The 57671-nt window shown below is 41.4% G+C and carries 45 protein-coding genes, 2 tRNA genes and 1 rRNA gene (1 of these 48 running past the window's edge); 19 read left to right on the top strand and 29 right to left on the bottom strand.

Annotated elements, in window-relative coordinates; genetic code table 11:
- The 6 genes from EJN84_RS09930 to lpxD form a co-directional block, all read right to left on the bottom strand.
- Nucleotides 1-209: the start of a DAK2 domain-containing protein gene (locus EJN84_RS09930; RefSeq protein ID WP_129595278.1), read on the bottom strand. 1639 nt of this gene lie to the left of the window's left edge; only the first 209 of its 1848 coding nucleotides appear in the window; the start codon lies at nucleotides 207-209; its stop codon lies off the left edge, out of view.
- A gap of 273 nt (nucleotides 210-482) precedes the next feature.
- Entirely contained in the window at nucleotides 483-1358 is an 876-nt protein-coding gene (locus EJN84_RS09925; RefSeq protein WP_129595277.1) for a carbon-nitrogen hydrolase, read from the bottom strand.
- A gap of 44 nt (nucleotides 1359-1402) precedes the next feature.
- Nucleotides 1403-2425, bottom strand: coding sequence for an agmatine deiminase family protein (locus tag EJN84_RS09920; RefSeq protein ID WP_129595276.1), 1023 nt, complete (start codon nucleotides 2423-2425; stop codon nucleotides 1403-1405).
- A 10-nt stretch (nucleotides 2426-2435) separates the two neighbouring features.
- Nucleotides 2436-3221, bottom strand: a complete 786-nt coding sequence (gene lpxA, locus EJN84_RS09915) for an acyl-ACP--UDP-N-acetylglucosamine O-acyltransferase (protein WP_129595275.1) — start codon at nucleotides 3219-3221, stop codon at nucleotides 2436-2438.
- Nucleotides 3222-3241: 20 nt separating this feature from the next.
- A complete protein-coding gene (locus EJN84_RS09910; protein ID WP_129595274.1) occupies nucleotides 3242-4627 on the bottom strand; it encodes a bifunctional UDP-3-O-[3-hydroxymyristoyl] N-acetylglucosamine deacetylase/3-hydroxyacyl-ACP dehydratase in 1386 nt (461 codons plus the stop codon).
- A gap of 108 nt (nucleotides 4628-4735) precedes the next feature.
- Complete coding sequence (lpxD, locus tag EJN84_RS09905) at nucleotides 4736-5782, bottom strand: UDP-3-O-(3-hydroxymyristoyl)glucosamine N-acyltransferase (RefSeq protein ID WP_129595273.1); 1047 nt, start codon at nucleotides 5780-5782, stop codon at nucleotides 4736-4738.
- Between the two features lie 163 nt (nucleotides 5783-5945).
- Here lpxD and EJN84_RS09900 point away from each other — a divergent pair.
- From EJN84_RS09900 to EJN84_RS09895, 3 genes are all read left to right on the top strand, one after another.
- Nucleotides 5946-6021 (top strand) — tRNA-Pro (locus EJN84_RS09900).
- 141 nt (nucleotides 6022-6162) lie between these two features.
- Nucleotides 6163-6369: a hypothetical protein gene (locus tag EJN84_RS12560; protein ID WP_165004248.1), complete on the top strand. Its 207-nt coding sequence runs from the start codon at nucleotides 6163-6165 to the stop codon at nucleotides 6367-6369.
- The gene (locus tag EJN84_RS09895) at nucleotides 6360-7283 is read left to right on the top strand and encodes a tyrosine-type recombinase/integrase (RefSeq protein WP_129595272.1); all 924 of its coding nucleotides are present in this window, start codon (nucleotides 6360-6362) and stop codon (nucleotides 7281-7283) included. The genes EJN84_RS12560 and EJN84_RS09895 overlap by 10 nt, the downstream gene beginning before the upstream one ends.
- Here the strand turns inward: EJN84_RS09895 and EJN84_RS09890 are convergent.
- From EJN84_RS09890 to EJN84_RS09870, 5 genes are all read right to left on the bottom strand, one after another.
- A complete protein-coding gene (locus EJN84_RS09890) occupies nucleotides 7271-7483 on the bottom strand; it encodes a hypothetical protein (protein WP_129595271.1) in 213 nt (70 codons plus the stop codon). The two genes, EJN84_RS09895 and EJN84_RS09890, sit on opposite strands and share 13 nt — an antisense overlap.
- A 5-nt stretch (nucleotides 7484-7488) precedes the next feature.
- The gene (locus tag EJN84_RS09885) at nucleotides 7489-7932 is read right to left on the bottom strand and encodes a hypothetical protein (RefSeq protein ID WP_129595270.1); all 444 of its coding nucleotides are present in this window, start codon (nucleotides 7930-7932) and stop codon (nucleotides 7489-7491) included.
- A gap of 41 nt (nucleotides 7933-7973) precedes the next feature.
- Nucleotides 7974-8381, bottom strand: a complete 408-nt coding sequence (locus EJN84_RS09880; protein ID WP_129595269.1) for a hypothetical protein — start codon at nucleotides 8379-8381, stop codon at nucleotides 7974-7976.
- Nucleotides 8382-8435: 54 nt separating this feature from the next.
- Nucleotides 8436-9137 carry an XRE family transcriptional regulator gene (locus EJN84_RS09875; protein ID WP_129595268.1) on the bottom strand — a complete coding sequence of 234 codons (702 nt, stop codon included), beginning with the start codon at nucleotides 9135-9137 and terminating at the stop codon, nucleotides 8436-8438.
- Nucleotides 9138-9469: 332 nt separating this feature from the next.
- Complete coding sequence (locus tag EJN84_RS09870; protein ID WP_101488065.1) at nucleotides 9470-10666, bottom strand: proline dehydrogenase family protein; 1197 nt, start codon at nucleotides 10664-10666, stop codon at nucleotides 9470-9472.
- 257 nt (nucleotides 10667-10923) lie between these two features.
- Here EJN84_RS09870 and mobA point away from each other — a divergent pair, with 257 nt between their 5' ends.
- Both mobA and EJN84_RS09860 read left to right on the top strand, forming a co-directional pair.
- Nucleotides 10924-11526, top strand: coding sequence for a molybdenum cofactor guanylyltransferase (gene mobA / locus EJN84_RS09865; RefSeq protein ID WP_129595267.1), 603 nt, complete (start codon nucleotides 10924-10926; stop codon nucleotides 11524-11526).
- Nucleotides 11527-11541: 15 nt separating this feature from the next.
- The gene (locus tag EJN84_RS09860) at nucleotides 11542-12105 is read left to right on the top strand and encodes a hypothetical protein (protein ID WP_129595266.1); all 564 of its coding nucleotides are present in this window, start codon (nucleotides 11542-11544) and stop codon (nucleotides 12103-12105) included.
- On the opposite strand, the gene EJN84_RS09855 is transcribed toward EJN84_RS09860, so the two are convergent.
- From EJN84_RS09855 to EJN84_RS09825, 7 genes are all read right to left on the bottom strand, one after another.
- Nucleotides 12084-13799, bottom strand: coding sequence for a nucleoside-triphosphatase (locus tag EJN84_RS09855; RefSeq protein ID WP_129595265.1), 1716 nt, complete (start codon nucleotides 13797-13799; stop codon nucleotides 12084-12086). The two genes, EJN84_RS09860 and EJN84_RS09855, sit on opposite strands and share 22 nt — an antisense overlap.
- Before the next feature lie 24 nt (nucleotides 13800-13823).
- Nucleotides 13824-15788: a TonB-dependent receptor plug domain-containing protein gene (locus tag EJN84_RS09850; protein WP_129595264.1), complete on the bottom strand. Its 1965-nt coding sequence runs from the start codon at nucleotides 15786-15788 to the stop codon at nucleotides 13824-13826.
- A 56-nt stretch (nucleotides 15789-15844) separates the two neighbouring features.
- On the bottom strand, nucleotides 15845-16258 hold the full coding sequence (locus tag EJN84_RS09845) for a winged helix-turn-helix domain-containing protein (protein ID WP_129595263.1): 414 nt from the start codon (nucleotides 16256-16258) through the stop codon (nucleotides 15845-15847).
- A gap of 72 nt (nucleotides 16259-16330) precedes the next feature.
- A complete protein-coding gene (locus tag EJN84_RS09840) occupies nucleotides 16331-17017 on the bottom strand; it encodes a 4Fe-4S dicluster domain-containing protein (protein WP_129595262.1) in 687 nt (228 codons plus the stop codon).
- 3 nt (nucleotides 17018-17020) lie between these two features.
- The gene (locus EJN84_RS09835) at nucleotides 17021-19438 is read right to left on the bottom strand and encodes a molybdopterin-containing oxidoreductase family protein (RefSeq protein WP_129595261.1); all 2418 of its coding nucleotides are present in this window, start codon (nucleotides 19436-19438) and stop codon (nucleotides 17021-17023) included.
- Between the two features lie 21 nt (nucleotides 19439-19459).
- A complete protein-coding gene (locus EJN84_RS09830; protein WP_129595260.1) occupies nucleotides 19460-20392 on the bottom strand; it encodes a DmsC/YnfH family molybdoenzyme membrane anchor subunit in 933 nt (310 codons plus the stop codon).
- A gap of 1951 nt (nucleotides 20393-22343) precedes the next feature.
- Nucleotides 22344-23255, bottom strand: coding sequence for a TIGR01777 family oxidoreductase (locus EJN84_RS09825; protein ID WP_129595259.1), 912 nt, complete (start codon nucleotides 23253-23255; stop codon nucleotides 22344-22346).
- A 350-nt stretch (nucleotides 23256-23605) separates the two neighbouring features.
- Between EJN84_RS09825 and EJN84_RS09820 the strand changes: the two genes are divergently transcribed.
- On the top strand, nucleotides 23606-23845 hold the full coding sequence (locus EJN84_RS09820) for a hypothetical protein (protein ID WP_129595258.1): 240 nt from the start codon (nucleotides 23606-23608) through the stop codon (nucleotides 23843-23845).
- A 72-nt stretch (nucleotides 23846-23917) separates the two neighbouring features.
- On the opposite strand, the gene EJN84_RS09815 is transcribed toward EJN84_RS09820, so the two are convergent.
- The gene (locus tag EJN84_RS09815) at nucleotides 23918-24523 is read right to left on the bottom strand and encodes a lysine exporter LysO family protein (protein ID WP_129595257.1); all 606 of its coding nucleotides are present in this window, start codon (nucleotides 24521-24523) and stop codon (nucleotides 23918-23920) included.
- Nucleotides 24520-24801 (bottom strand): LysO family transporter, encoded by a 282-nt coding sequence (locus EJN84_RS09810; RefSeq protein ID WP_129595256.1) that lies wholly within the window; start codon nucleotides 24799-24801, stop codon nucleotides 24520-24522. The genes EJN84_RS09815 and EJN84_RS09810 overlap by 4 nt, the downstream gene beginning before the upstream one ends.
- Nucleotides 24802-25193: 392 nt before the next feature.
- On the opposite strand from EJN84_RS09810, the gene EJN84_RS09805 reads away from it, so the two are divergent.
- From EJN84_RS09805 to EJN84_RS09790, 4 genes are all read left to right on the top strand, one after another.
- A complete protein-coding gene (locus EJN84_RS09805; protein WP_129595255.1) occupies nucleotides 25194-27662 on the top strand; it encodes an outer membrane beta-barrel family protein in 2469 nt (822 codons plus the stop codon).
- 65 nt (nucleotides 27663-27727) lie between these two features.
- Nucleotides 27728-28405 (top strand): tRNA (guanosine(37)-N1)-methyltransferase TrmD, encoded by a 678-nt coding sequence (trmD, locus tag EJN84_RS09800; RefSeq protein ID WP_101487506.1) that lies wholly within the window; start codon nucleotides 27728-27730, stop codon nucleotides 28403-28405.
- Nucleotides 28406-28481: 76 nt separating this feature from the next.
- Nucleotides 28482-29135 carry a SusD/RagB family nutrient-binding outer membrane lipoprotein gene (locus EJN84_RS09795; RefSeq protein WP_238943996.1) on the top strand — a complete coding sequence of 218 codons (654 nt, stop codon included), beginning with the start codon at nucleotides 28482-28484 and terminating at the stop codon, nucleotides 29133-29135.
- Between the two features lie 94 nt (nucleotides 29136-29229).
- Nucleotides 29230-30378: an Sb-PDE family phosphodiesterase gene (locus tag EJN84_RS09790; protein WP_129595254.1), complete on the top strand. Its 1149-nt coding sequence runs from the start codon at nucleotides 29230-29232 to the stop codon at nucleotides 30376-30378.
- A gap of 303 nt (nucleotides 30379-30681) precedes the next feature.
- Here the strand turns inward: EJN84_RS09790 and EJN84_RS09785 are convergent, their stop codons facing one another.
- Nucleotides 30682-31323 carry a DUF4126 domain-containing protein gene (locus EJN84_RS09785; protein ID WP_129595253.1) on the bottom strand — a complete coding sequence of 214 codons (642 nt, stop codon included), beginning with the start codon at nucleotides 31321-31323 and terminating at the stop codon, nucleotides 30682-30684.
- 16 nt (nucleotides 31324-31339) lie between these two features.
- Nucleotides 31340-31672 carry a GNAT family N-acetyltransferase gene (locus EJN84_RS09780; protein WP_129595252.1) on the bottom strand — a complete coding sequence of 111 codons (333 nt, stop codon included), beginning with the start codon at nucleotides 31670-31672 and terminating at the stop codon, nucleotides 31340-31342.
- A 131-nt stretch (nucleotides 31673-31803) separates the two neighbouring features.
- Between EJN84_RS09780 and EJN84_RS09775 the strand changes: the two genes are divergently transcribed.
- From EJN84_RS09775 to EJN84_RS09750, 6 genes are all read left to right on the top strand, one after another.
- Entirely contained in the window at nucleotides 31804-32637 is an 834-nt protein-coding gene (locus EJN84_RS09775) for an alpha/beta hydrolase (RefSeq protein WP_129595251.1), read from the top strand.
- Entirely contained in the window at nucleotides 32634-34493 is a 1860-nt protein-coding gene (locus tag EJN84_RS09770) for an outer membrane protein assembly factor BamB family protein (RefSeq protein ID WP_129595250.1), read from the top strand. Before EJN84_RS09775 ends, EJN84_RS09770 begins: the two co-directional genes overlap by 4 nt.
- A 316-nt stretch (nucleotides 34494-34809) precedes the next feature.
- Nucleotides 34810-35082, top strand: coding sequence for a co-chaperone GroES (locus tag EJN84_RS09765; protein WP_101487513.1), 273 nt, complete (start codon nucleotides 34810-34812; stop codon nucleotides 35080-35082).
- 75 nt (nucleotides 35083-35157) lie between these two features.
- Nucleotides 35158-36792 (top strand): chaperonin GroEL, encoded by a 1635-nt coding sequence (groL, locus tag EJN84_RS09760; RefSeq protein WP_129595249.1) that lies wholly within the window; start codon nucleotides 35158-35160, stop codon nucleotides 36790-36792.
- Between the two features lie 276 nt (nucleotides 36793-37068).
- Nucleotides 37069-40368 carry a TonB-dependent receptor gene (locus tag EJN84_RS09755; protein ID WP_129595248.1) on the top strand — a complete coding sequence of 1100 codons (3300 nt, stop codon included), beginning with the start codon at nucleotides 37069-37071 and terminating at the stop codon, nucleotides 40366-40368.
- A 310-nt stretch (nucleotides 40369-40678) separates the two neighbouring features.
- Nucleotides 40679-42034: a GntP family permease gene (locus EJN84_RS09750; RefSeq protein WP_129595247.1), complete on the top strand. Its 1356-nt coding sequence runs from the start codon at nucleotides 40679-40681 to the stop codon at nucleotides 42032-42034.
- Between the two features lie 63 nt (nucleotides 42035-42097).
- Here EJN84_RS09750 and EJN84_RS09745 read toward each other — a convergent pair.
- The 5 genes from EJN84_RS09745 to EJN84_RS09725 form a co-directional block, all read right to left on the bottom strand.
- Nucleotides 42098-42168: transfer RNA gene (locus EJN84_RS09745), tRNA-Gln, on the bottom strand.
- 111 nt (nucleotides 42169-42279) lie between these two features.
- Nucleotides 42280-43572, bottom strand: coding sequence for a tyrosine--tRNA ligase (tyrS, locus tag EJN84_RS09740; protein ID WP_129595246.1), 1293 nt, complete (start codon nucleotides 43570-43572; stop codon nucleotides 42280-42282).
- A 127-nt stretch (nucleotides 43573-43699) separates the two neighbouring features.
- Nucleotides 43700-44659 (bottom strand): glycoside hydrolase family 43 protein, encoded by a 960-nt coding sequence (locus EJN84_RS09735; RefSeq protein WP_129595245.1) that lies wholly within the window; start codon nucleotides 44657-44659, stop codon nucleotides 43700-43702.
- A 5-nt stretch (nucleotides 44660-44664) separates the two neighbouring features.
- Nucleotides 44665-46650, bottom strand: a complete 1986-nt coding sequence (locus EJN84_RS09730) for an alpha-L-arabinofuranosidase C-terminal domain-containing protein (protein ID WP_129595244.1) — start codon at nucleotides 46648-46650, stop codon at nucleotides 44665-44667.
- A 20-nt stretch (nucleotides 46651-46670) separates the two neighbouring features.
- Nucleotides 46671-48176 (bottom strand): arabinan endo-1,5-alpha-L-arabinosidase, encoded by a 1506-nt coding sequence (locus tag EJN84_RS09725; RefSeq protein WP_129595243.1) that lies wholly within the window; start codon nucleotides 48174-48176, stop codon nucleotides 46671-46673.
- Nucleotides 48177-48337: 161 nt separating this feature from the next.
- Here EJN84_RS09725 and EJN84_RS09720 point away from each other — a divergent pair, with 161 nt between their 5' ends.
- Both EJN84_RS09720 and EJN84_RS09715 read left to right on the top strand, forming a co-directional pair.
- A complete protein-coding gene (locus tag EJN84_RS09720) occupies nucleotides 48338-52603 on the top strand; it encodes a hybrid sensor histidine kinase/response regulator transcription factor (RefSeq protein ID WP_238943994.1) in 4266 nt (1421 codons plus the stop codon).
- A 166-nt stretch (nucleotides 52604-52769) separates the two neighbouring features.
- Entirely contained in the window at nucleotides 52770-53249 is a 480-nt protein-coding gene (locus EJN84_RS09715) for a hypothetical protein (RefSeq protein WP_129595242.1), read from the top strand.
- Here EJN84_RS09715 and EJN84_RS09710 read toward each other — a convergent pair.
- Nucleotides 53238-54536, bottom strand: a complete 1299-nt coding sequence (locus tag EJN84_RS09710; protein WP_129595241.1) for a bifunctional folylpolyglutamate synthase/dihydrofolate synthase — start codon at nucleotides 54534-54536, stop codon at nucleotides 53238-53240. The two genes, EJN84_RS09715 and EJN84_RS09710, sit on opposite strands and share 12 nt — an antisense overlap.
- A 101-nt stretch (nucleotides 54537-54637) precedes the next feature.
- The gene (locus EJN84_RS09705; RefSeq protein ID WP_129595240.1) at nucleotides 54638-56704 is read right to left on the bottom strand and encodes a dipeptidyl-peptidase 3 family protein; all 2067 of its coding nucleotides are present in this window, start codon (nucleotides 56702-56704) and stop codon (nucleotides 54638-54640) included.
- Nucleotides 56705-57482: 778 nt separating this feature from the next.
- On the opposite strand from EJN84_RS09705, the gene EJN84_RS09700 reads away from it, so the two are divergent.
- Nucleotides 57483-57671, top strand: a 16S ribosomal RNA gene (locus EJN84_RS09700); the annotation flags it as partial.

The following is a 57671-nucleotide window of genomic DNA, read 5'->3' as shown; positions in this document are numbered from 1 at the left end:
CTTTTCTGTATATGAGCAATAGCTCCCTGCATTGTAAGCACCATGTTTAATCCCGTATCACCGTCGGGTACAGGAAAAACGTTCAGGCCATTCAGATATTCTTTATGTTTACTGAGATAATGATATATATTATCAATAATTTCGTTGATGGCTTCCACATCGAAAGCCACTTTGGTTTCTTCCACTAAATCTAAATTGGGAGCATTCATTTTCCAAAATTTTGTGAGACAAAAAACTCTGTTAGTTTCCGCATGTGAAATGACAGACTAACGTTTTTTACTCAATTCTTAATCTCTTAAATTGTAGAAATACAAATATTATGCTAAAATGATTGCAAGTTACTTTTTTTTTACAAAAAAAACGATGTAACGCAGATTTTTAACTTTTAGAAAAATGATATTGGAGGATTGCCAAGTGTAAGAAGTGCGGTATTAGGAATTTTACGGGACTATAAGCTTCTAATATATAGGTATTTGTTTATATTAGTCTCTGAAGCGTTTGGTAATTTCGTCGTAGGCATCGATACGTCGATCACGCATAAATGGCCACCAGCGGCGGACATTCTCGGTCCGCCGGATATCGATATCGATAATTTGAGTGATTTCCTGATCGAAAGGTGCCTGATAGAGTATTTCGCCTTGTGGTCCGCATGCAAAACTATTGCCCCAAAAGGTAATACCCTTCGTTTGTTTCGAAGGGTCAGCTTCAAATCCTGTTCTATTGACTGCTATCACAGGGATACCGTTTGCCACGGCATGACCTCGTTGTACGGTTATCCATGCATCCAGTTGGCGTTGTTTTTCGTCTTCTGTATCCATCGATTCCCACCCAATGGCAGTAGGATAAATAAGAACATCGGCACCGGCCAACGCCATCAGGCGAGCAGCTTCGGGATACCACTGATCCCAGCATACCAAAACGCCGAGTTTGCCGACTGAGGTTTGTATCGGATGGAATCCCAAATCCCCGGGTGTAAAATAGAATTTTTCGTAATACGCAGGATCATCGGGTATGTGCATTTTGCGATATATCCCTGCAATGCTGCCATCTTTTTCGATGACGACAGCTGTGTTGTGATATAATCCCGCAGCTCTTTTTTCGAAAAGCGAAAGTACAATCACCAATCCGGTTTCTCGGGCGAGCTTTCCGAAAATTCCGGATGACGGTCCGGGAATTGTTTCGGCTTGATCGAAAACAGCAACATCTTCTGTTTGACAGAAATACAATCCGTTGTGAAGTTCCTGCAATATCACAAGCTCGGCCCCTTCATCGGCTAATAAGCGGATTTTCGACTGCAAACGTGATATATTGTCTTCAATATTTGCTGTATTGGATTGTTGAATGATTCCCGTTTTCATATTGTTGGCATGAAAAGAAGTTAGGTGTACGTTTGTCGGATGTATTACAAAAATCCTTGAGGAAACTGCATGGTTACACAATGGAGTGAGCCATGTTGTTTGATTAGAACACGGCAGTCGATACCCACGATTTCACGATCAGGGAAAGCTTTTTGCAACTGCTTTTTGGCAATTTCGTCTTTGGGCGATTGATAACAGGGCATTAGTACGGCATCGTTGATGATCAAAAAATTAGCATAAGTTGCCGGTAATCTGAACCCGTCATCATACATGGCATCAGCCATTGGCAACGGAATCAAATGATAGGGCTTATTTTCGACTGTCGTGAAATTTTTAAGCTCTATCTCCATTGCTTTCAATTCATCATAATGTTCGTCGTTTTTGTCTTCGCATTTTACATACGCTATTGTCTGTTCGTTGCAGAATCGTGCGAGGGTGTCGATATGGTGATCGGTATCGTCGCCGGCCAGATATCCATGATCGAGAAACAGTACACGACGAGCTCCCAGCCATTTTGTCAGAGTCTGTTCCAAGTCGTCCAAACTCAAAGGTTGATTCCGATTGGGAGAAGTAAGGCACTCGGAAGTAGTAAGTATTGTCCCTTTTCCGTCCGACTCTATGGAGCCCCCTTCGAGGATAAAATTTAAATGACTTATATAGCCCACTTCAGGTCTGAAAACATCCAAATCGTATAATAGTCGCGTAATTTGATTATCGAGATCGGCCGGATATTTAAGACCCCACCCGTTGAACTTGAAGTCGAGTAAAGTAGGTTTGTTATCGATAAAAACTGAGATTGCGCCATGATCACGAGCCCAAGTATCATTGCTTTTGAGCTCCGCAACGATGATTCGTTTTTGCTCTTCTTTGGTAAAATATTTGATAACTTCGTCTTCTTCGGGACAAACGATTAGCAATTTTTCGTGCTTCAAGATTTCTTTTCCAATTGACACAAAGCATTGCGTAACTTCTTCAAGCATGTTGTACCAGTCGGTGTTTGCGTGCGGCCAGGTGAGCTGTATGCCACTTTGATGATGCCATTCGGCAGGAAAAACAATGTTGGCCATAAAATTTGGATTAGTCTAAATTACCACGAACAATCCCACGCGACGAGTTGCGCACGAAGTTGAGAATATGATCTCTTTCGTAGGAAACAGGCATTTCGCTTTCGATGCGATCCAATGCCTGCGAAACATTAAGGCCGGAGAGGTAAATGGTGCGATAGATTTCCTGTATGGCATTGATTTGATCGCTCGTGAATCCTCTTCGACGCAATCCAACGACGTTTAATCCGACATAAGTGATTGGTTCTCGTCCTACCATAATATAGGGGGGGATATCTTTGGGGATTTTCGATCCTCCTTGAATCATGACATGAGCACCAATTCTCGTAAATTGATGAATAAGTGCACCTCCACTGATAGTTGCATAATCGTCCACTTCTATTTCACCTGCAAGCTGTGTCGCGTTGCCAATAATTATATGATCCTTGAGAATGCAATCGTGTGCAACATGGCTGTAGGCCATGATCAAACAATCATCGCCTACTTTGGTAAAACCTTTCGAAGCGGTACCTCTGTTGACAGTTGCACATTCGCGTATAGTCGTATTGTTTCCGATAATGGCAACCGTTTCTTCGCCATGAAACTTTAGATCCTGAGGAATAGCAGCAATAGTTGCATGAGGGAAAATTTTGCAATTTTCGCCGATGCGTGCGCCATAAAGTATCGTCGAATGTGTCATAAGATGCGTGCCATCCCCGATTTCAACGTTTCGATCAACGTAAGCAAACGGATCGATTACAACTCGATCGCCGATTTTGGCTTCGGGATGTACATAGGCTAAGGGTGAAATGCTGTTCATAAGGGTAATAACAAATTCGGTTATTTGTTCTTAATTATTTGCGCAGTAAAATCGGCTTCAGAAACAACTTTGTCGCCAATGAAGACAATTCCTCGCATAGTTGCAATACCTCTTCGAAGTTCGCTTGTCAGCTCAACACGAATAATCAATGTGTCGCCGGGAACCACTTTGTGTCTGAATTTCACATTGTCTATTTTCAAAAAATAAGTCGAATAACGCTCGGCCTCCTCTAGGTCTGACAGGACGAATAACCCTCCCACCTGGGCCATAGCTTCTATCTGAAGAACACCCGGCATAACGGGTTCTTGAGGAAAATGGCCAACAAAGAATGGTTCATTTGTAGTCACATTTTTGATGCCGACAATGTAGCGATTTGTTTTTTCGACGATTTTATCAACCAACAAAAAGGGATATCGATGGGGCATGATTTCCCTGATCCGATTGATATCCAAAACAGGTTCGATGCAGGGATCGTATATAGGGGGCTGCACTTCGTTCAGACGAATATCCTTTCTAATTGCGCGTGCAGCTTTGTTGTTGATGCCGTGTCCCGGTTTGGTGGCAATGATTCTTCCTCGAAAGGGTTTCCCTATCAGGGACATATCGCCGATAATATCGAGAATTTTATGACGGGCAGGTTCATTGGGAAATAAAAGTGCCCGATGGTTGAGATAGCCCAATTCCTTGGCATTGTGCCGATCAACTTTGAGCAGATCAGCCAATTCATCGAGTTCGTGCTGTGGTAATTCACGTTCATAAATCACGATGGCATTATCCAGATTTCCACCCTTTATTAAACCTGCTTTGTGAAGTTGCTGGATTTCGCGCACGAACACGAATGTGCGGGCCGGTGCGATATCTTTTTCGTAGTCGGCCATGTTTTCGATAGATGCAGATTGGTTGGGAATATATTTCGATTCGAACTCAATAAACGAGTTGATGCAAAAACTATCGTCAGGCAAAAGAATAATTTTTGATCCGGTTTCCGGATCCGAGACTACCATTTTTTTGCGAACGATGTAAAAATCCTTATCTTTTTCTTGTTCAACGATACCGGCGTTTTTTATTGCAGTTACGTATTCGATAGAACTACCGTCTAATATCGGAAACTCCGAAGCATTTACTTCTATCAGGCAGTTGTCGATGCCGAGAGCATAAAGTGCCGAAAGGCCATGCTCAACCGTGCTGACGGTTGCGTTGCCACACCCGATAACGGTTCCTCGCTGCGTGCCTACTACATTATCGGCAAGCGCATTGATTAAAGGTTGATTTTCTAAATCGGTGCGGCGAATTTTATAACCATGATCGACGGGCGCCGGGTTGAAAGTAATTTTTATGTTTAATCCTGTGTGAAGTCCTTGCCCTTGCAAGCTGAAACTGTTTTTAAGCGTTCTCTGTTTCACTATCGTTCGTAATTTAATGAATGCGAATTAAATTTCGCGCAAAGATACAACAAAATTGGTTAATTTTGTTGAGATCCTTACTGATGATGGCAAATAAAAAGAAAATGAGAGTTATTCTTGATTTTTGAGTTGCTTTTTCAACGACTCAATTTCTTTTTCCAAAGCGTTTAATTGTCGATACATGTCGGGCAATTTGGGAATAATCAGACTCGATCGGAAAAAGCTCTTGACCGGCATCGCAGGAGAACCAATGATTTCGGAGCCGTCCTTTATGTTGCTAATGATTCCTGATTGTGCTCCGATTTGTACGTTATTTCCAATGGTAATATGTCCACCCAATCCCACTTGTCCTCCAAATACACAGTTTTCGCCAACTTTGGTAGAGCCGGCAATACCCACTTGAGCTGCCATTGCCGTATTTTGCCCGATTTCACAATTGTGCGCAATTTGAATCAGATTATCCAGTTTTACACCGCGATGAATGATGGTTGACCCCATAACTGCCCGATCGATAGTTGTATTTGCTCCAATTTCAACGTTATCTTCGATAATCACATTGCCTGTTTGTGGAATTTTGCGATATCCTTCCTTCTCGCGACTGAATCCAAATCCGTCTGCTCCAATCACGGCACCTGAGTGAATAATGCAGTTGCTGCCAATGACACAATCCCTATAAATTTTCACACCGGGATATAAGATGGTATTGTCGCCAATGGTAACATTATCACCTACATAAACCTGAGGGTATATCTTGCAATTGTTTCCGATCACAACTTTTTCTTCGATCACCGCAAAAGCGCCGATGTATGCTTTCTCTCCAATTTTGGCCGACGGATCTATTGAACAGTTTGAGGCAATTCCTGTTTTTTCAGGAGTGTTTTTATTGGCCATTTCGAGTAATAATGCCAAAGCGGCATAAGAATCCGGAACTTTTATCAAAGTTGCCTTGATGGGTTTCTCAGGCACAAAATCCTTGTTTACAAGCACTATGTCGGCCTTAGTCTCGTAAATATAAGGCGTGTATTTGGGATTGGCTAAAAAGGTAATTGAGCCGGGTTTACCTTCTTCTATTTTTGCGAACGTTTCTACTACTACTTCGGGATTACCTTCGATTTCTCCGTGAAGAAAATCGGCGATTTGTTTTGCTGAAAATGTCATTCGATTAAAATGTAATACTAAAAAAAGAAATGTTTATCCTTGCAAATTAATAAATAAAAATTCAATCTTCGGCATGCGAAAGTCCTAAATTACGTTTACGGGCAAAAAAATGGCAAAAATTTGTCGAAATAAAAATAAAGCGATACATTTGCACTCTCATTTTCGGGATGTAGCTCAGTCCGGTTTAGAGTACGCGTCTGGGGGGCGTGTGGTCGCTGGTTCGAATCCAGTCATCCCGACAATTGAAAATAAGGCTCTTGCGGTAATGCATGGGCCTTTTTTATGTTCCGTATGTTGAATAACATATCGGGTTTTTACCGTTATTTGCCGTTTTTATATGCAAATTTGTGTGTCAAATATTGTGTCAAATAAATAACTATATGGCAAGTTCAATATTGTATTTAGATAAAAGAAGACGTAAAGATAACGGTGAATATCCAATTAAAATTATGATAACTCATCGATCAAGGTTCATGATTAATACCGGGATCTCCTGTCTGGCATCTGAATGGAAAGGAAGGCAAATCACTAAGGGTGCGAACAGTAGGGCGAAGATGCGGCAATCAATAACAAAAAGATGCAAATAGACAAGATCCTGTTGTCTCTCGAATTGGATGGAGTCCTACTATCGCTAACAGATGCTCAGCTCCGTTCATATCTGAGCAAGGACGTATTACCTACACACACTTTACGAAGCGTCTTCCGGGAATTTATCGATACGAAACACGGGAATACGAAGCGATTGTACGATGAGACCATGAGAAAAATTACGGATGATCCACTCCTGGATGATATCACGGTAACATGGTTGCAGCGATTTTACGATTCACTGGATCTGGCCGTAAATACGAAAGCAATCCACATGAGAAACATACGGGCAGTGATCAACTTCGCAATCGACAGAGAATATACCCGGAACTACCCTTTCAGGAAATTCAAAATACTCAAAGAAAAAACCAAGCACCGGGATCTATCCGTTGAGGACTTGAGACGTGTGAGAGACTATCAGGGCAAATGGAAGCCGTTCAGCGATTGTTTCATATTATCCTTCTACCTTATCGGCATTAATCTGACTGATCTCCTACACGCAAAAAAAACAAGCGTCAAGAACGGACGGTTGGAATATACCAGGATGAAGACCGGCAAGCATTATTCTGTCAAGATTGAACCGGAAGCACAAGCGATCATCGACAGATATCCAGATGACGAACTGCTCGTATCCTTCTTGAGGATGTATAAAAACTACGACGGTTTTAAAAGGGGTATAAACTATGCGTTGAAGATGATGAGGGACGACGCAGGGATTATCTGCCAGGACCTGACAACTTATCATGCACGACACACCTGGGCATCGATAGCCGCAGGTATAGACATCACGAGGGATATTATCTCCGAAGCGCTGGGCCATGAGTATGGATCGAGAGTGACATCAGTGTACGTGAACTTTAATCTGAAAAAAGTTGATCAGGCGAACAGGAAGGTTCTGGATTACATTCGCTGATTCAGCACCTTCCTCACGTTCCTTACATGCCTTCCCCCTGCATACCCTTTAAACCCAGAAAGCCATTCATCCGTAACGTCATCCACCGTCACGCCAGGATCATACTTGGCAACCAAGTCTTCAGTGTCGAGATAGCTTAGCAATGCCTTGTCGGTTTTGAGCCTGCCGGCATACCGCTTTATTGATTCAACGAGCAGCATATGATTTACTTTATTGAAGTCATGTGATTAAAAAAGACTTCGAATGATATGCACATAAAAACAGCCTCTTCGATTTCATTCGTGACAACAGGGTCATTAAATAGATACTTTGATTGTTTCATTCGTGATAATAAATTCGCAAAAATCTCTTTTGTTTTCCCCCTAACATATTCAGTTTTATTATCAACGTTAAAGATAACTCCATCTTTTGAAGCTGACTCTATCCATCTAAATATCCCTTCTATATCAGATATAGGTTCCGGGAAATATTCACATATAAAACCAGAAACCCGCTGCATATATGCTTCGCGATTAACTCCACCTTTAATTATATAATCAATAAAAGCAGAATACTTTAAACTGTATAACTTATGAAATTCATCATCCGTAAAGGCGGAAACAGTATTAGTTCCTTCCGGCAATCTTTTCTTTTTGAATAAATTAAACATAATAAGTTTACTTTTTAAATAAGTTTACTTTTTTAAAATAATCAGCCGTTACTCATCTTTTTTAGAAGTAGGGAAAGCGTAACTCCCCAATAAACGCCTATTACCATAAAATTATGAGCTAAGGCTGTTACTGTCCATTTAAAATTGGCTGATGCTCCCTGAATCCAAGGTGTAGCTACAGACGATATTAAAAAATAAAGTGCGATTAATACGACTAAAATAGTTTCGACGATATTCCCGGATCTTAGTTTTGAAACTAACAATGCAAGTAAACCCGGAAGGATGCCAATCAGGGGGATTAATAAGCCTACACCTATACTAAAAATAATAAAAAGCCAAAACCAACTAAGGTTCATTATAAATGGAATTATCCAGCCAAAGAACAACCAAGCTGCTGCCAAGATGACAACGCTTAAGATGATGTAAGTTGTAGATTTAAGTAATGTCATATTTTGTAGATTTAAATAATGTAATATTTTATTATTGTTTACTCATCAATGCTTTTAAATCATTTTACCATAAAAGAATACATGATTAATTTCAATGATATCCGATTTTAAAATGCTGAACTCGCTAAAATTCGGAGACACACACCACAATATGTCTTCCCTGTCTTTGTCGACCTTTAATCTTTTGAGCATCCTCTCTTCTTTGGTGATGATGAAATAGATCTTCTCGGTATCCACTCTATCCCATGAATTCAGCTTAACCACCCCTATATATTCGCCGGCATAGATAATCGGCTCGAAACTGCATCCGATAACCGGAAAGAAAGTAACTCCCGGCATGGTGGTGTATGCGTATCCGTCGGGCTTATCGTCTCTGATTGCAGCCAATCCGTGAAGTCCTGCGCTTACCGGATATGATTCATAAATTGGGGCACGGTACAACCTGCCAACCTGCTTGGGTAGATCTTCGGGGACAAATATTTTTACAGAATTGTCAGATTTTAATATTTCACCCTTCCCTGTAAGGAGCCATTCCGGATTAATATTAAGGGACGCAGAATCGACAATTTGCTTTATTGTATCGAAAGACGGAGTGCTATTTCGCTCACCAACAATATCCCTAAGAGTAGATTGTTTTACAAAAACAGCTTTCGCCATCTGCGTTGTATTGCCCTTAAAAAAATGATCAACAATGTACTTAATGCGCTCATTAATAGTTGTTTGTTCCCAATCGGAATAATTTGTTTTATTCCCCATATATTTAAACAATATTAAATACGTCGATAATGCATCCAAATATTTTTTATGTCGATAGTGCGACGTATATTTGCATAATCAATTGCAATAGATAACGCAACGGTACAAATTATAATAACTTACAAATATACAAAAAAAATGGCAATACAAGCGCCCGTCATCAAAAAATTGCATCCCCTGCGGCTACATTGAGGGGAATGAAAAAGGGAAACACAATGATGATCCCGATTGCGAAGATCAAAACGGCATCTCTTAGGTCTGCCGCTGCCCGCCAAGCATCTCGATAAAGTATGAAGAAAAAATAGCCGAGCAACTATCCCGATACTCCATCCTTATTTGTTTTTATTCTGTTTGCGTCGTCGAATCTCTTGTTCGATTAGTTTCAGTTCACGACTCGTTTGTCCTTTCACCGACGAATTTTCTTCGGCCCTCCTAAACAGGTATGGCATCATTGTTTTCACTTCGCCATAGGGGACATATTTCACGACGTTGAAGCCATTTGCCGCCAGATTGTAGGTGAGATTATCGCTCATCCCGTAGAGTTGTGAAAAATAGATGGAAGGATGGTTTCTCTCGAGTCCTTTCGAGTCGATGAGAGATGCGAGGAGTTGAGTGCTTTCTTCGTTATGTGTGGCCACCATAAAGTCGATTGTATCGACATTTTCCACAAAGTAGTGAATAATTTTATTGAAATCCCGATCTGTGGAGGCTTTGTCCGGTTGGATGGGCGAGGGGTAGCCCATTGCGGCGGCACGTGCTCTTTCTTTTTCCATATATGCTCCCCGAACGATTTTCAGCCCGAATTTAAACCCTTCATCAAGTGCTATTTTGTGGTGATGCATCAACCGCTCAATCGAATCCGTTCGATACATTTGGTAGGTGTTTTGCACGATAGCTTTTTCTTTGTTGTATTTACGCATCATTTCTATCACCAAATTATCAAGTACAGGTTGAATCCAGGTCTCTTCGGCATCAATCAGAATAGGAACATTCAATTCGAACCCGCGTTTGAATATAGCGTCCACTCGGTCTATGATACGTTGAAATTCCGATTTCTCGTCGGACGTCAATTTGTTACCCTCGCTTACTTTCTCCAATAAATGGAAACGTCCGATTCCGGTGATTTTGAATGCGCTGAAAGGAACCTCCCGATGGATGTGAGCATACTCAATCGTACGTATTACTTCGTTGGTGGTGGCATCGAATATAGCATCGTCTTCTTCGCCCTCGAGTGCATAATCGAGAATAGTACCTACGTTTCGTTGAGCCAGTTTTCGAATGGTTTGGGCGCAATCTTCGATGGACGTTCCTCCTACGAAATGCCGGTAGATCGTGTTCTCGATAATCTTTTTCACCGGAAGATGAAGAGCAAAAGCGAAATTGACGAGATATTTACCTGTCTTCACAAGAGCGGCATTGTTCATCACTCTGAAGAGTTGGTGAGTTTGTCGCAGGTCGGAGTTTGATTGATTGGCGAAAGCGATTTCCAGGTTTTGGAAATCGACAGTGTTAGCATTGGACTGAGGCATGAGTTTTTTGATAAAAGTATTTAGATTGATTTTCGGCAGCAAAAATAAGTAAAATTCTATTCTGATTGATTTTTACCGGGAAATTTATTCTGTCGGCAAGCTTTCATTATGACATTTATATCGACGTCCGAGAGGAAAAGTTTCCCCTCATCATTCCCCTGTCGTTAAATCATTAAATCAAATTGGCTGTGCACGATTCAAAATTATCACGTATTTTTGCAGTATTTCGGAGTTTATCGAAATAATAGAACATTATTATGAATAGAAAGGATATCAGTGGTTTTATTTTGACAGGGGGTAAGAGCTCACGAATGGGCACCGATAAGGGTATGCTGTTACTCGATCGAAAACCTTTGGTGCTGCATGCTCTCGAAACGCTTGATGAAGTCGCCGAGCAAACAATGATCAGTGCCAATGATTCTGCGTACGCTCAATTTTCGCATCCTGTCGTGAAAGATGTATTTCGCGATATCGGCCCAATGGGTGGAATCTATTCATGCCTTCGGCAATCTGTAACGGAATTTAATGTTTTTTTGTCGTGCGATACGCCATTTGTTCCATCAGCTTTGTTTGTTTTATTATTGCAACATATCGGGAACTCTTCATGTGCCCTGCCGGTGCATGACGGAAATAGAATTGAACCTCTTTGTGCAATTTATCGAAAAAGTTGTGCGGAAACCTTTGCCGAATTGATAGAAAAGGGCTGCTACAAGATGCACGATGCCGTTGATCGATTAGGCTATGCTGCTGTAGAAATTGACAATAGGAGTACGTTTTATGATCGTCATTTGTTTTTCAATATAAATACTCTCGATGATTATAAGTTTGCCCTCCAATATATAGAAGATAAAAAACTTTAAAAAACAATTCATCAAATGCTTTCTGTTCCTAATCTGTTTCTTGTTGGCGGCAATTCACGACATTCCGGCAAAACCACTTTAGCTTGCGATGTAATTCGAAAGTTCTCCTCCGATTTTGAGGTAACTGCTTTCAAACTTACGCGCATTCATCCTGCCGAGAAGGAAATGCATGGCAATCATCGAAGTGAAAGCGAATTTTCCGGATATTCCATTATGGAAGAGGCGGATGATGATTCTTCAAAAGATACTTCCCTGATGCTTCAATCCGGAGCGCATAAAGTGGTGTATGTTCGTGCAACTGAAGGATATCTACAACGGGCTTTTGAAGAGTTTCGCGCGAAATACGATCATGGACAACCATTGGTGTGCGAAAGTCGCGGACTACGCGATGTGATTGTTCCCGGAATTTTCGTGATGATGATGCGAATACCTACTTGGGGACCCCCAAAAGAGGTAGATCAATATTTACATATTGCCGATAAAATTTTTTATTTCGATCAGAGTCGTGATGTCCAGTTAGAGTGGATCAACCGATTACAGTTCAAAAACGGGCAATTTTACTTTTCATATTCAAAATAAGACTCAATCTCGCTTATCAATTTTTCGGGTTTGGATTCGGATACGTTGTAAATCACCGAAGGATACAGATTCCATTTATGGATGACGTCATATAAAAATTCAAGGCGTACGGACAATATAATAAACAGCTCCTTTTCGAGCGGAAGTGACCTTAATTCGTCGTACCAACCACCTCCATCGAGTTCTAATTTTCCTATCTCGTCAATCATCAATAAGTTTGCCTGTGAAGCATGTGCAATAGCTTTTCGCCCAAACTCTAATCCTTCAGGGTCAATGGAAAAGGCACCGATTCTCAATCCCAAATCTTCACTGTTTTTTTTCAAAAAAGACCGTTCTTCGCAGTTTGATATATTTACGGCACTATAGGCTGTAATCTCCCCGTTATCGATAATTTTTCTTGTATAAACACCCCCTACATCAAAGCCTCGTTTTTTCAGTTCAGTTGCAGTTTCGCTCATAAAACGGGTTTTGCCGCTTCCTTTTTCCCCTGTCACGATTGCTATGGATGCAAGTTGGTGTTGTCGAGCTTCTATTTCATGCATTCTGTACTCGGCATACGACAAAAAATTACGAACAATGTCGATGGGATTACTAAAAATCTTTTTCAAGTTAGGTACCAAAGTGATCATATTCGGTAAGCTTTCAACGGACAAGTCGAGCGCTGTATAAAGAGAAACGAGAGATTCTCGTTGGAATATTTTTTTGACTTTCGGGCTATAGAGTTCAGTCCCAATAACTGAAAAACCGATAACGACTACTATTGCCCGTACATTCATTTCGAGTCCTATCAGTGCTCCTTCCCATAGCGATATATTGCCTTGAAACCGCGAAAAGGATACGGCTGCAATCACCGTGATGATGAAAAACGAAATCCACAAACGGGGTTGCGCCAGTCGGCGCAAAGCTGATTTATAATGCATTATCCAGCTTGCAACGATGGCAATGCTCAAACCAAACCAAAATTCGAGGGGTATAAAATTGGCTGTTGTAAGTACGGCAACGATTGCCAATATGTCGAAAATCAACCATGCGGTCGCGAAAGGAAATTGAGAATATTTGGCTGCGAATGGAAGATTGTTATTGTTTTTTTCTGCAAACATCTGTGGTTTCAAATCGGACGATTCGAGGCGTTGCCCGATGAAGATACCGGCAATGGCAGTACCTAAACCCAACAAAACATACACGACCAGCAACAAAACGATAGGAGCCCAAACCAGATCAATGTCGGTGTGTAATTGTTTTTGGGCATACAACATGATGCTTTCGTAAAGTTTTACCAGATTGTATCCGTAAGCGATTATTTTGCTGAAGATAGCTTGCACCAAATTCCACGACATAGCCAGAATGGCACCGATTATCAGTCCAATTCGGTTTTTCCCTAACAATCTGACTGATGCCTCGAGCAACAATGCTTCGCACAAGATGGCAATCATTGGTCCAAAAATCACTGCACTTGGCGACATTGTTTTCAGCAAGGCACAGATAATGCCTGCACGCCAAAACAAACCCTTTTCTTTCCATCGGTAGCTTGCCGATATAAGAATGATCAATCCAATGGCGGTCAGGATGTGTCCGCTGAGTGGCACCCTGAGGTTATGCAGAAAACTGCCCCACACGATCTCAACCGAAGCCCACATCGAACCGATGATGGATGCTTTGATCCATTGTTCATTCAGAGTTGTTTTTGTTGGCATTTGTTTGCGTATGGAATAGCGTTTTTAATTTAGTTCGAATACAAGTTTCGTAAAATAATTTCTTCCTGCTTCGGGATACCCTTCGGCATAAGCATAGTTTGTGTCGAAAAGGTTTTTTATCCCTGTATAAAGAGTGAATTGTTTCCAAGAAAGTGAACCCTGCAGATTGAACAGATGAAATTCGTCGGCCGTGATGCCGTAGGAACGGCTGTATCGGCGGGAATAGTATTCGTGAGTAAGGCTTACTTTTGCCCAATTTGTCGGTTGGTACGACAGATTGCTCCATGCTTTGTGTTTGGGAACATCCGTGAATCGCAATTCAGGATTTGTCTTGTTTTTTTGAATGATAAAAGAGTAGGAGGTTGTTAAATCCAAATTTTTCAGAATCAAATAGTGCAAACTCACATCAAATCCACTGAAGCGGGCTTCTCCGGCATTTTGTATCTGAGTCAGATTTCCCTCTATGCCATCTACGGATTGAATGACATCGTGCAGACGAATATAGTACATTGAACTGTTGAACGACAAGTTTTTTGACACTCCGTATTGGAGCGAAATATCGATATGTGTGGCTTTCTCGGGTTGCAGATCGGGGTTCGGGAGTCCTTGTCCCATCTTGTACGAATAGCGTTCTTTGAGCGTGGCAAACCGAGTTTTTCGAGCTACGTAAGCCGACATCGAAAATTGTTGGGTAGCTATCCAGTTGGCCGATAGTTGCGCGTTCACTGCCTGATGCGAATTTTGGGGAAATTCGGTAATTCCTTCATCTGTAACTTGATCTTCTTCTTTCAGACTTTTTTGTCGAGCATAAGACAATCCTCCGGTCAATGACCATTTTTCGTTTATCAAATACCGATCGTCCAATCCCGCACTCCACACAAAATCGCTGTTGGTCAGCTGCGGATTCCCTTCGTTGTGCGATTTGTGTTCGTTTCGATTGATCTGAACCGAAAAATTCAGTTGATTGTTTGTTACGGACGTATTTGACAGAATCACATTTCCACCTAAATTTCGATCATTGTATATGCTTGTAAAGGCATATTTCTTACTCTGCGTGGTGTACGATTGGTCGTCGTAGCTTTTCATCACATTGTAAAATTTGTCTGTGTAAATACTTGTCTTGATATCGTTGTTTGCGTTTATTTTGTTTTTCGAAATGAAATACAAACTTTGTCTTTCCCATACGGGCCATTGCCAAAATCGGGTCGATTGCTTGTCATCGATACCACTGTATGGCGGATTTCCTTTTGCATTGTTCTGATATTGATAGTTGAGGGTGAACTCCTGATCCGGTGCAGCAATGTATCCGATTTTCAGATTTACTTTCCGGAAATCCGAATAAGAATTATCCCTCTTTCTGTCAGACTGATAGGTTGTAGGTTGGTAGCTATGCGATAGCATAAAATAGTCGGTGTGGCGTTCGTAATAACTCCCCTGCACAAAGAACTTTTCCCCTCTGCTTCCGGCATTTATCCCATATTCGTAAGTGTTGCCGCTCCCCCATCCGGTTATAGCTTGCACATCCACTTTGTCGGTAGGTTGAAAACTTACAAGGTTGATGCTTCCTCCGATGGTGTTGGGCCCGAGCGACATCGGTGCGATTCCTTTCGTAAGCGAGACTTGAGAATAATCGAACGTGGAGAGTTGCCCCAAATCGATATCTCCGTCGTAAGGCATTTGCAGCGGAATACCATCCACGAAAACGGGAATACCTCTGATATCGAATCCCCGAACGATAATTGTTGGCTCGAAGCGCCCTCCCATGTTGGCGAAAATCACCGACGGAACAGATCTCAAAGCTTCACTCACATTTATATTGTTCATTTGCAGATTCAGAGTTTGGCTGACTGTATTGTTTGTTCTCGGTGCAAGTACAATGATTTCACCCAGTTGAAAGGTATTCGAGATTTTAGTTGTATCTATCTCTTCTGCGTTTAAGACACGCAAGATTAAACAAGTAAACAGTAAAGTTAAATTTGCTCTCCTCATTATTTCGTTGTTGTGATTCGTTATTCCTGATATGAATAACGAAAAGTAAAAAAATATTATTCTGTTGTCAAGTTGATGGAATGAATAAATTGATCTAATTGTTTTTCAATTTTATCAAATTCCAGAATTAACCATTTCCCGTAAGGTGTCAATTCTGACAAACCTCCGTTTTTTCCGCCCCGTTTCATTTCCACTATTGGTTGTTCGGCAGTTTTGTTCATCGAATAGATCATGTAATATGCTTTTCGATAAGAAAGATTGAGTTCTTCGGCTGCTTGTCGAAGCGAGCCATATCGATCGATTTGTCGAAGCAGCTGCATCCTTCCTTTGCCGAGAAGCGATTTCCCGTTGTATGAAATCCAGAATTTGATTTCTATTTTATAAGGATCATTCACTTGTATAAGAGGACTAAAAGGATGACCGATATTATAATCGAAAGATACGTATGGTAAATCGTGAAGATATACCATACGCTCTCTTCGAGGATCAATCAAAAAATTTGAATGAGAACAATTGATCGATCGTTCAATCCGGTACACAATTCATTTTATGTAATCCAATCCTGTACGCGTTGTTTTTTTCTTGTTTGGCGGAATGAAGTAAACGCTCGGTTTCGTTCCCAATTCCGGATGAAGTGTTTCAACCGGATTCTCGCGGATGAGTTTCGAAACATCACTGTCCTCATCGTTTAAATCGCCAAAATAACGTGCACGTTCCGGACAAACATCAATGCAGAAAGGATTCAATCCCTGATCGATACGTTCCACACAAAACGTACATTTTTCCACTACACCCTGATATCTTGGCGTGACCTCATCCGAACCGAGTTGAACATCGTAATGCTCATATTGGGGCTCTTTAAGGTTTGGCAGACGTACACCATACGGACATGCTTCAACGCAAGCCCGACATCCAATACACTTGTCGTAATCGATCAGAACAAGATTGTCTTCTTCTCTCTGATAAGAAGCTCCTGTCGGGCAAACATCAACACATATCGGGTTTTCGCAATTCTGACAATTCAACGGGATGGAATAGCGCATGGGGTGAGTGTATGTACCCCCCGCGGTATCAATGTGGTTGCCGCCCACTGTGATTACCCTGTTCCACCACAAACCATCCGCCAAATTGTTTTTTATCTTACAAGCAACCGCACAGGTCTGACATCCCACACAGCGGGTCAGGTCAATCACCATTCCCCAATGTTTTTTCTTATTTTTATTTGCCATAATTTATTTCCCTTCCCATTTTTTCACTTCTACCAAGGCATCGAAAAACGACATGCCGTAGTGAACCGTATTGATATGATTTTTAGTTAATTCCTGGTATCCACCTTCTTTGAATTGATGACGCTGCCAACCTTTGGGAATTGCTGCACCTCCGTCGTTGATGGAATCGTCCACCACGAGTCGTACAACGCAATGACCACGGTCGTTGAATACGGTAACGTAATCGCCATCTTTAAGCCCTCTTTTACTCGATTCCTTTTGATTGAGATAGACCACTGGTTCGGGATCCATTTCCCGTAATGCCGGAACGTCATAAAAAGTAGTATGCACACGCCATTTTGTATGGAGTGTAGCTAAGGCGAGCGGATATTTTTTTATCAGCGGATTATCAATCCATGCTTCTGCTGGTGGCACAAAATGAGGCAATGGATTATGACCTTCGTTGACAGGCAACTGCAATGCAGGCATACTTTTGGGGAATACAGTTGCCACACCTTCCGAATAAAATTCGGCCCTGCCTGTTCGCGTATAGAATACGCCATCAGCAAATGGAAGCGCATTCGGATCGGAAAGCCGGGCTATTCCGTTTTCCTTAAACTCTTTTAATATCCTATCTTTATGATCTCCAAAAAGATTGCCCAATACATCGAGGATTCCATCGATTTGATCTTTTGCATCTCCCTTGAAATATTCGCCCCAACCCATTTTTTGAGCTAACAGCTTGAAAATATCCCAATCGCCTTTACTTTCACCCATCGGTTCAATGGCTTTCTCCATGCGCATGACGTAAGGATGAAGTCCGCCTACGATATCGTCGTTTTCGAACCAGCTGGTGCAAGGAAGGAACAAATCGGCCTGTCGAGCCGTATCGGTCATGAACATATCGATGCAGCAAATAAAATCGAGTTTATCTTCGCTGAACATCTCATCGATGGTAACTTTTTGTTCGGCATGATTGCTCACCATATTGCCGGTAGTCAAGATCAAACCTTTGATAGGCCAATCTTTCGGAACCGGCTCTTTACCGGTTGGTCCGGCAAGAGGATTGGCCGGATCTTTGGGCTCCCACATATTTACTTTTCCGGTAAGAATAGCCTGTTGCAGCAATACGAAATTCAACAATTCGGCCATTGTGCCTGAAGGTGAAGTCCACGGGCCCATTACGGCATCCGATATGGTAAACTGTAAAGCACTTTGTCCCATTGCACCGAGAGGAGAGGCTCCTTTTTTGGCTATTTGACCGGTGATGACACCCAATGTTGCAATGCCTCGACCAACTTGGTCCGCATTATCCCATCGATCAACCCCAAATCCTGTATAGATGGTTGAAGGGGTATTTGTTGCATAAATTCGAGCAATTTCTACAATTTTATCGGCAGGGACAAGTGTCAATCTTTCGGCTTCAGCCGGTTTGTATTTGTCCGCTTCATCTTTCAGCATTTGCAAAGCCGTTTTCACCTGCAATTTTGATCCGTCATGCAGGGTAACGTCGAAAGTGCCCAATAAGGCAGGATTTGCAACCGTTTCCAATGCTATAAGTTTATTCGAATCGGCATCCATTGTCAGATATCCGGCATTATCGCTTCCGTCGATATCGCTTTGACGCAGGAAAAGTCCGTTGTCCTGACGAACAAGGAAGGGTGCAACGGTGTGTTTAATGCAATAATCTCGATCAATCAGGTTCTCTTCGATAATTACCTGAATCATCGATAAAGCCAAAATGGAATCAGATCCCGGACGAACGCGAACCCACTCGTGCGATTTGGCAGCCGTTTCGCTGTAACGGGGATCAATGCAAATCAGTTTTGCCCCATTCTCCATTGCATCGAGCACGAAGTGCCAGTTGTGCACTTGTGAGTCGGTAATGTTTGTACCCCAAAAGATGATGGTTTTGGCATAGCTCAAATCTTTCGGTTCGGGACCCAAAAAAAGGGACGCCATTCCGCCGGCCATATTGGCCACGACTTGCGACATACCTGTGGGCATTCCGAAATCGACACCATCTACCACGACAGTTCCTTCAAAAAGGTTGGCAAAGCGTTTGATGGCGCCGGGCATACCGCCATTTATGGCTGCATAGCTACCCGACCAGGGTAAAAATGCAACGGCTTTTGACCCGTATTTTTCTTTGATTTTATTTAAATTGTCGGCCAAAATATCGATGGCTTCGTCCCAAGTAATTTGTTCGAATTTGTTTTCGCCACGTTTGCCCACTCGTTTCATCGGGTGAAGGATACGGTCTTTGCTGTTGACACGCTGAGGGTGTGATAATCCTCGCAGGCAAATACGATTGTAGGAAGGATCGGGAAAAGGAGCGGCCGATGTCTGAACCAGTTTTCCGTCTCGAACGTGAGCATATAATCGGCAGTTCATCCAACAATTGGGAACGCATGCCGAGAATTTTTTTATTTCTGTACTCATATCAGTCTTTTTATTCTATTATTAAATTAAAGGTGAAACGCGATAACCGGCAATCAATTGACTGTATCGGAACATAAAACTCCCCAGTATGGTGCAGATGCCGCTCCAAAGCAGAACGGTAAATTCATCACTTCTTGTTGCCAACAACAGAATAGGAACAACGATCCCTATTATTTGCGAAAGCCAAAACCATCCGGCGGCTTTCCCTTTCAACAAACAACGAATGGATTCTTCGATGCACGGATTCCCGACACTTTTTCGTTCAAAAATATAAAGAACAGTCGTTGCAAGCGTCACCACAAGAGTTGTAATAAACGAAATGTAGAAAATTTCGGGAAGATAATCTCCATTCAAAGCTCCCATCAATCCCAACAATCCGAAGCTGCTGGTAAGAGCTAATTCAAAAAACAATACCGGCGTTAGAATGCTGTTCCAAAAAGGAATGTTTTTAGAATAATAAAGCACAAATCCGGGATAAATCATAATGATGAAAGCAAAGAAAATGGCCAGAACGATGAGAATCCGACTGAAAGCATCGGCTTCTGAAAATACCGCATCCGACCAGGGGAGCGAAGGAATCAGACCGGGAAGGACGTAAAGAACGCCAATTCCGAGAAATACAAAGTCCGAAATGGCTCCTCGCGAAATCCATGCATTTTTAGGCTTGAGTAATGAATTTAAAAATCGGAAAGGCTTTCCCAAATCGAGAATCAGAATAATTCCACCGATGCCGACCAAAACCAATCCGACGATATCAATGGCATTCATTCCCAAAAATAGTCCGCCTCCGCTGAACCCTAAAAACTGCCTTAAACAAAAAACTCCGCTTCCGATGCCCATCGCCCAAAACCAAATGGCATGCCAAATGCGCCAATGGGTTTGCGGGACATAGTGCAGAGCAAATCGGTCCACCGGCCGTTCGTTTTCAATAATGCTTGGTGTTATTGTCCACATAGTATTTCCTCCCTGTTAAAATTGTTATGTATTTGATTTTTAATAATTGAATGCGATTTTTTCTTAAGCTGTGATCATTATTATTGGTAATAATCGGTGACAAATCTTATATCGATTTCAAAGATAGTATATAGACTATAATTATCAAATAAAATTTGGCATTTTTCTTTGAAAAAGAATTAATATTTATGGTACTATATGATTTTTTATGTATAAAAGTAAAAATATTGTCGTTTAGACATAGCTGGTTTTATTAATGGCGTTTTTGGCCAACCCACGGTTGATTAATAATTGATAATGAGGGAAAAATGAAAGAAGAGAAATACCGCAACTCTTCAAGTTCGGAAATTTGCGCTATTAAGGAAGAAGTGAAGAAGTCAGAAGTGAGAGGTATATCATAACCCCTGTGCTGCCTGGCGGCAGCACTTGTCCCCTTATCTTAAGGGGACAGTTATATGGCAAGTGTGACCGACTCCCCTCTTAAGATAAGAGGGGTACCGCCGAAGGCGGGGAGGTGTTATGATGTAAGTGATAATGGATAATTGACAATTGAGAATTAACAAGAAGTAGAGAAATGGGAAGTAGAGAAATAAGAATTTTAAATTACGAGTTTTCGTTTTGTTTGTTCTTTTTTTGCCGTTGTGGATATTTATTTGTACAACGGCAAGAGTTCTGCCTTTCAGGCAGCAATTGCAGGGACGTCTTTGTCCGCAGGTCGATGACCTGCGGTTATGAAAGTTATTGCCTTTCAGGCAAAAGTGAGACGGTGAATTGAAAACTTCGACTGTGATGGATATTTCTGTCTTCGAGAGTGTTTTTGGCTTGAAAAGCCGAATTTTCATAACCTCAGAATTCATTCTGCGTCATGGATCCTCGTCAGAAACCTGCCTGAAAGGCAGAACTTTTATTTGCCACGAAGGCGCAAAGACGCGAAGTTGGCTTCGTCCTCAGAATATCATAACCCCTGTGCTGCCCGAATAGTTGCATATAGAATTCATCGGTAAATCAATAAATCATCGAATCGGTAAATTATCGACTAATTCCAACCTCCATTCCCCAACCTCCAATCTCCAACCATGTTCACATTCTTTCACTTTCGCAATTGTGATGTTTTGTTAATAAAATCGGGCAAATTACTTTCATAAGCTTTCAGGATGACATTAATATATGTATATCAGCAAATTATCTGCATGTTTCTGAAGTAAAAATTCATCGATTCGGCAACAAAATTGCCCCGTCAGAAATGTAGAAAACGCGTTTGACTCCGACGGACCTGTTTTCTACTTTGTAGAAACCACGTTCGACTTAAAGAATGTTATATCTACTTTGTAGATTTCGCAAATGTGAATGAAAACGTCCAATCTTGTTAACATTCTATAGGGATTCGGCGCCAAATTGCCCTATCTTGAAGTGCAGAAAGTACAACTTTGTCCGACGAACATACTTTCTACAAAGTAGACGGAGCAATTTTGTCCGCCGATTGCCCCGTCTACATTCCTGAAAGGTACTTTTTCGAGCCAAATTGCCTTTTATGTTAACATTCTATAGGTATTTTTTGGCTAAAACATGTAATCTGCAACGTAGAAACCATGACTTTTTGCGACGGACATGCTTTCTTCACTCCAAGATAACAGGTCACGACAGGTCAATCGTGTCATTTCGCAGTGAAAACGGGGGGTCATTCCTCGCCGAACGTGTCATCTTTGAGTGAAGATGATGGAATTTGAGTAACAGGAGTGTTAAATCAGCCTCATTATTTAACGATTTTCTACGGATTTGCATCATCACGAAGTGTAGAAACCACAACTTTTTCCGCTGATGTAGTTTTCTGCGAGTGATGACGATGGGTTTTTCTCCGAAAATGTAGTCATTCTTGTGTGTTACCGGGCACTTCTTTGGGAATAGAAGGGTCATCTATATAATAGGAGAATATCGAAACGGGATTGATTGCTTATTTTTTCACAAGTAAATCTGTCAATGCGCTTTCGAGGGATGGAAAAAGAAAGTTGTATCCCGAAGCTATGATTTTATCGGACGACACTCTGCTTCCCTCCAAAAGAAGGGAAGACATCCGGCCGAATATTATTTTCATTGCCAATGACGGAATAGCCGGCGCCCAAAATGGTTTTCTCAGAACATGCGCCAATGTTCGGATAAAATCTTTGTTGGTCGGCTGCTCAGGTGCGACAGCGTTGTATGCACCATTCATTTGGGTGTCTTCAATGGCTTTGACGTAGATGCGGCACAAGTCATCGATATGTATCCAAGGCATATACTGTCGCCCACTGCCAATTGCCGAACCTATGCCCAACTTTGTTGGAATCAACATTTTGGTCAATACGCCTCCTTGTTTTGACAGTACAATCCCGGTTCGGATTTTTACGGTTCTTATTCCCATTTTTTCGAAATTGTCGGCCGCTTGTTCCCATAGTCGGCAGGTTTCTCCCAGAAAGTCGTTGGCTGGAGGATCCGTTTCGCAGAAAATTTTATCGGAGGTCGTCGTTCCATAATATCCGATGGCCGATGCCGATATAAAAGCTTTCGGTTTTTTGCGCGCTTCCGAAATTTTATCGAGAAGCAGATTGGCCGATTCAACACGACTGTCGATGATAAGTTTCCTTCTCTGTTTCGACCATCTTTTGTCTCCGATATTTGCTCCGGCCAAGTGAATAATGTAATCTGCCGTTTCGATGGCCTCTTTTTCAATCATTTTTTGAGGAATATCCCAATAGTAATGTGGAATATCGGCATTTTTCTTGGTCGTTCGGCTTAAAATGGCAACCCGATATCCTTTGCTTCTTAATTTTGCACTAAGCTCTCGACCAATCACACCTGTTCCACCGGTGATTAAGATTGTCTGCATTTATCGGTTTTTTTTTGTAACCGGTTTATAACGATTAAAGAGTCCGAAAAGTTGCGGAAAAACCGGTTATCATTTCTATGGGTATATAGAAATTTGGTGCGCATGACACTACTTTGTGCCCAAAATACATATTTTGTGATAATATCAATTGCTGTGTCAGGTGATTGAATTTTGCCGGAAAATGGAGTCAATTAAGCAAGATTATTTATCTTTGCGAGGCGTAAGAGACAGTTTCTCATTTTGTTATAATTTAAGATCAAACTGCTTAAAACCACATTAGCTTAATCATGCTTGATTATCGGTACATTAACGAGCTGAAAATTTAAAAAATGAACAAATTCACAAAATGTATGAGAAAATATTTATCTACGATTGACTTAATCGTTATAATAGTTACATTTCTTCTTTTCACGATAGCATTGTTTGTCAAAGGATTGACGCACGATATACTCGTCGAGGCAGGGGTGTTGTTGGTATCCATAAAAATTATCGTGATGAATTATAGAATCACCGTTTCAAACAAAGCAATCTTGGAAAAACTGGATGAAATAAGAGAGACTATGCGTGAAAAAGCAAATGGTTCGAAGTAAATATCGGGATCAACGATTATTCATTTATTTTCTTGAATTTGATCACGAAAGAGTTATTCCATATCGTCATTTTCATCCTAACCCTGCGAAAAAACTCACCCACAAAGGCACGGAAAAATCGATGATCATTCCGTGAAACAGTGCTACAACCACGTAATCGGTGCCCGAATAACGGGTGATGACGGGTAGTGTGGTATCCATCGTGGTGGCGCCTCCGGCGCAAATAGGCGATAACGGTCCAAAATGTTTCACCATCCACGGGGCAAAAACGAGCACCATAAATTCTCGAAATATATTGGCCAGAAGTGCAATTGTACCAAGCTCGGCTCCCCGATACCCCGATATGAGTATGCTCGAAAGCGAATAGTAGGCAAAACCGGCGCCAACACTCAAACAATCGGTTAAACTTCGCAATGGCAGGATGAGTGATGCGATGGCAGCTGCTGCAAATGTCCCGAGTGTGGTGGCAACGGGCACCCACACGATGCGGCGGCCTATAGATCGTATAGCCCAAAAGGCTCCTTTACTCGAACCGATTTGTATTCCCACAAAAAAGAGAAGGCCATAGAGTATCCACTTCGATATGCTTGCCGAAAGCAGAACGTCGGGCAAAACACCCCATAATGCGAGCACCAATCCGATGGTAAATATGGCAAGGTAGAGTAGCGAATCTTTCATACATCGTTTTTTTTACGTTCGAAAAATAGCTTGTAAACCATCCTTGCGCCAATCAAACTTCCCAACGTGGCAAGAGCTGCAATGACAAATGCATCGAGGCCTATAGTTCCGAAATTATTCACCACTTCTTTGTTGCTTCCCACCGAAACACCCAAAAAAAACAGCAGCAATAGAATGATGATTTGGATGACACGACTCACGTATTTCGTAAAAGCTGACCTTCGCACTGCGTATCCCACTGCTACTCCCGAAATTATGCTAAGTAGAATTTGAATCATTTGATCAATTTTGAGGGTTTATTCACATCGCTCATATTTTGCGAAACAAAAATAGTAAATAACCGCCGTTCTGGACGTTTGAATTACGGGTTTGTTATGTTTTTGTGACTTAGCGTGTAGCATTGATGACAGACAAAAATTGTCAACATATCACCTCATTCTGCAATATCTTAACACTTTGGCGATATTTCATGCCTTGACACACTGAAAACCTGCTGCTGATACTATTTTGAAACAAAAATATTTTGGAGCAACAGTAAATTTTTAAAAAAAGATAATCCAATAAACATATTCGTAATAAAGTGTAATTATTTAACAATGCTGTATTCACCTTACTTCTTTTTAGTAATTTTGAGAAGTAATATTGTACCTGCCAAAATTTAAACGAATTTATGAAACGAACATTGTTGTTTATTTTTATTTCATTGTTTTCTTTTTCCCTGTTCGCCGAATCACTGCCTACACTCAAAGGAAAACTCGTGGGACCCACCGAAAAAGAACCACTTCCATATGCTACTGTTTCGATTGCCAAAGCGAATGCTCCTCAGTCCATTATCAAAAAACTTGCCACAGACGAAAAAGGTAATTTTTCTACCGCTTTATCATCCGGAAAATATATCCTCACATTTCAATTTGTAGGTATGAAATCGCTTCAGCAACAAATCGAGATTAAAGAGGAAAATTCTTCGATAGATTTGGGTACTATATTACTCACCGAAAGCTCAACACAACTTGACGAGATTAGTGTAGTAGCGCAAAAACCGTTGGTGAAAGTAGATATCGATAAGCTTGTTTATAGTGCCAAAGATGATCCCGAGGCAACTACCTCCAACGTGCTCGACATGCTTCGCAAAGTGCCTATGGTTACGGTAGATGGTGAAGATAATATACAGTTGAAAGGTTCGAGCAACTACAAGATTTACCTCAACGGTAAACCTTCGAACATGATTTCGAGCAATCCTTCGCAAGTGCTCAAAAGCATGCCGGCCAATAATGTGAAGGACATTGAGGTAATCACCGAGCCGGGCGCAAAATATGATGCCGAAGGAGTGGGGGGAATTATCAACATTATTACCGATAAGCGTTCCGACGATGGTTACTCCGGTTCGGTTGGTGCAAATACCGACACCTACGGAGGTTATGGACTCAATGGAAATGCGGCACTTAAATACGGGAAATTTGGATTTAACGGTTACGCAGGATACAATCATTTCAAACGACCCGAGTCCGAATCGTCCTTCGTACGCGAAGATTTCGATCCGAATCCGGTAAACAATCTGACGCAAAATGGGAAGACTTCGGTCAATGGAAATCACCTTTACTTCAATCTCGGATTGAGTTACGAACTCGACACGCTGAACTTGTTCAACGTATCTGTTTCGCGATTTGGCGGAAAATTTACTTCCGATGGCTACACGAATGCTCAATCAGTCGGCAATCAGAATTACGGCTACAACTCCGAGTCGTCTTCCACTTCGGAGTTTGGCGGGATAAACGTTTCAGCCGATTATCAACGTACTTTCAAAAAGAAAGACGAGCTACTGACGATGTCGTATCGTTACGAAGAAAATCCCTCCGATCGCGATTTCGAAACCCATTACTACGATGTTACCGGGAACTATTTTTATCCCGAAGGTTATCGGCAAAGGAGCAAGAACAAGGCCGGTGGTTCGGAACATACCGGACAAATCGACTATACCAATCCTTTGACCAACAAACACAGCATCGAAACCGGATTAAAATATATCTACAGAGACAATAACAGCCGTGGCGACAATACTTTTTATGACGTAGATGCCGAGGAATGGAAAAACGACGTAAGTCGAAAAAACGATCTCGACCACACACAAGGGATCCTGGCAGGATACGTGGGCTACGGTTACAAGACCGGCAAGTTTGGTGTTAAAGCCGGCCTACGGGGCGAATATACCGATCAGAACATTCATTTTATGAGCGCTAATGATACCATTCAAAACAATTTTTTCGATTTGGTGCCTTCGCTCACGCTTTCATATCAGCTCGCCATGACGCAAACGCTAAGAGTGGGATATAACAAACGTATTTCGCGACCCGGAATTTGGTATTTGAATCCTTACGTTGATGATTTAAATCCTGTCAATATCACTTATGGAAATCCCAAATTGGATTCGGAACAGACTCATAATTTTAATCTTACTTTCGGCTCTTTTTCACAAAAAGTGAATTTGAATGCTTCACTCAACTATGCTTATACCAAAAATGCCATTACCTCATACAGTTTTTTGAAAGATAGTGTTACCAATAATACCTACGCCAATATAGGGAAAAACCAGAGCATTGGTCTGAATCTTTATGTCAGTTGGACACCAACGCAGGTTTTGAGGATGTATGTAAATACTAATTTCAACTATACGAATATCGAAAGTTCAACAAACAGTGATTTGAAAAACAGCGGTTTTGCCGGACATGGCTTTGGCGGACTGACACTGACCTTGCCTCATGATTTCAGAATTGGAGCCAATGCGGGTATTTTCTCCGATCGCATTCAGTTGCAGACCGAACAATCGGCTTATTATTTCTATTCGTTCAACGTTCTCAAAAGTTTCCTGAACAAAAAATTGGATGTCAACCTTTCCGTTTCAAACCCATTTTCGGAACACATAAAGTTTAAGAGTACGACAACAGGTGAAGGCTTCCGGCAACAAATGCAGATGATACAGCCCATGCGGTCGCTCAATTTGAGAGTTTCATATCGTTTTGGTGAGCTGAAATCGTCTATCAAAAAAGTACAGCGCACCATCACCAATGACGATCTGAAGAATGACGGAGCCAATAGTCAGGGCGCGGGTGCTACTCAAACCACGACAACTACCGGAAGTTAGATGCTTGTTTGATGGTATAAAAAATCGTATCTTTGACTCGGTTTCAAGGATACGATTTTTTTATGATGCGCATTGATATACTTACAGTTCTTCCGGAAATGATAGAAGGGGCACTCAATACCTCTATATTGAAGCGTGCCCGGCAAAAAGGGCTTGTGGAATTTGGTCTGCATAATCTTCGCGACTATTCCACCGACATTCGTCATCACCGGGTGGATGATTATCCTTTCGGAGGTGAAGCCGGTATGGTGATGCAGATAGAGCCTATCGATCGCGCTATAAGTGAGTTGAAATCGCAACGCGATTACGATGAAGTCATTTTCACTACTCCTGACGGCGAACAGTTTACGCAGGCAACGGCCAACGAACTATCACTCAAGCAAAACATCATCATCTTGTGCGGACATTACAAGGGCGTGGATTATCGCGTTCGCGAACATCTTATCACGCGCGAAATATCTATCGGCGATTTTGTGCTTACCGGTGGAGAACTTGTGGCTGCCATGATAGCCGATGCAGTGGTGCGCGTGATTCCCGGAGCTATTGGCGATGAACAGTCGGCACTTTCCGATTCGTTTCAGGACGGATTGCTGGCTCCCCCTGTTTACACCCGTCCTGCCGAATACAAAGGTTGGCGTGTACCCGACGTGTTGCTATCGGGACACGAACGCAACATCGCCGAATGGCGGATGGAGCAGTCGCTCGAAAGAACGAAACGACTCAGGCCCGATTTGTTGAAATAATTATGTATCGAAAGGATAGCCGGAAAACTATCAAAAGAGCATGACTTGATTTGTTTCTTGTTCTAATTTTGACGATTTGAATACAGATCCTACACGAATGCAGGAATCCAATCCCGGCGTTTTTCTGAACCCTGTTTTATATGAAGTAGGCAGCTATAACTGGAGCAGATATAACGGTTTTACGTTTCACTTAATGCAGAGTGTCGTAACAACAAACAATACAGGAGGATTGGGTTGGTATTACATTACCGATGCGGCAGGAGATGGCCATTGGAATGTTTATTATCGGTGGCTCAATAATATACGTGAGATGGAAAAACAGGCCGTAGCTCTCAACGAACCTAACTATCGTGCTATTGCTAAAACTCTCAAGAGTTGGATGTACAGTATTTTGGTGGATAGTTTCGGAGATAATCCTATGAGCGAAGCAACAAGGGGTGACGAACGAATTTTTACTTCGAAATTCGATAAGCAGATAGAAGTGTACAAAACAATTCTTCAGGACCCGGATTCGGCAAATCTTCTGTTTGATGAAACCTCCGGACTTAAATACAATCGGACGGGTTTACCGATAATGCCCGTTGGAGATGGTGTGCCTACCGGTAATGTGATGCCAAGACGTTTTAAATATCCCGCTATACTTCAGCGAAACAACATGAATAATTATCTGGCTGCAAAAGAAAATATGGGGGGAGACGATTTTAATATTCTACTTATTTGGCAAAAATAAAATAAACATTAAATTTGCGATAAGAATCGCTTTTTTTACCTAATTATATATCCACAATTAAACTTATCAACAATCCTAATTAATTTTATGCGCTATGAATCAGAAAAAATTTTTACTTGCCGGATTTTTACTGTTGTCTGTTTTGGCTTTCGGACAACGACCCAATACCGATGGGATGATATATCTCGATGAAAATCGTCGCCCTGTATTGCGCGAAAATATCATCATCCCCGATGTGAACGGATATAAAGTGCTGAAATGTGATTTTCACATGCATACAGTTTTTTCCGACGGGCTGGTGTGGCCCACCATTCGCAATCAAGAAGTTTGGGAGGATGGATTGGATGCTTTCGCCATTACCGATCATATCGAATATCAACCCCACAAGGCAGATGTAAATACCGATCATAATCGTGCACATGAGTTGCTGAAAAATGTGGCGCCAAAAAATAATCTCATCCTGGTTAAAGGATCAGAGATTACCCGCAATACACCTCCGGGACACTTTAATGCTATTTTTATTAAAGATTCGTCTCCGTTTATCGAAGATAGAAAAAAAGAGTTCGATAGAGACGCTCTGATGAAAGCAGCCGAACAAAATGCTTTTATCTTTTGGAACCATCCCGGATGGCAACCCAATATTGAGGGATCTTATGAATGGCTTCCATTGATAGACGATCTTTATAAAAATAATGCCTTGCACGGCATTGAGGTAATTAACGGGTTCGGAGTTCATCTGAAAGCTCTTGACTGGTGTGTGGATAAAGACCTGACCGTGATGGGGACTTCCGATATTCACAATCTGATCGATCATGATTACGATCGCAGTAAAGAATATGTGCACAGAACTATGACGCTGGTGATGGCAAAAGACAGAACTCCCGAATCTATCCGTGAAGCTCTTGATGAAGGTCGAACCGTTGCTTGGGCAAGCAAAATTTTGGCCGGAAAGGAAGAGCATGTACGGAATCTTTTCGATGCTTGCGTTCAATTAATGCCTTCTCATTTTACGGAGAAAAAAGACAACGGAGACACAATAAATTATTACGAAATCCGGAATAACAGTGATCTTTATTTCGAGCTGGTTTTATCGGAAGGCAATGCAACGAAACAAATCATATTGTATCCGCGTTCTTTTCAGATAATTTCTGCTGCCGGAGGACAATCATCTCTTTCTTACGACGTCGTCTCTACATATATTCGCAGTAATAAACATTTGAATGTTAGTTTCCCGTTGAAATAAGTTTTCGTATTTGACTGTGGTTATTTAAAAAAAGTGGATCGTCGGATTCACTTTTTTGCTTTATCGCCTTCCATTGCCTTGTGGATGTTTGCCGATTATCAGAATAAAAAAATGTCGAAGTTCATTATTTCTGAACTCGTTTGGTTTAGAACAAGTCTCCGGGGTTTAAATTCTTGCGATGGCAATGCGACTCATAATCCGGGTAACGACAAGCTTTCAGATTGTCTGTGAAGCTTATCTTACTTCAAGTGACTTATATTTTGCTAATTTCTGCAAAATGAGCAATGGATGACGAATGGGTGCCTACTCCATATCTTCTACTTCTCGATTGGTCTGCCTTTTCTTTTTGCGGAGAAGTTTGTAATATACAATTCGGAGGATTACCACAATGAGCACGACCATTAAAATTGCTACGAAAACCGGAGCAAAGATGGCCAATGCGGAAAGAATGACTGCCGATATTCCTTCGGTCGTTGAAAAGACCCAATTTCCGGTGCCTGCAGTAATCTTACTCGACATCAGTCTCGAGATTGCACTTCCACTCTGGATGGTAGCAGCAGCACCTCCTCCAATGATAAATCCCATAACCCATTTCATCCACTCACTGTCGGACGGAAAAACCGATGTCATCAAAAGTGTCCCTGCGGCTATCGACAAAGGCATTTCGATGCTATCCATCACGTTGTCGATAAAAGGAATGTAATAAGTCAGTACTTCACCTATTGCAGCTACTCCAAAGCAAAGTAGTGCGGGAGTAGATCCCATCCATACAAATGCATCGTCGAGAACGAGAAATCCGAAATGAGAGGCCAGTCCCACAACCAATAATGGGAGAAATACCCTGAAGCCGGTGGAAGCACTTAATCCGATACCGAGTGCAATTGCACTGATGGTTTCGATATTGACTTCGGAAGCTATTTTCAGAAGAGAAGCTGCTATAATCATATTATTTATGAGAAAATTATCGTGGTTTCACTCCGCATGCATCTCCTGACGGTTCATCTTGGCTATGAACCCAAATGTCGTCGAAAAGTTCGGGATGTCGTCGAAATTTTGCCAGAATGTAAGAGCACGTCGGAATGATTTTATAGCCATGTTCGCGTGCGTAAGACACAAGTTTGTCGAAAAGTTTACCGGCAATACCTTGTCCCTCGTATTCTTTTCTCACGCCTGTGTGGTAAGCATTGATCACGTCGCCGTTGATTGCGAAATCGAGTTCTGCAATTTGATTGCCGCTTTCCTCTATGAAAAAAGACCCTTGCTGATGATTGTCTATTTTGAATTGAATTTCCATATTTTCTTGTTAAAAGCGTTTTTAGCGAATACTCTTTGTTTTTTTATGATCCAAAAGTAAGAAAAAGTTTCGGAATGTTATGAAGATTTTGTACAGGTTTTGTATTTTTACTTCTTTATAAAGACATTGTCATGAAACGAATCAATCTCTTTTTTCTTTTTTCTTTTTTATTGACTACCTGTTCGACGGCCTTTGGAGCTAAAATCGACACTGTATTTACTCACAGCAATGCCATGAACAAAAGTATCAAGGCAGTGGTTATCGTGCCCGATACATACTCACAAACAGATCATCCATATCCGGTTTTGTATTTGCTCCACGGCTACAGTGGCAGCTATGCCGATTGGGGACGTTCGCCCGAAGCCGGGCTGATAGCCGATACTCATCAGATGATGGTGGTGTGCCCTGATGGTGGTTTTGGGAGCTGGTATTTTGATAGCCCCGTCGATTCGACATTTCGATACGAAACCTATATTTCGAAAGAACTGGTTGAGTGGATCGATAAAAATTATCGAACACATCCTACCCGCGAAGGAAGAGCAATCACCGGACTGAGTATGGGAGGACATGGCGCACTTTATTTGGCATTCAGACATCAGGATGTGTTCGGTGCTTGTGGAAGTATGAGCGGAGGGGTAGATATACGGCCGTTTCCTCAGAATTGGGATATCGCTAAGCGATTGGGCGCGCAACGCGAATTTCCCCGAAGGTGGGAAGAAAATTCCGTAATCAATCAGCTTCATCTGCTTACACCCAATTCACTCAAAATTATTATTGATTGCGGTACAGAAGATTTCTTTTACGAAGTGAATAAAAAATTGCATGAAAAATTGTTGTATCAAAATATTCCACATGATTTTATTTCACGTCCGGGTCAGCACGACTGGAATTATTGGAGAAATGCGATAAAATTTCAGGCCTTATTCTTCGATGAATATTTTAATTCAACCATCCGACAAAAATGAATAAGCTTTTTCTCTTGCAAGTTTTTTTGATTGTCGGGGTCGGTATTTTCGCTCAATCGTCCGATTTACCTTTCAGATTTGCATTGGTCACCGACACTCATATCGGAAGTTCGACGAGTGAGGAAGACCTTTCGCGAACGATTAACGATATCAATATGCAGTCGGATATTGCATTTGTGATAGTATCGGGTGATGTTACCGAATTTGGAACCGATGAAGAATTGATGACAGCCAAAAAGCTCCTTTCGGCATTGAGAAAACCATATTATGTAATTCCCGGCAACCACGATTCTAATTGGTCGGAAAGCGGAACGAACAGCTTTAAACAGATTTTCGGTAGCGAAACCTTCGGATTTGAATATGGCGGATACAAGTTTCTCGGTTTAGCTTCCGGACCAAATATGCGTATGGGGCCGGGTCAGATTCCGCGTGAAAATATCGCATGGTTGCACGATCGACTTCGTGAAACCAATGTAGAAACCCCCATCGTTTATATAAATCACTATCCGATGGATCATTCGTTGAATAATTGGTTTGAGGTGTTGGATGCTTTACGTCCTTACAATGTTAAACTACTGCTTTGCGGACATGGTCACGCAAACAGATCTTTGAATTTTGAAGGGGCGAATGCTGCGATGTGTCGCTCCAATTTAAGGGCAAACGATACTTATGGCGGATACAATATTATTACGGTCTCTTCTGATTCGATTATTCTTCAAGAACGTCTTGTTTCGGGAGAAACTTTGTTGCCTTGGGTACTTTACTCGACTACAGAGCGGCCAAAGTGGATTGTAGATCCTCCTCGACCCGATTATTCGTTAAATGAGGAAAATCCTTTTGTGGAAAAAGTATGGAGTATAGAGGAAAAAAGCGATATCGGGGGAGGCATGACTGTAGAAGACAATCTGATTATTTATACCAATACGGGTGGAGAAATAAAGGCTGCGAATACTTCAAACGGGAGAAACGTGTGGTCGTACCAAACCAAGGGAAAAATTTATTCTACTCCCACTGTATATAAAGGTGTAGTATGGTGTGCTTCTACAGATTCGTGCATTTATGGTTTGAATGTCCGAAGCGGAAAATTGCTGCATAAATTAAAAACGGATAAAGCAATTGTTTCTTCCCCTGTATGTGTCGAAAACAAGGTGATTGTGGCAGGAGGTGATGGCCATTGTCGAGCATGGCGTGTTGACAATGGACATTTGGCATGGGATTTTGACAGTGTTCGAAATTTCGTAGTTACTCGCCCACTTGTCAATGACGGAAAGGTATTCTTTGGAAGTTGGGGCAACGAATTCTACGCTCTTGATTCACACAATGGGTGGCTTAAATGGAAGTGGAGTAGCGGTCAGGCCAATAGAATGTTTTCGCCCGCACAGGTGTGGCCGACAGAATCGCATGGAAGAATTTATCTGGTTTCACCCGACCGTTATATGACCGTTCTTGATAAAAAGACAGGGAAGGTCATTTGGAGATATTCTGACCCTGTAAACCGTGTTCGGGAATCGATTGGTATTTCCGAAAACGGAAATACCGTTTATGCCAAAACAATGGAAGGCAGAATCATCGCTTTGGACGCAACCGTCCCTTTCAGAAATGTTAATTGGATTTCCTCCGGAGAGAATATGGGTTATGAATTAGCTCCAACGGCGGTGGTCGAAAAAAAAGGAGTGGTCCTCGCTCCCACCGATAAAGGGTTGATTTATGCATATCGGGCTGACAATGGCTCTTATCTTTGGAAATACCGTATTTCCGATGCTTTAATCAATATGATATTGCCGGCCGACAACAATGAAATTTATGTCTCCGCAATGGATGGAAAACTACTGAAACTAAAGTTAAATTACCCGTAAAAAATTTTCTTCGTAGATTCTCCTATAGATTTTCCTGATTCTAAAAGGCCTGTGTTTTATATACGAATCAAACATTTACACAGGTTTATTCTTCTGTTTATTATAGATTTAATGTTCTATCTGTTTCGTTCGACAGAAAAACACAAAACATGACAACTTAAATCTGAAAATATGTCAGTTGGTAAGAATATAAAATGATATTGAATAAAAAAGGATCTATTCCGATAAGTTTGGCACAAAATTCGCAATATAGGAAATGTCGATTTAAAAATTAATTCATTCAATAATAGTATAAACTTTAATTTTTTTGAAGCGTATGAATATTAGACCATTGGCAGATAGAGTGTTGGTTAAACCGGCTGCCGCAGAAGAAAAAACAGTAAGTGGAATCATTATTCCGGATTCAGCAAAAGAAAAACCTTTGAAAGGTGACGTAATTGCCGTTGGAAACGGTACAAAAGACGAAGAAATGGTAGTAAAAGAAGGTGACAAGGTTTTGTACGGAAAGTACGCAGGCACCGAAATCGAGATCGATGGCGAAAAATATCTCATCATGCGTCAATCTGACATTTTAGCAATCTTCGCTTGATATTTTCGAATAATGAATATGGAAAATTCGAAAATATAAATCAACTAGTTTAACAATCAACAAACAAAAAATAATATGGCAAAAGAAATTAAATTCGAAATGGATGCGCGCGATCTTCTCAAAAAAGGTGTTGACGCGCTGGCCGATGCAGTGAAAGTAACATTAGGCCCAAAGGGAAGGAACGTGATTCTCGACAAAAAATACGGTGCGCCCCAAATCACTAAGGACGGTGTAACAGTTGCAAAAGAAATAGAGCTGGATGATCCGTTCAGCAATATGGGGGCACAATTGGTTAAAGAAGTTGCTTCGAAAACAAACGATGATGCCGGAGACGGTACAACTACCGCTACCGTATTGGCACAATCTATTATAGGTGTTGGCTTGAAAAACGTAACTGCCGGCGCCAACCCGATGGATTTGAAACGCGGAATCGACAAAGCTGTTTCAAAAGTAGTAGAAAGCATCAAAAAACAGGCTGTTGAAATCGGAGACGATCTGAAAAAAATTGAAAATGTAGCAAAAATCTCTGCAAATGGCGATGAAACTATCGGTAAACTTATTGCCGAAGCCATGCAGAAAGTCGGCAAAGAAGGCGTCATTACCGTTGAGGAATCAAAAGGAACCGAAACTTATGTAGATGTAGTTGAAGGTATGCAGTTCGATCGCGGATACATCTCGCCCTATTTCGTAACCAATACCGAAAGTATGGAAGTAGAGTTTGAAAATCCTCTTATCCTGATTCACGACAAAAAAATATCGGCGATCAAAGATCTGCTTCCTATTCTCGAAAAAGAAGTTCAGACCGGACGTCCGTTCCTTATCATTGCCGAAGATATCGATTCCGAGGCTCTTACTACTTTGGTCGTTAACCGCTTGCGCGGATCGTTGAAAGTAGCTGCCGTAAAAGCTCCGGGATTCGGCGACCGTCGAAAAGAAATGCTCGAGGATATTGCCATCTTGACAGGCGGTACGGTTATTTCGGACGAAAAGGGATTGATGCTCGAAAATGCAACGATCGACATGTTGGGTAGTGCCGAAAAAATTACGATCGACAAGGATACTACAACCATCGTAAACGGTGAAGGAGACAAAGCAGCCATCGAAAGCCGTATCGGACAAATTCGTGCACAAATCGATAAAACTACTTCGGACTACGATCGCGAAAAATTGCAGGAACGTCTTGCCAAATTGGCCGGTGGTGTTGCCGTGCTTTATGTAGGTGCTCCTTCGGAAGTTGAAATGAAGGAAAAGAAAGATCGTGTAGAAGACGCACTTTCTGCAACCCGCGCAGCTGTGGAAGAAGGAACAGTTCCCGGAGGTGGCGTGGCTTATATTCGTGCCATCGAAGAACTCGAGGGATTGAAAGGCGAGAATGATGACGAAACTACCGGCATCGAAATTGTGAAACGTGCAATTGAAGAACCTCTTCGTCAAATTGTCCTCAATAGCGGTAAAGAAGGTGCCGTGGTTGTACAGAAAGTTCGCGAAGGGAAGGACGATTTTGGCTACAATGCTCGCACCGATAAATATGAAAACTTATATCAAACAGGTGTCATAGATCCGGCGAAGGTAGCTCGTGTTGCTTTGGAAAATGCAGCTTCCATTGCAGGAATGTTCCTCACGACAGAATGTGTGATTACCGACAAGAAAGAAGAAAATCCCGCTCCACAAATGCCAATGGGTGGAGGCGGAATGGGAGGAATGATGTAATTGCATAACCTCTGATAAAACAGACGAAAGCGTAGGACAAAGAGATCCATCTCGAATGTTCTGCGCTTTTTTTTGTTTACGGGAACAATATAGGTTTGTGGCTTGTTTAATAACTTATTTTGGAGGCATTAAATGCTTTTAATTAACATTCAAATATCGAACTATTTTTTTTACATAAGTGTCGATAAAACGTAACAATTTCGTAACGCTTTTTACAATTTTTTATTGTACTTTTGTAGCGCTTAATTTAAAATTTCTAATTAATAATTGGCTATTATGATTAAAAAGATCAGATTTTTTGCAGCAACGCTTGTTTTGACGATCGTTGCGGCACTGCAGGTACATGCACAGGTGACCACTTCGAGCATGAGTGGGCGTGTTACCGACAAAGAAGGTCCGGTAATTGGAGCAACCGTTGTTGCAACTCACGTTCCTTCCGGGACTACGTATGGTACAGTAACCAATACCGAAGGCCGTTTTTCGTTGAACGGTATGCGTGTAGGGGGTCCTTACAGGGTTGAAATTTCTTACATTGGTTACGGAAAATTTGTCACTGAAAATATTACCCTTTCGTTGGGCGAAACTTATGCCCTGAATGTAGAACTCCGCGAAGAGGCGGTTACGCTTGGCGAAGTAGTGGTATCAGCTCAGCGAACTCGGTTTTCGAGCGAAAAAACGGGTGCATCCACCAATGTTTCGACTTCACAAATCGAAAATATGCCAAAGATGACCAGAAGCATAACAGACATTGCCAAATTATCGCCTTATGCTTCGGGGATGAGTATTGCTGCCGGAGACGGACGCAGTACAAACTTCACCATCGATGGTGCTAATTTCAACAATAATTTTGGGTTAAGCGATCGCTTGCCGGGAGGTGGAAATCCAATCTCGTTGGATGCAATCGAAGAAGTTCAGGTTGTTGTTGCTCCGTATGATGTTCGTCAAACCAACTTTATCGGTGGAGGCATCAATGCTATTACGAAATCGGGAACAAACACTTTTAAAGGATCGGCATATACTTACTATTATAATCAGGATTTGAGAGGAAACAAAATTGGTGATATAGATTTTGGAGAAAGAGCCGAAGAATCGAAAGAAATTTATGGTATGACATTGGGCGGTCCCATCATCAAAAACAAATTGTTCTTTTTTGTTAATGGTGAGTATGAAAAAAGGCCGGGCCAAGTAGTCACTTGGCGTCCTTCTCCAAACGGAGTTGCCGATCCCGATAAGTCTCTTTCGCGTGTAAGTGTCGCAGATATGGAGAGAGTAAAAAATCATCTCCTCGAAAATTATGGTTACGATCCGGGATCTTATACAGATTATCCCGGAGATGAAACCAATATGAAACTGTTAGCCCGCATCGACTGGAACATTAATACTAAAAACAAACTCAGTTTACGCTATAATTATACAAAAAACGAAGCATGGAATCCTACTAACGGGAATTCTACGGATGCCGGATACAGGAACAGAATAACGGGTTATGACCGTATTTCTCAGTACGGAATGGCCTTCTCCAATTCTCTGTATTCGATGGACAACATTGTGAATACATTCTCGGGTGAATTAAACAGTCGCTTCTCAGATAAGATTTCAAATCAGTTTATCACGACTTACTCCAAAATAGAAGATGTAAGAGGTTCTAATTCTGCCAAGTTCCCATTTATCGATATTCTTGCCGGACGAGATGCAAATGGGGTTCCTATCGTAGAACCATATATTTCGGCAGGATATGAACTCTTTACATGGAATAATGGAGTTAATAATGAGGTGATCACTGCAATCGATAACTTCACCTACTATTTAAACAATCATAAAATTACTGCAGGATTAAGTTACGAATATCAGATGGCTAATAATGCCTACATGCGAAATGGCACGGGCTATTATAGATATGCAAGTATTGACGATTTTCTGAATCAAGCAGCTCCTATTGATTTTGCACTTACTTATGGTTACAATGGTGAGGAAAAACCTGCCGCAGAAGTTGCTTTTCATCAGTTTGGGGCTTATGTGCAGGATGAATTCAGTGTTTCTGAGAATGCAAAAGTAACTTATGGACTTCGTGCCGATTATATTACTTACGTTGATAATCTTATTCGCAACAATGCCATTTATGATTTGGATTTTGGCGGGAAAAAAATAGATACCGGCAAATGGCCTGATGCCAAAGTACTTCTTTCCCCCCGTGTCGGTTTCACTTGGGATCTGAAAGGTGATCAGTCCTTGAAACTCCGTGGAGGTTTAGGTGTGTTTACCGGAAGGTTACCTTTGGTATTTTTTACCAATATGCCTACCAACTCGGGCATGGTGCAGGGGAGTTTCAGAGCAGTTACAACCTACAAAAATGGGATGATAGACAAGTCTGATCCAATCTTGGCAACTTTGGCCGGACCGATGATTACCGATGTCAATGAAATGATTGACAAATTGGGATTGAAAAAAACAATTTCACCCGAAGATGGAGCACTTCCGAGCGAAATAGCAGGAATTGATCCGGATTTCAGAATGCCTCAGATATTTAAAACTTCGTTGGCCGTTGATTATCAGTTGCCATTTTCATTCCCAATGGCCGTGACCGTAGAAGGCATCTTTACTAAAAGTATCTACAGCGTAATGCTTAAGAATTACAGTTTAAAACCTGTGGACGAAACTTGGCAACGTTTTTCGGGGCCCGATAACAGATATATTTATCCCGCAAATTACCGATATCAATCGAGAAACGCTTTTGTGTTAAGCAATAATACTGATGGTTGGGGCGCTATCGGAAATATCACCGTAACGGCTGAACCCGTTAAAAGGCTGAATTTGATGGCGGCTTATACTATTACCGAATCGAGAGAAATTACAGGAATGCCTGGAAGTAATGCCGGTTCGGCTTATGGTGGCCTTTTGGCTATCAACGGGCCACATCTTCCTTCTCTTCAACGTTCGCAGTATGTAGTTCCTCACAAGGTTATCGGGTCTGTTTCTTATCGTATTCCTTATGCCAATGATCATTTGGCATCGTCAATCAGTATTTTTTATTCAGGCGCGTCTCCGAGAGAATATAGCTTTACATACTCAAACGATATGAATGGCGATACATATAATACTGATCTGATTTATATCCCAAAGGCTAAAGGTGATATAAAATTTAAGACGACGGAGGATGAAGATGCATTTTTCAAATTTATGAGTCAGGATAAATATCTGAAAAAGCATAAAGGAGAATATGCAGGAGCTAATTCTGTTATGGCTCCGTGGGTACATAATTTCGATTTGAGGTTTGCTCAAGATTTCAAGGTAAAAGCAGGGAATTCGGCCAATACGTTACAATTTACGGTAGATATTCTCAACTTTGGCAATTTGCTTAATAGTGAATGGGGTATTTCTAAAAATATGTCGTCGGCCAATGGCGGAGCCATTCTCAAATATGAAGGAAAAGATGCATCGAACGTACCTACATTTTCTTTTGTGAAAATAAAAGATAAAGACGGTAATAATGTATATCCGACTCAAACTTTCACAACAAATTACTATTATGGTGAGACGTGGAAATTGCAATTAGGATTGAGATATATATTCAATTAAAAAAATAAATTTATGCCGATGTTTATTCTATAATTCTCGTTACAATATTTGATAGCAATGAAAAAAAGCAAAATTGGATTTTGAGACGAGAATTTAGTGAATCGTTGGATAAATTATGAAATATGAAAGGAGTTCGAGATATGGACTCCTTTCTCTTTTTTCTGAACCAATAATTATCATGTTTCAGTTGTCGGGGGAGAGTAAAAAACAACTTTTTTATACAGATTGTTTATTACAAAAATCTGATTAATCTTTTATTATTTGTTACTTAATTCTAATTTTACCCGCTGAATTAATAAACTCGTTTACCATGTCTCCCATATTTTTGTCTATAATTGTTGTTTTGGCTGTGGCATTGCTGCTTTTCATGGTGTTGAAGCTGAAAATCAGTGCTTTTATAGCGTTGCTCATCACAGCCATTTTTGTTGGGATTGCTGCAGGAATGCCGCTGAGTTCCATCACAAAGTCCATTCAAGAAGGTATGGCCGGCACGCTTGGTTTCGTGGCGACAGTTGTCGGCCTTGGAGCTATTTTCGGACAAATTCTCGAAAGTTCGGGTGGAGCTGAATCGCTTGCTCATTACCTGATCAAAAAATTTGGGAAAGATCGTACACCGTGGGCGCTTACACTTACAGGTTTCATTGTTGCCATCCCGGTTTTTTTCGATGTTGGGTTCATTATTCTTGTTCCAATTGTTTATTCTCTTTCTCGCGATACCGGGAAGTCGCTACTTTATTATGCAATCCCCCTTCTTGCAGGTTTAGCTGTTGCTCATAGTTTTGTGCCACCAACGCCCGGTCCGGTTGCCGTAGCCAATATAGTTGATGTACCGCTCGGATGGATTATTTTGTTTGGAATATTGCTGGGTTTACCGACTGTTGCAATTTCGGGACCTGTTTTTGGGAAATTTATCGCAAAAAAAATTTATTTGGAAGTACCTCCCGAAATGAATGTAACCTCACCGGATACAGATTCGGGCGATTTTCCTTCTTTCAGACTCATTGTTTGGATAGTTGCAATTCCCTTGTTGTTGATTTTATTGAATACATTTACAGGAGTAGCTGTTTCGTCGGGTATGGTTGAAAAATCCGTATTGACTGATGCTTTGGAATTTGTGGGACATCCGTTTTCTGCTCTTATTATTGCTACCCTTGCGGCTATGTATTTTTTGGGAATCAGACGTGGAATGGATAAGAAAACCATTCTCGACTTGAGCAACAAGGCCCTCGGACCTGCCGGAATTATCATTCTTGTAACCGGAGCAGGCGGAGTGCTTAAACAAGTGCTTGTGGATAGCGGAATAGGGCAAATGATGGCCGAATCGATGGCCGGTTCACCCTTGCCTCCTTTGGTGCTGTCATGGCTGCTTGCAGCTGTTGTGCGTGTTACGCAAGGCTCGGCAACGGTAGCCATGATTACGGCAGCAGGTATCGTAGCTCCCGTGATAGAACAGTTTGGGTTGAGTGATCCTCAGCGAGCTTTGATTGTTATAGCCATTTCATCGGGAGCAACTATGCTTTCGCATGTCAACGACAGTGGTTTTTGGCTGGTAGGGAAATATTTGGGGATGAACGAAAAGCAAACTTTGCAAAGTTGGACCATCATGGAATCGGTAATCGCACTTTGCGGATTAGCTTTTGTGATGATTACGAGTATCTTTGTTTGAAACAAAAGATTACCCGAAAAAAATAGGAGCAAGTAGCTTCAATCACTACTTGCTCCTATGTTGTTGTCCCACCAAGATTCGAACTTGGACTGGCTGAACCAAAATCAGATGTGCTACCATTACACCATGGGACAATCCTTATTGCTTCGTGAAAAGCAGTGCAAAAGTATAATATTTATCGTAATCGGCCAAATATACAGGGATTTTTTTGTTGAGATTCCCGTACCATGGGTTATCTGAGATTCTTATTCGGCTACGAGCAGAAAATATGATTTTTTGCCGCGTTGTGCCACGATATATTTTCCACCGATCAGCGCTGCAGCATCAATAATTTTATCGGCATTGTCGAGGCGCTCCTTATTTATTAGAACTCCACCGGCCTGTAAAGTTTTGCGCATCTCGCCTTTAGACGGGAAAACGGGTGCAATTTCTGTGAGTAAGTCAACGGCTTTGACGCCTCCTGCCAGTTTTTCTTTCGAGACATGAAATTGCGGAACTCCCTCGAATACTTGCAAAAAGGTCTCCTCGTCAATCGATCGGAGCGTTTCTGATGTAGATTTACCGAAAAGAATCTGCGAGGCATCGATAGCCGATTCATAATCTTCGCGTGAATGAACCATTATGGTGATTTCTTCAGCCAATCGCCTTTGTAGCGGTCGAAGATGAGGCGTTTCCTTTTGTTGTGCGACGAGCGAATCAATTTCTTCTTTTGAAAGTGCCGTAAATATTTTGATATATTTTTCGGCATCGTCATCGCTGACGTTAATCCAAAACTGATAGAATTTGTAAGGAGAAGTGTATCGGCGATCGAGCCACACATTGCCACTTTCGGTTTTTCCGAATTTTCCGCCGTCTGCTTTTGTGATAAGCGGACAGGTAAGTGCAAAAGCTTCGCCGCCTTCTTTGCGTCGTATCAGTTCTGTTCCTGTAGTGATGTTGCCCCACTGGTCGGAACCGCCCATTTGCAAACGGCAACCTTTTTCGCGATATAAATAAAGAAAATCGTAAGCTTGCAAAAGCTGATAAGAGAATTCGGTAAATGACATTCCTTCACTCGATTCGCCGCTCAGACGTTTTTTGACCGAATCTTTTGCCATCATATAATTAACGGTGATATGCTTTCCAATGTCGCGAATGAAATTCAGAAAAGTGTAGTCTTTCATCCAATCGTAGTTGTTCACCATGATCGCCTTGTTGGGAACATTGCCATCGAAATCGAGAAATTTGGCCAGCTGCTTTTTGATGGCTTCCTGGTTATGTCGGAGCGTGGCCTCATCCAGCAGATTTCGTTCTGCCGATTTCATCGAAGGATCTCCGATCATGCCGGTTGCGCCTCCCACCAATGCAATCGGAGTGTGGCCCGCACGCTGAAAATGTTTTAACATCATCACGCCCACTAAATGTCCGATGTGCAGTGAATCTGCCGTCGGATCTATTCCAAGATATCCGGCAGTGCGTTCTTTCATCAATTGTTCTTCTGTCCCCGGCATAATATCCTGAATCATGCCACGCCAACGAAGTTCCTCTACAAAATTCATATCGTTCTTATTTTTCCGTTTTTTATGAATTGGGTGCAAAGGTAGTACTTTCTTTTCAGAAAATAGAGACGTAAACAGAAGAGGTTTGACAAATGGTACTTCTTTCAGACAAGTATTTTGCCATTGTTCAGATTCCTTCGGAAGTCATTCTCACTCGCTTCATCGTCTCGTCGCTCCCATAGTACAGACGATCGATGCAAATCGATCGGCGAAAACTTCCTCCGTTGACATTAGCTCCTCCATTGTGGTAAATAAAATACCAATTGCCCTTGAACTCGATGATCGCCTGGTGGTTGGTATTGCAGTTGCCGGCCAATTCGTTGAGGATTCCTTTATATTCCCAAGGTCCGTTGATATTTTTACTCATTGCATAGCAAGTCTTTTCGGGAAATTCTGATGCGAAGGAGAGATAATACCAATCGCCCTTTTTGTGAATCCAAGGAGCCTCGGTGAAACGCGGCAGTGAAACGGGCATGATTGGTCCGTCGAGTTCTGTCATGTTTTCTTTGAGTTTGGCATAGTAGCATTGGGTATTTCCCCAAAAGAGATATGCTTGTCCGTCGTCATCAATAAAGACTGTCGGGTCGATATCGTCCCACGAAATGTGTGTGATTGTTGTCATATCGTTTGTGATGAGAGCCGATCCACGAGCATCTTTGAAAGGCCCGATCGGCGAATCGGAAACGGCAACTCCGATTGATTTTCCGTGAATGGTTTTATGTTCTACTGTGGCGTACCAATAAAATTTACCATTTCGTTCGATTACCTGGCTTGCCCATGCATCGCCTTTTGCCCAACCGAAATCGGTGGCTTTGAGTGGGGTGGGGTGCTCTGTCCATGTTTTCATGTCGGAAGACGAAAATACGCACCATTCGTTTATTACATATCGATTTTCGGGCGGCGGGCATTGGTCGTGACCGGCATAAATATATATTTTGCCGTCATGCACAAGTGCTGCAGGGTCGGCCGTATATTTGTATCGAACGACAGGATTGCCCTGAGCAACAAAAGTAGTGTCTTTTTCAACTGCAAATATTGAGGTCGCGAAAAGTGATACAAAAACAGCTACGATGGTTGATTTATTCATATCGGTTACTTATGGAATTTGAAGGAGTATATGACAAATGTGTACGGATTGACATTAATATTGAGATGATTACCCGCAAAATCGAACTCGGAATATTTAGGCACGATAGCCAATGGATTGTCGAGTGTGTTTTCTCCATCAAGATTATCGGACGATAACGTGATGAGTTTTCCTCCGGAAAGCGTTTCTTTCTTTTTCAATGCGGGAAAAGAAAGATCGATTTGTTGCGGCTGGGAAGACGTATTTACAATTTTCACAATGATTTCATTAGTATTCTTGTCCCATACAGAACTTGCGAATAACCCATTTTGATCGGGTGCACCACATATGGGTTTGTTGTTCATTGTCATAGGAAGAACATTTGTGCCTTTGTGCTGTGAATAGAGTTGTTGAACGTAATAGCTAACGGTTTTCACGCTACGCAAGTTATCGAACCAAATCATGTCGGGACGCCATTGCCAACCATCCACGTGCGCAAACAGAGGAGCATAGGTGGCCATATGTACAACGTCGGCATTGCGTTCCATGCCCGTCATGAAGGCTGCTTCGAGCAATGAAGTGTAGAAATGGTTCCATTTTTTCCCTGTTCCGTGGCAAGCATATTCGCCTGCAAAAACTTTTGGGCCTTTTCGATCATACGAATCGTATCGAGCTCCTTGAGAAAGAAACCAGTTCTCGGGACGATAAAAATGTTCGTCCACCAAATCGACTTTCAATTTTTTCATTTGAGGCCATAAATAATCGAACTGATCGCCTTCCGATCCGGGACCGGAGCCTCCAATAATATTAATATTTGGGTATGCTTTGCGAATAGCTTCAACAAAAGGCTGCAGTCTGTCAACGTATTCTTTGCCCCATTGTTCGTTACCCACGGCTATAAATTTTAGATTAAAAGGTTGGGGATGTCCCATTTCGGAACGGATTTTTCCCCATTTGGTATGAACGTCGCCATTGGCAAATTCTATCAAATCGAGAGCATCCTGGATGTAGCTTCCCAAATCACAAACGGGTACATGTGCACTCGAATCGTTATTTTGAAATTGACATGCCAATCCACAGCTCAAAACCGGTAAAGGTTCGGCCCCAATTTCTTCGGCAAGGATGAAATATTCGTAAAAACCCAAACCGTAACTTTGAAAATAATCGGGAAAGAATCGGTGAGGAAAGGTATACTGCCAACGATTTTCGTTGAGAGGACGGTTTTCTACCGGCCCGATGCTGTTTTTCCAATTATAACGGGTATTCAAATCCGTTCCTTCAACAATGCATCCGCCCGGAAAACGCAAAACGCCGGGATGAATATCGTAAAGCGCTTGGGCTAAGTCCTTTCTTAATCCATTTTCGTGTCCCTTCCAAGTATCTACAGGAAATAAAGAAATGTGTTCGAGATCGATCGGATTTTTCGATTCGAGAAAGATTCGTAATTGTCCTTTTGAAACCGTTTCGGACGGCTTCAGGATAAGTTGGTATTTTTTCCATTCTTTGGAATCGATAATCAAATCTTGAGAAGCAACGGCTTGTTGTTCCTTCATCGATGATTCGTCGATTAACTGAATGCGTATTTTGGATGCGTCATTAGCAACACGAGCCCAAACCGAGAAACGATATTCTTTTCCTTGTTCCACACCTATACCAAAATATCCTTCGTTTTGCAATCCGGTGCGTTTGTGATCATGTCCCGGATATTCGAGCCGGACATAGTGTGGATTTTTCTCGAATGGGCCGTCGTATTTCAAGCTTACTTTGCCAAATATTTTCCAACCCATAAAATTGTCAGGAAATTCGAAAGAACGATTTTTAATCAATTCGGCATACAGTCCGCCATCGGCGGCATAATTGATATCTTCGAAAAATAAGCCGTACATTGTGGGCTGAATTTCGGAACCGATTTTATTCGTTTGTATCACAAATTGATTGATTTGTGCGTTTGTGGAAATAAAAGAAGTGATTCCACAACAAATAATGAGTGCCAAAAAAAGATTTTTTTTCATGAGAGTTATATTTATGATTTTTATTCAATTCTTTTTCCCCAAACTGCTCTTCCGTCGCAGTCCAATCCGGTAAACATAAGCGTATTTGCTTGTTTTTCCCAATCGTGTCCGGCAAAAATAATCAAATTATCAATGCTGTCCCCTTCGATTTCGATTGATAAAAGTTGTTTTTTTTCATCAAAATTCCAACTTCCTTCGTGATTTATTTTTTCGTCTTTACCGAAAAAGTAAGATTTTGAAACATTGACTTCTCCTTTTATCGTTTCTCCTTCACCCCAAAGTACTTGACCGGCTTCGAGACTACGATTCAGCAAAGGCTCATGAACCCTGATTATTTCCCAACGGCCCGGAATATTTTTTTTTGAAATTTTGGCTGAAATTTCACCCGCATAGCGTTCGGGAGACACGACCGGCCAACCGTCAGGAGTGAAAAATGTTTCGCGAACATGCAGTACCATCAATTCGTTTCTTGGAGATAAGCGGCCCTGGTGAGCCGTGAAATATTTTCCCTTATCGGTGCGGATGACACTGCAATGTCCTGTTCCTGCCCATCCTGAATGATTTTCGAATTTGTAAGGGGCAATAAGAATCGGAAAATTGTCGGTAGTGTCTGCCATATTTTTCCCGAAATAGTCAAAATAAGGGCCTTCGGGATGTTTCGATTTTCCTACTCGAATGTTGTAGGTTGTCATGAGTGCATCGTAAGAGACAAACAGAAAATATTCCTTCAAATCGGGGTTGTAAATAATTTCGGCAGCTTCGAGATTATCCTTTTTATAATTGGCTCGTCGGGCGACGAGATGCCCCATATCGTTCTTGTTTTTGGTTAATCCGGATGTCGGATCGATTTCGACACAATATAAACCACCAAAAAACGAACCGTAAATCATCCAAGATTTTCCTGTTTCAGAATCTTCGACAATAGTCGGATCGATAGCATTCATGGGCGACTCATTATTTGTCTTTACGACGCATCCTTTTTGTGTCCAGGGTCCTTCGGGAGACCGAGATTCGGCAAGTCCGATGTACGAAGTTTTTTTGCCGAAAGCCGACACGCAATAGTACAATCGATATGTTTCGCCATGTTTTGTGATGTATGGGGCCCAAATGTTTGTGGCACCTTTGCCATTGTTGTTGGTGCGTACCCAATCTATGGCTTCCTGTGGAATTTTCGGGAAAGCCCATCCGAGAAAATCCCAATGGACCAGATCTTTTGATCGTCGCATTTGAATATAGCCGATCGGGACATTTAATTCTGCAGCTTTCTTCCTGTTTTCGCGATAGATGGCATCGGTTGAATACATGTAGAAATATTCACCAAATTGTTTGAATGAAGGATCGTGCACATTGTAGGTACCCCATTTTAGATAATCGCCCATATCCGAGACGGAAGAATAATCGTCGTTCCAGGGATTAAGCTGATTCGCGGGCAACGACAATGTTTGTTTTTGACGGCACGAAAAGGCCATTGTCAAGAAAAGAAATAAAACTGCTAACTTTGAATAACAAAATGTCTTTTTCATCATGCAAAAATTATAATATGGCAAATAAACGGCTTGTTTACTTATTACAGGAGGAGATATGAACACACATGGTGGATAAATTGCGTTTTTGCTTAAAAACATGATTTATGCTTTCAGTCAATTCTTTTTTTATTCTAATTTTGTGCAAACACCTTCGATTTCATATGTTGAACATGCGGCCTTATTTTACTTTAACGTTATTGCTTTTGTTGTCCTCGTTTTTGTGCTTGGCTCAAAATTTCACTTCCGATGATTTCCTACTCGATTATATTGAAATGGATGATGGATTGATGCACAATTATGTTGACGATATTTATCAAGACAGACTCGGATTTGTCTGGTTTGCTACCGGAGGCGGCCTTTCGCGATTTGACGGTTATGAATTTGTTCATTATTCCATGAACAGTTTTCCCGTCAATTTGAAAGGAAACTTTGTGCACAGGGTATGCGAGGATGATTTTGGAAGACTGTGGATTGCTTCGGATGGTGGATTGGATGTGTTGTCGTTTGCCGAACAGAAACTTGTGGATTTGTTTAAGAATAGCGATTTTGATTTTTCTTTTTTAAAGCAACCTATTCTTAATCTGGAGAAAGATTCGAAAGGCGATTTTTGGTTATTTTCGATAAATACGTTATATAAGATTGATTTGAATGCAGATGGTGAAATCGAAACGGTTTTCAAACTGAAAATAGACAATCAGCCCGTGAGATATATTGCTTTGTCCGATATCGATGGTGATGGAAATATTTGGATAGGTGTAAATGACGAAATTTTAAAAACGTATGTTGACAACGGCAGGCATTTGATAAGAACACAATCGGTTTCTCAAAAACTGATTTTTCGGCGCAATACAAGGATTAATAAAATCCTGTTGAAAGAAAATGAAGTATGGATTGCAACAGACAGAGGTTTATGCCGATATTATAAAAACGAAGATGCCGTAAAAATATACGTACATGACGAGGCTGATGAGCGATCGATATCGCAGGACTTTATAACCGATTTGTGTGTTACTCCTTCCAAAATACTGATTGCCTCAACATTTAACGGCATAAATATTTATCAGCCGTCAACCGATCAATTTGAGCGCATCTGTCAGGACAAAATCACGACTAAAATCATGTTGAACAGTAATTTTGTGAACTGTCTGTATTCGTCGGGAGATGTTCTTTGGGTAGGAACGGAAACCGGTGGAGTGAATAAAATCTCGCCTCGAAATAGTTTCGTGAAAATTTATACGCATCAAGAAAATATGCCCGGCAGCATTTCCAAGAATCCTGTAAACTCGATTTTGGAAGATCAGGATGGAAATTTGTGGGTGGGAACTGTTGAAGGGGGCTTGAATCTGAAAAAGCGTGGAGAAAAATTTTTCGAACATTTTACAACGACTTCGTCTGCGCACTTGAGCCATAATTCGGTAAGTGCATTGAGTATCGACGATAAAGATCGCCTTTGGGTGGGGACATGGGGAAACGGTGTTACGTTACTGGATAGAAAAAATCCGGCGAAACCCGCCTCCAAATACCTGAATTCTTCGAGCGAAGCAGGTTTTTTGATTGATTTTGTCGGTGCGCTTCAGTATGACAAACTCAATCGGGGCATGTGGCTGGGAACGAATCAAGGATTATATTTCTACGACTTGAATACAGAAACGTTGAAAGTTCCGTTTGGCGACCAATCGTCAAATGCCATCAGTGGTATTGTTGGTTCGGCGATTGATGAAAAAAACCAATTATGGATTGGTTGCGCCGAAGGTGTTTATGCAATAAATTTGAATCGCGGCAGCGATAATTATTTCTCGTATAAGCACTACAAATATAAATTGGACGATCCTCAGTCGCGATTAATCGATAAAATTACCTGCATTTATCTTGACAGCAAAGGCATTTTATGGCTGGGAAGCGATGGCTTTGGCTTGTATAAACGTATAATCGACAATCAGGGCGAGGTTTCGTTCAAAGCTTATACAATGGCCGACGGCTTGGTAAGCAACAATGTGAAAGGCATTGTGGAAGACGATTCGGGTAATTTGTGGATTAGCACGAATAACGGATTGTCTTTTCTTGACCGCAAAAATTTCCAATTTTCAAATTTATACAAAGAAGACGGATTGGGCAGTAATCAGTTTTATTGGAATGCATATTGTAAAAGCAGCGATGGAACGTTATATTTTGGCACTGTGGATGGGTTAATCGGCATTGATGCAACATCTATTTTTTCGAACGTAAAAAAATATAAGGTAACCTTGACAAATCTGATCGTAAATAATCAACCGGTTTTTCCCGGAAAATTTATCGATTCGGATATTTCGATCAGCGATCGTATGGCGATCCACGAAAAAGAAAGATCGTTCAAGATAAGTTTTTCGGCATTAAATTACTCTTCAATATATAATTATGTTTATTCTTATCGACTTTCGGGTTATGATGAAAATTGGATTGAGCTGCCTAAAAACGAGCATTCTGTGGCATATATGAATTTGCCGGCCGGCAAATATACTTTTCAGGTGAAATATACGCCCAAAAACCGGAAAGATTATGGCGAGATAACACAATTTGAAATTCGAATAAAACCCTTTTTTTATAAGACATTCTGGTTTAAATCGATGATTATCGCTTTTGTGATTTTTCTGATTTTGTCGTGGTATTTTTGGCGTATCCGGTCGTATGAAGAGCAGCACAAAAAAATGGAGAAAATAGTAGAAGACAGAACCCAACAACTTGAAAATCAAAATGAAATACTGACAAAGCAAAAATTTGAATTGGCGCAACAAAATGTTGCCCTCAATCAACAAAAAGAGGAAATCTTACGTCAAAAACAACAGATTGTTGATATGTCGCGAAAAGTGCAGAAAATGAATCAGGAACGATTGGATTTCTTTACCAATTTGTCTCACGAATTTCGTACTCCGATTACTTTGATTACCGGCCCCGTCGAACGAGCCTTGCGGTTGAGTACAAACCCATACGTCATCGAGCAGCTTAATTTTGCGGAGCGTAATTCGAAATATTTGCTTTCGCTGATCAATCAATTGATGGATTTTCAGAAAATTGAATCCAAAAGGACGGAAATAAATTATCAGCGTGGAAATTTCGAATTTTTCTTGAAATCGCTTTGTGAACAGTTTGCATTTCAGTTGAACGAACGGAATCTCGAATTGAGGATAGTGTGTGATTTGCCGGAACCTGAATTTTTTTACGATGAAGAAGCTTTGCACAAAATACTTACAAATTTGTTGTCGAATGCCATAAAATATACGCCTGACGGCCGATTAATAACCCTATACGTCAAATCATTCAAAGATAAATCAAACTCGCAATACGAAAAATTATATATTGGCGTAAAAGATTCGGGAATGGGCATCCCGGAGGAAGATTTGGATCAAATATTCAAACGTTTTTATCAAAGTCGGAATCATTTACGTTATCCTGTTCATGGGCAAAGTGGAACGGGCATAGGATTATATTTGTGCAAGCAAATCATAGAAATGCTTGGGGGAAATATTTGGGCAAAGAACAATAAAACAGGAGGAAGCACTTTTAGAATTGTTTTGCCGTTGCATAGGACAAATCCAAGTTCGTCCGAATCTGTGTCAAGTCAGTCAATTTCCGTCAATCAGAATGACGCTGCGAATGACAAAAAAAATTACAAAGAATGGAGCACGGACAAACTCACCTTCCTAATTGTGGAAGACAATATCGATATGGGAAGATACATTTCTTCGATTCTGAATCCATACTATAATACCATAGAAGCGGCTAACGGTGAAGAAGCACTGACTATTTTGCAAAAACACGACATTGATTTTATTATCAGCGATTTGATGATGCCTGTTATGGATGGTTTGGAATTATCGAAGAGGGTGAAAGAGAATATTGAGCTTTCGCATATTCCATTTTTGATGCTTACGGCCAAATCGTCAGATAAAACTCGAACTGAAAGTTATCGTCTTGGGGTAGATTCTTATTTAGTAAAACCTTTCAACGAAGATGTTCTGTTGGCGCGCATACAAAATATGCTGAAAGCAAGAGATCGGTATCAAAAACGAATGACAAACGAAATGGATACTTCGGTACTCGAATTGAGTGAAGAGTCGAAAGACAAAAAATTCATGGATAAGGTGCTCGAAATTATGAAACAAAATTATCAAAATCCGTCATTTGATGTTGGCGATTTTGTGGAAGCAATGAATGTCAGCAAATCTTTGTTGAATAAGAAACTTAATGCGTTGAGTGGAAAATCTGCCGGACAATTTATTCGCATTTATCGGCTGAATTTGGCTTACAATCTCATTCTTCACAACAAGGGAACCAACAATAAGACCATTTCGGATATTGCTTATGAAGTTGGATTCAACGATCCGAAATATTTTACTCGTTGCTTCACACAGCAATTTAATATTACGCCGAGTAAATTGATGGAAGAATAGTATTTTCGCGATATCGAAAATTTGCTATCCGGCAGGATATAAGAAGTATTATAAGTATAAAGTCAAAGTGAGAGCAAGTCTTGAACATTCGTTTCAAAAAGTTTGCACTCATTAAACTATTGTTGATTCTTGTTGTCAGAAAATCATAATATTAATAAGATCGAATATGAAAAGAAAGTTAATGAATGCCACATTGGCAATTGCGGGACTATTTTTAGGATTTGGCTGTTCCACGGATGATACGTTGACCGACTATGAAGTGCAGCAAATGATCAACAATTCGTTGGAGGGACAATGGACAATTGTGAATATCGCCGTAAGTAAGGAGGATTGGATATGGAACGATAACAAATCGCAGTGGGAGGCCGTCAAAAGTTTGCCCGAACTCACCTCGAATATTTACGAAGAAGGGGCACAGCTTGCTTATTTGTTTTTGAGAACACAAGACTCCGGCGAAGTGCAGAAACTTTTGCCTTATGTAGAAACATGGAGTGACGGCAACGGAAATATTTTCACTGAAACCATCAGTTGCGACTATCAACTCGGGAACCCGAGTACGGTTGCTTTCTTTATAAAGGAATCGGATTTGTATAAAGATCCCGATGCTCAGCAAAATTATGCTTTCCGAATAGTTCTACTCTATTGAGGGGAAAAATAGGGGAAGTGCATCGGCTACTACAAAATTGCTTCCGCCGATAAAGATAAGATCGTTGTCGGCGGAATCATTTTTTGCTGCTGCAACGGCATCGGCCACAGTGTGAAACGCATCACCCTTCAATCCGAAGCCGGAAGCTTTGGTCGCGAGTATTTTTTCGTCGAGAGCTCTGTCCACTGAAGCTCGAGTGAAATAGCAGGTTGCATGCTTGGGCAATAGCGACAGCACTGCATCTACATCTTTATCGTTGGACATTCCGATAACTATTCGCAGCTGATGATATTTTTCCGTTTCGAGTTGGCGGGCAACATAGCGAATGCCATGAGCATTGTGTCCTGTATCGCAAATCACTTTCGGTTTTTCCTGCAAAACTTGCCAGCGCCCCATTAGTCCGGTCAGACGGGTTACGTTTTCGAATCCCTTGTAAACAGCTTCGGTTGGAATATTATATCCCAGTGTTCTCAATTCTTCGATGGCCACAAGCACTGTTTTCGAATTTTTCTCCTGCGCAAATCCGCCCAGTTCGTTAGTCAGATTTCTATATATATTGCTTTGTATGAGCCATTTGCCATTATTCGGTTGTGCGCTGTAGTCGGGCATTGCCTTTTCGGCAAAAATGATTTTCGCTTCCACCGACTTGGCTTTATCTACAAATACTTTCTGCACGTCATCCTGCTCTATCTCGCCAATCACCACCGGCGTGTGCGGCTTGATGATTCCGGCTTTTTCGTCTGCGATTTTGGGCAAGGTGTTGCCCAAATATTTCATGTGATCAAATCCGATGTTGGTAATGATACTCAAGTCGGGCGAAATAATATTTGTACTGTCCAATCGTCCGCCCAGGCCTACTTCAATCACGGCTACATCCACTTTTTGCTCTGTAAAATACAGAAAAGCCATTTCCATGCTCAGCTCAAAGAACGAAGGCATCACGGGTTCGAATTCACTTCTGTATTTTTCCACAAAGTCAATCACGTATTGTTTGTCAATCATTTCACCATTGACACGAATGCGCTCTCGAAAATCTATCAAATGCGGAGAAGTATATAGTCCTACGTTGTAGCCGGATTGCCGGAGAACAGCTGCCAACAGATGGGAGATAGAGCCTTTTCCGTTTGTTCCGCCAACGTGAATGGTTTTGAATTTGCGATGAGGATGGCCAAACAGTTCGTCGAGCAGGAGACTGTTGCCGAGGCCTGGTTTGTAAGCCAAATGGCCGATACGTTGATATTCGGGCATCTGGCGATAGAGATAATCGAGCGTTTCCTGATAAGTCATTTTTCCGTTTTATGAATTTGTTTTTTGATGAGGCATCAATAAAATAAGCGTTTCAGATGATCCAAAACGCTTATCCGAGTATATTGGATGCTTGTCGATCGTTAATTTTTGAGAGGCAATACCGAATACTGACGCGAGTAACGCAATTGCTGATCAATGTAGTTTTCGTCGTAGGAAATAGTAATGTCGGTGATTTTGCCATTAGCATCGGTTACGGGTTTGTAAACCGGATTCACGAAGCCTTTGTAGGGTGCAAGATTCAGTTTTTCGTATCGAGCAAGAACTTCTTTGTGGAGTTTCGGATCGACTTTCACTCCGTAGGTTTCCACAAGTTTTTTTCCTGCTTCATAATCACCTTCCGATTTAATACGCTGTACTTCGGCCAACAATTTTCCGAATAAATCTCGTAATTTGTCGTAGTCGTTTACGACAACGTATGTTTTATCCTCTTTTTGTTTGAATACAACTACACTATCGGCCTTCCCTTTTTCCATCACCCAATTGGCGATGAGCGCACGGTTGCGCATGTGAGCCTCTTCTATCGTTTTTCCCGGTTTGATGCGTGTGAGCTGTGTCATGGCACCATTCATCATATATTCATAATACTCGCTTTTATAGGCTTCGTTGTCGGGAAGCAATTTCAATTCCACCAATTTGGGATCCCCCAGATAATAGAGTGCAAATAAATCGGCACGGGCCTCTTCCAATGTAGAGCCGTAGGCTTTCAGAGCATCGCCATCCACGCCGGGAAGGAGCTTGCCCGACCCGTGACCAAGACATTCGTGCAAGTCTGTGTGTAAATTGTCTGTCAGTGAACCATATTTTTTCGAAAGAGTTCTTTCGTCGTCGCTCCACATAAATTCTTCGTTGAATCCGTTGCCTTCGGCAGCCTTGTCGTAAGCATATGTGATATTTTCGATGGTAACCGATTTCGAGCCATGTTGAGCACGTATCCAATTGGAATTTGGCAAGTTAATTCCGATTGGCGTTGCCGGGTAGCAATCGCCACCGAGTATGGCGGCAGTGATAACTTTTGCCGAGACACCTTTCACTTCCGATTTTTTGAATCTTGGATCGATTGGTGAATTGTCTTCAAACCATTGTGCATTTGCGCTGATAGTTTCGGTGCGTTTGGTTGCTTCGATGTTTTTGAAATTTACAATCGATTCCCACGAACCTTTCATCCCAAGCGGATCGGCGTAAGTTTCGATAAATCCGTTCACAAAATCAACGTACGAACTTGTATCCGACACCCATTTGATGGAATAATCGTCAAATGTTTTCAGATCACCTGTTTTGTAAAAATCAATAAGGGTATTGATGACTGCCTTTTGCTGTTCGTTTTCGGCAACGCCCGCTGCTTTTTCGAGCCAGCCGATAATTCGAGTAATGGCTTTATCATACATTCCACCTTGTTTCCAAACTTGTTCGGCAACGACACCATCTTTTTTCACCACTTTGCTGTTGAGTCCGTAAGAAACAGGCGTAGCATCGTTGGGATTTTTCATCTTGTTGTAAAAATTCTCCACTTCCTTTTGCGTTACACCTTCGTAAAAATTCACCGCCGATGTTTTTATCAAATCTACTCCGGCAGCCTGATTCATTCGCTTGGGCATAATGTTGGGATCGAACATCACAGGCACAATTTCCGTCAATGTTTCATCGGCAGCCATCCCATCACGGAAAGGCATTCGCCCCGGATCAACCGATTTGACGATAGTTGAGAAATATTCTTTCGAAAATTTCGGCAATATTTTGTCTTCCGAGTAATGGTGATGAATGCCGTTGGCCATCCAAATTTGTTTGAGATAGGTCTCAAAATTTTTCCAGTCTTCGGTAGATTTGTCGCCCATATAGTTTTCATAAACCCCTTCGCATACCCGACGAATTGTCAAATTATAGCGATTGTGCTGATCCCAGAGAATATCACGTCCTTCAAGTGCCGCTTGGGAAAGATAGTAGATAAGTACCTTTTGTTGCAACGACAAACTATTGAATCCGGGTACGGGATATCGAAGAATTTCAATATCGGCAAACCGATCTACCCGATATTCAAATGTCGAATCGATGCCGTCATCCGTTGTAGCAGGCTGTGTTTCTGCTTTTTTCCCGCCATTACAGCCGGCAAGCAGAAAAATGGTTGTAAGCATAAATAGTCCTTTTTTCATTATTCTATATAGATTTGTTTAGTCATTGCAAATTTACATGATAATTTTCAATCGACGTACAGACTTGCCAAAATTCGTTTTTATTCATCATTCAGAGAATACCCCGCACTCATTTATTATAAATAGGATTGCTATACGAATGGAATTTTTATGATTTTCGTTTCCTATAGTCGCAACTTGAAAAATCCTCAATTTATTTTCCTGTTGATTTTTATGGTATTAGCCATTTTTAAAATTTAAATTGAAGGTATCCGAAAAAATATTTCGAAAAGTTTGTTTGGTATCATATAAAAGCATTATCTTTGTAGCCCTTTCCGATAAAAAATCGGGTGTTCGTTGAAGAGACAACGAACAGGATTAGAAAGACTGATAGATCCTAATGAATTGAAATTCAAAATCATTTCATTCAAAATTTTTTTTTCAAAAAAAAGATCGAAAAAATATTTGGACCGAAAGGAAATAGTATCTATCTTTGCACCCGCTTTTGAGGACGAACGGATTAATCCGGAGTTCTGAAGGAGAGATAAGAAGATCTTTGAAAACATTCCATACACGTTTTTTTTTAAGACAAAGCAGTATACAAGGCTTGTATCGGAAGATACAAGAGAGATTGGTACCCGTTCAATTAGAAACGAAGGAACGACGGAATATAAAGGAAAAGAAGTCGTGACAAGAAGGAGCCGAATTTAAGTGGATTGACTCGTAAAGGGGTAAGGTTTTTTTTAAGAGTGAACAGAAGCCGAAAGATGGCAAGTTCAAGGGAACAAAAAAACAATATACAACGAAGAGTTTGATCCTGGCTCAGGATGAACGCTAGCGACAGGCCTAACACATGCAAGTCGAGGGGCAGCACGGTGTAGCAATACACGGGTGGCGACCGGCGCACGGGTGAGTAACGCGTATGCAACCTGCCTACTACAAGGGGATAACCCGTTGAAAGACGGACTAATACCCTATAACACAGGGA

Source organism: Seramator thermalis, from assembly GCF_004138125.1.
Lineage (GTDB): Bacteria > Bacteroidota > Bacteroidia > Bacteroidales > Dysgonomonadaceae > Seramator > Seramator thermalis.
The sequence above is the reverse complement of the archived record's forward strand: the minus strand, read 5'-3'. Positions and strand labels throughout refer to the sequence as shown.

Excerpts from the sequence above, each read along its gene's own strand:
- EJN84_RS09925 (WP_129595277.1), bottom strand. The coding sequence starts at position 1,358 with ATGAAAACGGGAATCATTCAACAATCCAATACAGCAAATATTGAAGAC.
- EJN84_RS09920 (WP_129595276.1), bottom strand. The coding sequence starts at position 2,425 with ATGGCCAACATTGTTTTTCCTGCCGAATGGCATCATCAAAGTGGCATA.
- lpxA (WP_129595275.1), bottom strand. The coding sequence starts at position 3,221 with ATGAACAGCATTTCACCCTTAGCCTATGTACATCCCGAAGCCAAAATC.
- lpxD (WP_129595273.1), bottom strand. The coding sequence starts at position 5,782 with ATGACATTTTCAGCAAAACAAATCGCCGATTTTCTTCACGGAGAAATC.
- EJN84_RS12560 (WP_165004248.1), top strand. The coding sequence starts at position 6,163 with ATGGCAAGTTCAATATTGTATTTAGATAAAAGAAGACGTAAAGATAAC.
- EJN84_RS09895 (WP_129595272.1), top strand. The coding sequence starts at position 6,360 with ATGCAAATAGACAAGATCCTGTTGTCTCTCGAATTGGATGGAGTCCTA.
- EJN84_RS09890 (WP_129595271.1), bottom strand. The coding sequence starts at position 7,483 with ATGCTGCTCGTTGAATCAATAAAGCGGTATGCCGGCAGGCTCAAAACC.
- EJN84_RS09885 (WP_129595270.1), bottom strand. The coding sequence starts at position 7,932 with ATGTTTAATTTATTCAAAAAGAAAAGATTGCCGGAAGGAACTAATACT.
- EJN84_RS09880 (WP_129595269.1), bottom strand. The coding sequence starts at position 8,381 with ATGACATTACTTAAATCTACAACTTACATCATCTTAAGCGTTGTCATC.
- EJN84_RS09875 (WP_129595268.1), bottom strand. The coding sequence starts at position 9,137 with ATGGGGAATAAAACAAATTATTCCGATTGGGAACAAACAACTATTAAT.
- EJN84_RS09870 (WP_101488065.1), bottom strand. The coding sequence starts at position 10,666 with ATGCCTCAGTCCAATGCTAACACTGTCGATTTCCAAAACCTGGAAATC.
- mobA (WP_129595267.1), top strand. The coding sequence starts at position 10,924 with ATGAATAGAAAGGATATCAGTGGTTTTATTTTGACAGGGGGTAAGAGC.
- EJN84_RS09860 (WP_129595266.1), top strand. The coding sequence starts at position 11,542 with ATGCTTTCTGTTCCTAATCTGTTTCTTGTTGGCGGCAATTCACGACAT.
- EJN84_RS09855 (WP_129595265.1), bottom strand. The coding sequence starts at position 13,799 with ATGCCAACAAAAACAACTCTGAATGAACAATGGATCAAAGCATCCATC.
- EJN84_RS09850 (WP_129595264.1), bottom strand. The coding sequence starts at position 15,788 with ATGAGGAGAGCAAATTTAACTTTACTGTTTACTTGTTTAATCTTGCGT.
- EJN84_RS09845 (WP_129595263.1), bottom strand. The coding sequence starts at position 16,258 with ATGGTATATCTTCACGATTTACCATACGTATCTTTCGATTATAATATC.
- EJN84_RS09840 (WP_129595262.1), bottom strand. The coding sequence starts at position 17,017 with ATGGCAAATAAAAATAAGAAAAAACATTGGGGAATGGTGATTGACCTG.
- EJN84_RS09835 (WP_129595261.1), bottom strand. The coding sequence starts at position 19,438 with ATGAGTACAGAAATAAAAAAATTCTCGGCATGCGTTCCCAATTGTTGG.
- EJN84_RS09830 (WP_129595260.1), bottom strand. The coding sequence starts at position 20,392 with ATGTGGACAATAACACCAAGCATTATTGAAAACGAACGGCCGGTGGAC.
- EJN84_RS09825 (WP_129595259.1), bottom strand. The coding sequence starts at position 23,255 with ATGCAGACAATCTTAATCACCGGTGGAACAGGTGTGATTGGTCGAGAG.
- EJN84_RS09820 (WP_129595258.1), top strand. The coding sequence starts at position 23,606 with ATGAGAAAATATTTATCTACGATTGACTTAATCGTTATAATAGTTACA.
- EJN84_RS09815 (WP_129595257.1), bottom strand. The coding sequence starts at position 24,523 with ATGAAAGATTCGCTACTCTACCTTGCCATATTTACCATCGGATTGGTG.
- EJN84_RS09810 (WP_129595256.1), bottom strand. The coding sequence starts at position 24,801 with ATGATTCAAATTCTACTTAGCATAATTTCGGGAGTAGCAGTGGGATAC.
- EJN84_RS09805 (WP_129595255.1), top strand. The coding sequence starts at position 25,194 with ATGAAACGAACATTGTTGTTTATTTTTATTTCATTGTTTTCTTTTTCC.
- trmD (WP_101487506.1), top strand. The coding sequence starts at position 27,728 with ATGCGCATTGATATACTTACAGTTCTTCCGGAAATGATAGAAGGGGCA.
- EJN84_RS09790 (WP_129595254.1), top strand. The coding sequence starts at position 29,230 with ATGAATCAGAAAAAATTTTTACTTGCCGGATTTTTACTGTTGTCTGTT.
- EJN84_RS09785 (WP_129595253.1), bottom strand. The coding sequence starts at position 31,323 with ATGATTATAGCAGCTTCTCTTCTGAAAATAGCTTCCGAAGTCAATATC.
- EJN84_RS09780 (WP_129595252.1), bottom strand. The coding sequence starts at position 31,672 with ATGGAAATTCAATTCAAAATAGACAATCATCAGCAAGGGTCTTTTTTC.
- EJN84_RS09775 (WP_129595251.1), top strand. The coding sequence starts at position 31,804 with ATGAAACGAATCAATCTCTTTTTTCTTTTTTCTTTTTTATTGACTACC.
- EJN84_RS09770 (WP_129595250.1), top strand. The coding sequence starts at position 32,634 with ATGAATAAGCTTTTTCTCTTGCAAGTTTTTTTGATTGTCGGGGTCGGT.
- EJN84_RS09765 (WP_101487513.1), top strand. The coding sequence starts at position 34,810 with ATGAATATTAGACCATTGGCAGATAGAGTGTTGGTTAAACCGGCTGCC.
- groL (WP_129595249.1), top strand. The coding sequence starts at position 35,158 with ATGGCAAAAGAAATTAAATTCGAAATGGATGCGCGCGATCTTCTCAAA.
- EJN84_RS09755 (WP_129595248.1), top strand. The coding sequence starts at position 37,069 with ATGATTAAAAAGATCAGATTTTTTGCAGCAACGCTTGTTTTGACGATC.
- EJN84_RS09750 (WP_129595247.1), top strand. The coding sequence starts at position 40,679 with ATGTCTCCCATATTTTTGTCTATAATTGTTGTTTTGGCTGTGGCATTG.
- tyrS (WP_129595246.1), bottom strand. The coding sequence starts at position 43,572 with ATGAATTTTGTAGAGGAACTTCGTTGGCGTGGCATGATTCAGGATATT.
- EJN84_RS09735 (WP_129595245.1), bottom strand. The coding sequence starts at position 44,659 with ATGAATAAATCAACCATCGTAGCTGTTTTTGTATCACTTTTCGCGACC.
- EJN84_RS09730 (WP_129595244.1), bottom strand. The coding sequence starts at position 46,650 with ATGAAAAAAAATCTTTTTTTGGCACTCATTATTTGTTGTGGAATCACT.
- EJN84_RS09725 (WP_129595243.1), bottom strand. The coding sequence starts at position 48,176 with ATGATGAAAAAGACATTTTGTTATTCAAAGTTAGCAGTTTTATTTCTT.
- EJN84_RS09720 (WP_238943994.1), top strand. The coding sequence starts at position 48,338 with ATGTTGAACATGCGGCCTTATTTTACTTTAACGTTATTGCTTTTGTTG.
- EJN84_RS09715 (WP_129595242.1), top strand. The coding sequence starts at position 52,770 with ATGAAAAGAAAGTTAATGAATGCCACATTGGCAATTGCGGGACTATTT.
- EJN84_RS09710 (WP_129595241.1), bottom strand. The coding sequence starts at position 54,536 with ATGACTTATCAGGAAACGCTCGATTATCTCTATCGCCAGATGCCCGAA.
- EJN84_RS09705 (WP_129595240.1), bottom strand. The coding sequence starts at position 56,704 with ATGAAAAAAGGACTATTTATGCTTACAACCATTTTTCTGCTTGCCGGC.